Source organism: Caballeronia zhejiangensis (genome assembly GCF_000698575.1).
GTDB lineage: Bacteria > Pseudomonadota > Gammaproteobacteria > Burkholderiales > Burkholderiaceae > Caballeronia > Caballeronia zhejiangensis.
Map to the genome: position 1 here is coordinate 56,317 of NZ_JFHD01000013.1, position 56,048 is coordinate 112,364.

The following is a 56,048-nucleotide window of genomic DNA, read 5'->3' on the forward strand; positions in this document are numbered from 1 at the left end:
TGGTAGCCCGAAAGCAGCAGATGATTGCCGTTGTCGAGCGTGACGCCGAGCTTCGTATCGAAGAAAGAGCGGCAGCGTCCGCCCGCGTGAGGCGCGGCGTCGAGCAGCACGACGCGCGCGCCGCGCCGTTGCGCCTCGACCGCGGCGGCAAGACCGGCGATGCCCGCTCCGACGACGAAAACCCGCCGGGACATCAGATCAGATTGCGCGCCACGATCCACAGCAGGCGCGAGCGCGGCGTCCGCACGCGCGTGCGCGGCAGGTCGAAACCGCGTTTGAGATTGGCGTCGAGCACGGTGCGATACGCCGCCGACATGATGCGCGGCGCGCGCACCTGCGATCGCGGCGAAGCCGCCATGATCGCGTCGGACTGCGCGTAGTGGCCCCTCGCGCGCTCGGCCAGCACGGCGCACACGCGCGGCAGGCGTGCGTCGCCGACGATGCTCGCCGGATCGCTCGTCGAAATGCCTTCGCGCGCGAGCAACTCGCGCGGCAGATACACGCGGCCGATTTCGGCGTCTTCGTCGATGTCGCGCAGGATGTTGGTGAGTTGCAGCGCGCGCCCGAGATGATGCGCGAGCCGCCGGCCGGCGTCCTCGTGCATCCCGAAGATCCTCACCGACAGCCGGCCGACGGCGCTCGCCACGCGGTCGCAATAGAGGTCGAGCGTGGCTTCGTCGGGTGCGACGATATCGCCGGCGGCGTCCATCGCCATGCCGTCGATCACGGCGTGGAAGTCGTCGCGGGAAAGCCGGAAAGCCTGGATGTGCTGCGTGAGCGCTTCGAGCGATTTCTTCGGCGCGCCGGCGTAGCACGCATCGATGTCCTCGCGCCACTGGTCGAGCGCGAGCGCGCGCTCGCGGCGCGGCAGCGTGCCTTCGTCGGCGATGTCGTCGACCGCGCGGCAGAACGCGTAAATCTGGTACATCGCGTCGCGCTGCGCAGCCGGAAGGATACGCATCGCGAGATAAAACGAGCTTCCCGACGACGTTTTCGCGGCGTCGGGGGCAGGATCGTCAGCGATGATGTTGGAAACGGCCAAGACGAACTCCGCTGTGGCGCCCCCACGGGCAAATTAAGAGATCGGGCGCCGGACCCGACGCGGCCCGGCGCGCGCGGAACCACCTGGCGCTGAGCGGGACGATCAAGGAAGAAAGCCGGCGCGAGCCGGCTGCGACTGCGCCGGAAGCGGCAAAGAGTATATCAATACTTTGCCCGATTGCGCCGGAGCCGCGCGGGACATGGCGCGGCGCATCGGGCGCAATTTCAGGGGCGGTTTCAGGCGCGTTTTCAGGCAAATCCCACCGAGCGATTGCGCCCTTCGCGCTTGGCCGTGTAAAGCGCCGCATCCGCCTCGTTGATGAGCGCTTCGTACGACGACGTCACGCCGGTACGCGCACGCGCCACGCCGACGCTCGCCGTCACGGGCACGCGCGCGTTCTGCACGTCGACGGGCGTCTCGCCGATCTCCCTCCGCACTTTCTCCGCGACGATCATCGCGTCGTCGAAATTCGTGCAGGGCAAGAGCAGCGCGAATTCCTCGCCGCCAAAACGCCCGAACACGTCCTGCACGCGCACGGCCTTGGCGACGCGCTCGGCCATCACGCGCAGGACCGTATCGCCGACGAGGTGGCCGCGATCGTCGTTGATGCGTTTGAAATGGTCGAGATCGAAGAGCAGCATCGACAGTTCGCCGCCGTAGCGATGCCAGCGCTGGAATTCGTCGCGCAATCGCAGCTCGAAATAGCGCCGGTTCGCGATGCCGGTCAAGCCGTCGCGGTCCGCGAATTCCTGCAGTTTCGCGACGGCTTCGTCGCGGGCGCGCTGCATCATGCTCGCGTGCGTCACGTCGGAAATCGTCACGCAGACGGCGCGCACGTCGCCCTCCAGCGTGAGCGGCATGAACGTGCAGTCCTGCTGCATGTAATCGACGCCGCCGGTGATCGGCCGGTCGTGGTCGAACTTGAAGAGATACGGGCGCTGCTCCCACGAACTGAACGCGAAGCTGCCGAGCTGGAACACGCTTTCGACCTTGCGCGTGAACCACACGCGCGGCAGTTCCGGAAAGCTCGCGAAAATCGATTTGCCGATCACTTGCTCGGCCGTCTTGCCGCTGTGGTCCTGCATGAAGCGGTTCCACATCAGCACGTTGAGGTCGCGATCGAGCACGAAGATGCCGAATCCGACACGCTCGATCACCAGCTCGCTCAGCAGATGGCGCAGGTCTTCCATTCGTCAGAGGCTCGACAGCAGCGCATCGAGCGCTTCGCTCAGATGCGCGATCGCGTCCTCGGCCATCAGCATCACGAGATGCGCGCGAAAACTGTGGTCTTCGAGCGCGAAATTCACTTCGAGCAGGAGCGCCGTCTTCCACGCGAGCATCGCGGGCTGAAAGACCTCGTCGAGCCCGATGTCCGAGCCGAGCATGCCGGGCGGCGAAAAAATCGGCGAACGGCCAAGGCGGTCGAGAATGCACGACACGCACGCGCCCATCAGCACCGTCGCGATATCGAAGACGAGCTCGGTGCGCGTCGTCGTCGTGTACGTGGACTTCGTGTAGGGATCGTCGACGAGCGCGCACAGCTGATCGACGCTGCCGCTCTTGCAGAGCACGATCGCCTCGCCCTTGATGTCCGAGCGGAAGCCCTGGCGCACGGCGGTGACGGTATCGGTGATGCCGGTCATCTCCGAAAGCGCCGCGGATGCCTCCGCCACGCTCACGACGCGCACGCGCGGCACCGACAGCTCGATGAACGTGCCGAGCAGCTTCGAAAGACGCGTCGCGGCCTGGCCCATCGCCATGTTGGCCACTTCCTGCAGCGCGTCGCGCTGATCTTCGTTGAGGGCGGTTTCAAGCATGGAGACCGTACTCCTTCAATACGGGGCGCAGCGCTTCGGGCGTCACCGGCTTCGGCAGGAAGGCGATCGCGCCGAGCGCGCGTACGCGTTCCTGGGCCATCGGCTGCACATCGGCGGATACGACGATCACGAACGTATTCAGATCTTCGTGCTGCAAGGCGTCGAGAACCTGATAGCCCGTCATGTCGGGCATCGTCAGATCGAGGAACATCACCGAGGCGCGGCCGGCCCGATAGTGCTCGAGCGCCTCGCGCCCGTTGGTCGCGTAGGAGATCTCGACGTCCCAGTCCGGGGGCAGCGCGCGCGTCAGCACCTTGCGCGCGAGCAGTGAATCATCGGCAATGACAATCGGCAACGGCATGGTCGGCAGGATCTTTTAGGCTGTTTTCGGGCGGAGAACGGTCGTGTCGACGGACACGGCGGGCTCTCGTATGGATTACGGCATCCGCGCAGCGATCTTTATAGCGATGTTCACGGAAGAACCGGCGTGAGCCCTTGGGCCCGGCGGGAATGCGGGCGCTGTCGGAGATGCAGGTCGGCGGCGATGAGCCAGGCGCGTCGCCTGTCGACGTCGGCGCGCCACGCGGCGGGCGGGCGCTGTGTAATCAGCGCGCGCCCAGTGCGCGATGGATGCTGGCTCTCGATCGGCGTCATGTTGCCTGCCCCGTGCGTGATCCGGAGATTCCGGACCTTGGCCTTTTTCTCCTCGCTCGGTCGCGCTGCCTGCCCGCATCTGCCGGGCAAGCGGTACTTCGCCCCGACGCGCGCCGGGAGGCTGCTTGTATTCCCCGGCCGACGCTCTCAGCGGCGTTTCGGATCGGAGGATTGCATTGTCTGATTATCAGAATGTCAAAGCAACTCGATGAGGCGCCAAGCGAGAATTAATATGATGAAATAAGGTTCGATACGGGTGAATTCTGCTCGATGTGTTCCGATGCGCTGTCAGTCCATGCTTTTGTGTACGTTTGCGCTTCCAAGAATCTCGCTAACTGCGCGCCGCGTGCAAGCTTCGTTCGACGGCCGGGAAGGCTGAGTCGCGCCGATCCGGCATGCTTCGTGCGTCCTAGTTGCGGTTGCACCGTCCACGCCCGCTACCGCGTACGAAAGGTACGGGCCATGAGTAAGTTTTCCAATTCGCTGCCAAAAATGACGCTGCAACGTGAGGAGTCCGACGCCGTTCCCGCCGCGCAGTCGTGGCAGGAGGAACCGCCTTTTCCGGTGGTGCCCGAGCGCAACTTCGCCGCGCAGCGCCTGACGCTCTATGCGTTGCTGGTCGCGGCGGTCGTGCTGCCGTGCGTGTACGTCGCCATCACCGCATACACCGATTACCACGCGCGCGTCGCCGACGCCTCCGATCTGGTCGCGCGCAACGCCCGCGTCGCGGAAGAACACGCGCTGAAAGTCTTCGATTTGAACGTGACGCTCAACGAGCGCATCGTCGATCTGCTCGACGGCCTCGACGCCGGCGCGATCCGCCGCGAAAGCGCCACGATCCATCAGCGCCTCAAGGCGATCAGCGGCTCCTATCAGCAAGTTGCGGCGGCATCCGTGTTCGGCGCCGACGGCAAGCTGCTCGCGACGAGCCGCATCTGGCCGACGCCCGACATCTCCGTTGCCGAGCGCGACGATTTCGGCGGCCTGCGCGCCGGCCAGAGCCAGCGGATTTCGCGCGTGATGGTCGGCCGCGTCGCCGGCGAGCAGGTGTTCAACACGGCGATCGCGCGGCGCACGCCGGCGGGCGCGTTCGACGGCATGGTGACGATCGCGCTGCGCCCATCGTATTTCAGCGCGTTCTATCGCGAGCTGATCGGCGATAACCCGAGCGTGTCGCTCGGTCTGACGCGCGCGGACGGCGAAGTGCTCGCGTGGTATCCGCCGCGCCCGGCCGATCGCATGGCGCTCGCGGCCAGCTCGCCGCTGCGCGAGGCGTACCGCGCGGGCGGCCGAAGCGGCGTCGTCAGGATGGTTTCGGGGCTGGACGATCAGCTGAAGATCGTCGCGTTCCGGCGCGTCGGCGGGTATCCGGCCTATGTATCGAGCGGCTATCCGATCGCGACGATCTGGTCGGCATGGTGGAAGCATCTGAGCGTGCTCGCGCTCTCGATCTTCGCGCCGTGCGTCGTGCTGTGGGGCGTAATCGCGCAGTCGTTGCGGCGCCTCGCGACCGAAGAGGAAGCGTGGGAGCGCTGGCAGGCCGAAGCGTCGATGCGCCGCTCGATCGAATCGGCGTATCGGCAGGCGCGCAAGATGGAGGCGCTCGGCAATCTCGTCGGCAGCGTCGCGCACGACTTCAACAATCTGCTGATGATCGTCTCGACCAACGTGCAGATCGCGCGGCGGCGCGGCGCGCCCGGCCTCGATCGCGAACTCACGGCGATGGAACGCGCGCTGAAAAGCGGCCAGTCGCTCACGCGGCAACTGCTCGGCGTCGCGCGCAAGCAGCCGTTGCGCAGCGAGATCATCGCGATCGGCAAATGGGTGCCGGCGGGGCGCGAGTTGCTGCGCGCATCGCTCGGCGCGAAGGTGGCGCTCAGCGTCGAAGTCGCGCCGGAGGTGTGGGCGATCCGCGTCGATCCGGCGGAACTGGAGCTCGCGCTCATCAACGTCGCGGTGAACGCGCGCGACGCGATGCCCAACGGCGGCACCTTCACCGTGCGCGCCGGCAACGTGCGCTTTCGCCACGAGGACGGCTTTCCGATCACCGGCGAATTCGTGCAGATCACGCTCGAAGACAACGGCTTCGGCATGAGCGCCGAAGTGCTCGGGCGCGCGTTCGAACCGCTTTTCACGACCAAGCCGAAAGGCATGGGCACGGGCCTCGGCCTGCCGCAGGTGTTCGCGTTCTGCGAGCGCGCGGGCGGGCTCGCGACCATCGACAGCGCGATCGGCGCGGGCACCGCCGTGCGTCTGTACCTGCCGCGCGCGACGGCGGCGGCGCCCGGCGCGGCCGCGAAGCACGAACAGGCGGCGTCGCAGGAAGCGGACGGCTTGCGCGTGCTGCTCGTCGAGGACAACGAGGAAGTCGCCGCCGGCACCGAAGCGCTGCTCACGATGATGGGCCACCACGTCACCTACCTCTTCAACGCCGATGCCGCCGCGACGATGCTCGAAGCCGCGCGCGCCGACGCATCGGCCGGTTTTCCGTTCGATGTCGTGCTCTCCGACATTCACATGCCGGGGCAGATGAACGGCATCGATCTCGCCGAAATGATGCAGCGCTTTCACCCGCGCATTCCGGTGATCCTCGTCACGGGTTACGCGGAAGAGCTCGACCGCGCGCGGCAGGTCGGCGCGCGCGTGCTGTCCAAGCCGTTCGACATCGCGCTGCTCGACGCGCTCCTGCGCGCGATCCGCGACGGCGCGACGCCTTCCGATCTGCGCGCGGCGCGTTCGGTCGATCGCTGAACCGCCCGCGCTGCAATCGACTTTTGCACGCGCGTTTGTAAAAGCGCCGGCTTCTTTGCCCGCGCCGTGCCGCTCGCGCCGGTTCACGCGCATCCGGCACGCGAGTTGCGTGAATGCCGACATGCGCGGCGACCGACGTCGCCGATTTTCGGAATTCGCCCATCCGCAGGAGGCGTACATGCGACACACCGTCATCGGAGTTTTCGACACCTATGCGCAGGCCGAGGACGCGCGCTCGGCCCTGATCGCCGCCGGCTTCCTGCGCGCGGATATCGAACTGCAGGCCAATCCCAAGCGCGACGATGCAGCCGCGCCGTCCGACATGCCCGATGCCGTCACGCATCAGGAGCCGGGCGTGCTCGCCAACATCGAGCGCTTCTTCAGCATGCTCTTCGGCGGACGCGATCAGCCGCCGGAAGTCGCGCACTATTCCGAGGCCGTGCGGCGCGGTGCGATCCTCGTCGCCGTCGAAACGCCGAGCGTGGAGCAGGCCGACATCGCGCGCGCGACGCTGTCCGATCAGGGCGCGATCGATATCGATGAACGCGCGGCAAGCTGGACGACGCTCGAACACGGCACGTCCGCGGCGGCCGCCGATGACCGCGATCATTCGGTGCTCGACGAACTGGGCCTCGGACGCGGCAGCGCGGTGCCGGGACGCGAGCCGGTGAACGATCCCGACCAGACGCCGTCGCGTGCGCGGGCTTATCCGCACGCTGATGTCGGCGATCCGGCCGCGCTGACGCCGCGCGATTACGTCAGCGATCCCGCCGACGATCCGCTGATGCCGCGCGGCGGCATGTCGCAATCGCAGTCCCAATCCCAGTCGATGACGAGCGACGCCGAACGCACCGCCCGCGATCCGCTCGCCGGTCGCGACCCGGTCACGGGCCGGGATCCGTACGCGACGACCGGCGCCGATCCGCTCGCCGATCCGCTCGCCGATCCGCTCGCCGGGACGCCCGCCGATCCGCTCGCGGCGCGCACCGAACTCGCGGGCGATTCGCTATCGGAGCGCGACGCCATCGCGGGCCGCGATCCGCTGCGCACGACCGGCGCGGTGCCGCCCGAGCGCGCTCCGTTGCCCGGCGTGCGTACCGACACGGCGTCCGAATGGCGCTCCGTCGAACCGTTGAGCCCGCTCGACGAACCCGCGACGCCGTCTCAGGCGGGCGCGGCGCGCGCGGCGGGATCGTCGCCCGATCCGGTTGTCGCTTCGGCGGGAACGCAGGCGGGCGGTCCGGTCGGACCCATCGGAAATCCGCAAAACGTGCCCAATGAATTCATGGAGTACGAAGACGACTTCCGCGCCGATTACGCATCGAAGTATTCGGCGACGGGCGAGCCTTACGAGGACTATCAGGGCGCGTATCGCTACGGCGCGACGCTCGGCAACGACGATCGATTCCGCAGCCGCACCTGGGACGATCAGATGGAATACGAAACGCGCCGCGACTGGGAGAGCAAGCACCCCGAAGGCGATACGTGGGAACGCTTCAAGGCGGCGATTCGTCACGGCTGGGATCGTGTGACGGGACATCATCACGTCTGAGTTCCGAGCCGCTCACGACAACGGCCCGCTTGCGCGGGCCGTCTTTTCGTGTGAACGGTGAGCGCTCAGGCCGCCCCATCCCGCACCCATGCGACGTACTTGTCCATGAACGTCTGCAGATATTTGCGCGTGTCTTCGCTCACGATATTGCCGTTTTCGTCGATGCGCTTTTCGTCGTGCTTGATGTACATCTCCGGCTGATTCATCAGCACGATGTCGAGGTACGCGCACACGCCGCGCAGATGCGACTGCGCGATCGCCGTGCCGATCGCCCCGACCGACGTCCCGATGATCGCGCCCGGCTTGCCGCCCCACGCGCTTTGTCCCCACGGACGCGAGCCCCAGTCGAGCGCGTTCTTCAGCACACCGGGAATCGAGCGGTTGTATTCCGGCGTGACGATCAAGAGGCCGTTTGCTTCGGCGATCTTCTGCTTGAACGTGCGCGCGGCTTCGGGAAAGTCGCTGTCGTAGTCCTGGCTGTACAGCGGCAGGCTGCCGATGTCGAGAAACTCGAACGAGAAATCGCCCGGCGCGAGCGACACGAGCGCATGCGCGAGCTGCTTGTTGAACGAACCCTGTCGCAGACTGCCGACGACCACCGCGATCTTTAAGGCCATGAGATCTTCCCCGTCAAAGGTATGAAAAGGCGGATGAAGCGTTCCAGACAACGCCGTCCTCGCGACGGCGCGCGTGCACATGATAGGCGCATCGCGGGTCGGCCGTCTTCATGCGCGCAGTCAATCGGGACTATTTTTGCGATGAATCGAGCAATGTACCTCGCGCCGCGCCACTACGCGGTTCACAGTGAGCTATCCCCATGGTTATCCACAGTTTCTGTGGATAAGTCGAGAGTAACTTTCATTCCGATAATTTTCTGATTCAACCACGAAACAAAGCGCCCCAAGTCGCGCAAAAAGGTCGTACGAATCGGAACGCATCCTTGCTGATCGCGTAAAAATCTCCGCATTAAGTGAGCGATTACTTGCCATCGCGGGCCCGCATTCATCCACTCTGAACAACAATGTGTTGGCTCAATCAGTATTTTTGTCCAATAGGAATCCTCCTAGACTGCCTCTCAAGCGTCGGCCCCGACGCACACGCATCCAGGAGATTCAAATGAAAAGCTCATTGATCGGCGGTCTCGTTTTGTCGGCGCTTCTCGCCACCGCGCCCGCTTTTGCGCAATCGACGCCTGTGGGCAAGACCCGCGCCGAAGTGAAAGCGGAGCTACAGAGCGCGCGTCGCGCGGGCGATCTGGATGCGGTCAACGCGCTGAGCTATCCGCAATTGCGTCCTTATCAGGAACGGCACGCACAGCTTCAGGCCGGCGTGCGCGACGGTTCCAGCGCGCACTGAACAGCAGCGATTTCGATAATCAGAGGAAGCAGTCTGAACTGGCCCTCCTCCACCGTCGGAATGAAGGTGGTTCGCCCGGTGCCCCCGCGCCGGGCTTTTTTTCGCGGTCAGAGCAAAGCCGCGTTCAGTACGCGTAGCCCGCGATGCTGAGACCGAAGACCGGCAGCATGATGGTGAGCTCCGAGGGAAAAAGGTGAGACGTTTCGGGAGCCTCCCCACGGTGAGCCAGCCGATACAGCCGCGCCTCACTTATAGCCGGATCATCGGGATCGCGAAGCAATTTCGGCAGCTCAGTCACATTCTTAAGTGGACCACCCAAGCCGTTGTTCTTTAACGCATTCGACTTGCTTGACCACGATGCGGCGCGGCATGTACTTCGAGCCGCCCGGTCATCGTTTCGAAACGCGCCGGCTTCGGCTACGCGACGCGCTCCGCTAAAGGTGAGCAGATTCGGGAGTCAGGAAAAGGCCTTGTCGCCAGGCCGCGGCCCAGGAATAAAACCCAGTCGGCACAGCTACTTGCGCTTCCCGCGGTTATTTACCCGCGTCATGGATACGCCTTGAGGTGAGGAAATTCGGGAGCCACTCGGCGGACGGAACGGCACTTGCTCTGTCAGCCCTCGTACTTCTCACCCACCCCGGCAACATGACCATCAAAAGACCTTGGGCATACGGCGCTGCGGCGCTGGCTCTGATCGGCGGCGTCGCGACGCTGGCTGCATGCGCGTCGAACGGGGCGCGCCCAAGCGGCAACGACAACGTGCCCGAACCGTCGAAGGCCGTCGACATCGATCGCTATCTCGGTCACTGGCACGAGTTCGCGCGTTACGAAAATCGCTTCGAGCGCAATTGCGAAGCCGTCACGGCGAACTACGCGCGTCGCGAGGACGGGCTCGTATCCGTCGTCAACGCGTGCAGGCAAGGCGGGCTGAGCGGTCCGTACCGGTCGGCGGAAGGACGCGCGAAGATCGTCCCCGGATCGAATGGGACGAAGCTGAAGGTGTCGTTCTTCGGTCCGTTCTATGTCGGCGACTACTGGATTCTCGATCACGCCGACGATTACACGTGGTCCATCGTCGGCGAACCGACCGGGCGTTATCTGTGGATTTTGACGCGCGAGGCGAAGCCTTCGGCGGAGTTGCGTCGCACGCTGATCGAGCGCACGCGCGCGCTCGGTTACGACGTCACGATGCTGCGCGAAACGCAGCAAGGCTGACTTCTCAGCTTGCCTTGCAAGCGACGAGCAGCGAGTTCTGATTGTTCTCGGTCGACTGGCCAAGCACGTCGTAGCCGTTCGGACAGAGCGCCTTCGCGTTGTCCGTGCAATTGCGCCATCCGCCGTAGGCGGGGCATTGAATCTGTTGCGTCGGACGTCCGTCGGCGGAGAAAAGCGGCGGCGCGCTGCTGCATCCGGCGAGGGCCCACGCGCTGCCCGCCAGCATGATCGAAAGGCCGAGTTTTCTGCCGAGTTCCGTCGCGCTTTTCATCCGCTACCCCTTTGATTCTTGGTCGTTATTTTTCGATTTCGGGAGTATGCCACGCGAAGCTTTCGCGACAATTCGCCTGTTCGCAAAAGTGCGTCAGACGGCGATGCCGAGCGCCGCGATCTTCTTGTACAACGTCGCCCGTCCGATGCCGATTTTCTCCGCCGCATCCGCGACCCGACCGCCGCTCGCGCGCAACGCATCCGAGAGAAAGCGCCGCTCGAAATCGGCCATCGCGTCGGCGTACGACACGTTCGGCGGCTCGTCGCCTTCCTGGGCGACGGGTTCGGCCTGCGCCGCGATCGCCACTCGCCCCGCATCGATGAACGCGGAGAGCGCGCGGGCGTCGATGTGCTCGGTTTCGGACAGCATCAACGCGCGTTCGAGCGTGTTGCGCAGTTCGCGGACATTGCCGGGCCAGGAATACGCCTCGAGCAGTTGCAGGCCATCTTTATGCAGCACGAAATGGCCGACGTGCCCCGGCCGCGTATCGGCGGACAGGTCTTCGAGGATCGCGTAAGCGAGCGCTTCGATATCGGCGAGCCGGTCGCGCAACGGCGGCGCGTGGATCGTCAGCACGTTCAGCCGATAGAACAGGTCCGCGCGAAAGCGTCCCGCCGCGACGAGCGCGGGCAGATCGGCGGAGGTCGCCGCGATGATGCGGACATCCGCGCGCACGATGCGATTCGAGCCGAGCGGCTCGAACTCCTTGTCCTGCAGCACGCGCAGCAGCTTGCCCTGAAGCGGCAGCGGCATATCGCCGATTTCGTCGAGGAAAAGCGTGCCGCCATCGGCGAGTTCGAACTTGCCGACGCGCCCTTTCCGCTCCGCGCCCGTGTACGCGCCCGCCGCCGCGCCGAAGAACTCGACTTCGAGCAGCGTGTCGGGGATCGCCGCGACGTTGACGGTCACGAGCGGCTTACCCGCGCGCGTCGACGCGCCGTGGATCGAATGCGCGAGCAGTTCCTTGCCGGTGCCGGTTTCGCCGAGCAGAAGCACGGGCGAATCGACGAGCGCCGCGCGCCGCGCCTGACGTTTCACTTCGAGACTGACCGGGCTCGTGCCGACGAAGCTCGAAAACGTATACTTCGCGCGCCGCGCCTGCGCGAGCGACTGGCGCGTCGCGATCAGTTCCTGCTGCACGCGCGAGTAATGCGCGAACAGCGGCGTGAGCGCCTTCATCTCGTCGAAGAGCGCGAAGCCGATCGCGCCGACCGTCGCGCCGGAGTCGTCCTTTAGCGGCAGACGCGTGACGACGAGCGGCTCGCGATCCGTTTCCAGCACGTCGAGCAGAATCGGCTTGCCGGTCGCGACGACCTCGCGCATCAGGCTGTTCGGAATCACCGCTTCGCAGTCGAGTCCGATCGCGTCGAGCGGATCGTCGAAGCCGAAGCGCGCCGCGTAGCGCTTGTTGATCCACACGACGCGCGCGTCCGCGTCGACGATGAAGGTGCCTTCGCTCAGATTCTCGAAGGTCTTGAAAAGCGACTCCATCGCGCGGCGCATCACGTCGCTGTAGTCCGCCGGCACGTTGATCCAGTCGTTGCGCATGGCGCCCAAAGTCTCCGTTTTCTCCATATCGAGACGACTATCTCAATCCGGAGACGCGCCCGCTATCCGCATCTGCACTAGTTCTCAATGCTGTATGCAGCTGTTTCGATAGACGAGGATGTCTCCGTTCGGAGACATTTTCCTGAAACCTTGCGATGTCATCTTCCCCCGATGCCTGTCGCGCCTGAGTTTCAGCACACTGGCACGGAAAGTGCATTTTGCACGCGCGGTGCGTTATCCATGCGCCGGCAGCGCTTCCAGAAGAGGCGCGCTGACAGTTTCAAAGAACAACCATCACGGAGACTCAATGTCGTTCATCATCGTGCTCGCCGCCCTGGCGTTCCTGATGCTCGCCGCCTATCGCGGCTACAGCGTCATTCTTTTTGCGCCGATCGCCGCGCTCGCGGCCGTCCTCCTCACCGATCCCGCTGCCGTCGCGCCCGTTTTCTCCGGCATCTTCATGGAGAAGATGGTCGGCTTCGTGAAGCTCTACTTTCCTGTGTTTCTGCTCGGCGCGGTGTTCGGCAAGGTCATCGAGCTGTCGGGATTCTCGGAGTCGATCGTCGCCGCAGCCATTCGATACATCGGCAAGTCGCGCGTGAATGCGGTGATCGTCGCGGTGTGCGCGTTGCTCACCTATGGCGGCGTGTCGCTGTTCGTCGTCGTGTTCGCGGTGTATCCGTTCGCGGCTGAGATGTATCGGCAGAGCAATATTCCGAAGCGTCTGATGCCGGGCGCGATTGCGCTGGGCGCGTTCTCGTTCACGATGGATTCGCTGCCGGGCACGCCGCAGATTCAGAACATCATCCCGACGACGTTCTTCAAGACGACTGGCTGGGCCGCGCCGTGGCTGGGCGTGATCGGTTCGCTGTTCATTATCGTCGTCGGCCTGGCGTTTCTCGAATGGCGCCGGCGCTCGGCGATGGCCAAGGGCGAAGGCTACGGCACGTCGCTCGTGAATGAGCCGGAGCGTGTGGAATCGACGTCGCTGCCGAATCCGATGCTCGCGATCGCGCCGCTGATTCTCGTCGGCGTTGCCAACTTCGCGCTGACGAAGTGGATTCCGACGTGGTATGGCGCGAGCTATACCGTGCCGCCGGAAGTGCTGCCGGGCGTGCATGCGCCTGTCACGACGGCTGTCAAAACCGTCGTCGCGATCTGGGCGGTGGAAGGTGCGTTGCTGCTTGGCATCGTGCTCGTTCTGCTGACCGCGTTTTCGCGCGTGAAGGAGCGGTTCGCGGTGGGGACGCGGGCGGCCGTTGCGGGGGCGCTCCTCGCGGCGATGAACACGGCTTCCGAATATGGCTTCGGTGGTGTGATCGCGGCTTTGCCAGGGTTTCTCGTGGTCAGCGATGCGCTCAAGAGCATTCCCAATCCGCTCGTCAATGCGGCTATCTCCGTTTCGTCACTCGCGGGGATTACGGGGTCTGCTTCCGGCGGGATGAGTATCGCGCTTGCTGCCATGTCGGATACGTTTATCGCTGGCGCTCAAGCTGCACATATTCCTTTGGAAGTGCTGCATCGCGTTGTGGCTATGGCCTCCGGTGGTATGGATACGCTGCCGCATAACGGTGCTGTTATTACTCTTCTGGCCGTGACCGGGCTCACGCATCGCGAGTCTTATCGCGATATTTTCGCTGTGACCATCATCAAGACTTTGGCTGTGTTCTTTGTTATCGCAGTTTATTACGCGACCGGAATTGTTTGATTTTTTTCGGTTTACGCCGGATCCCGTTTTCTTAGTGGTCTATTAGCGTTGCCCCTGTGCGGGGCGGCACCTACTTTTTTTGCTGCTGCAAAGAAAGTAGGCAAAGAAAGCAGCTTTTCAAGCCCGCGGTCACACGCAATTTGGGTAGTCCTCTCGTCCTAGGCGGCACTCGCCTAAAGAGTGCCCTCGAAGGACTAACCGGGCTTGGCTCGCGCACGGTCTGCCGCCCGAAACCGTTGAGAACGCTGGTTCAGCACGAAATGGCTTCGGCACAGCGCTACGCGCTGCCGCCGGGTCCGCAAGGGAAACCAACGTGAGGCAAGTGCAGTGAGATGGAGGCGTTAGTGAAGAAGCGCATGCATCCCCGCTTGACCGGTCGGCCGCGAAGCGGGCTGGAGCTATTTCGTGCTGAACCAGTTTGTTATGTGGTGCGATGTTACAGACCGTGCGCGAGCCAAGCCCGATTAGGTGTTTGAGGGCACTCTTTAGGCAGCCCACGATGGACGAGAGGACTACCCAAATTGCGTGTGACCGCGGGCGTATCAGTAGCTGCTTTCTTTGCTTACTTTCTTTGCAGCAGCAAAGAAAGTGAGTGCCGCCCCGCACAGGGGCAGTGCTAATAGACCGACACGATCACGGGATCCGGCGAAAAAAAAGAAAAAACCCTAATTTACGCACAGCAAGCCAACACACCAAACTCCGCAGAACCCGATCAAAACTCCGGAAAGAAGGAAAAAACCCGCATATGACCCAAACCGCATTGAACAAAGCGCTCGCCGGCAAGACGGCATTGGTCACCGGCTCGACGAGCGGCATCGGCCTCGGCATCGCGACGGCACTCGCACAGGCAGGCGCGAATCTCGTGCTCAACGGTTTCGGCGATATCGAAGGCGCGCTGAAGCAGATCGAAGCCACCGGCGTGAAAGCGGTCCACCATCCCGCCGACATGACGAAGCCCGAAGAAATCGAAGCGATGATCGCCTTCGCAAACGAGCAATTCGGCGCCGTCGATGTCCTCGTCAACAACGCCGGCATCCAGCACGTCGCGACCATCGACGAATTCCCGGTCGATCGCTGGGACGCGATCATCGCGATCAATCTGAGCTCGGCGTTCCACACGATGCGCGTCGCGCTGCCGCAAATGCGCGCGCGCAACTGGGGCCGCGTCATCAATATCGCGTCGGTGCACGGGCTCGTCGGCTCGGCGGGCAAATCGGCGTACGTCGCCGCGAAACACGGCATTCTCGGCCTGACCAAAGTCGCCGCGCTCGAAAACGCCCGCACCGGCGTGACCGTCAACGCAATCTGCCCAGGCTTCGTGCTCACGCCGCTCGTGCAGAAACAGATCGACGATCTCGCCGCCCGCGACTCGCTCACGCCGGACGCGGCCCGCGCCAAGCTGCTCGGCGACAAACAGCCGTCCGCGCAATTCGTGACGGCGCAGCAGATCGGCGATATGGCCGTGTTCCTCTGCTCCGATGCCGCCAGCGAAATGCGCGGCTCGGCGCTGCAAATCGACGGCGGATGGAGCGCGCAGTAACTAACGCGCCCTATCGGCGACAAATCGCCACACTTGAGCGTTTCAGTCGGATTCCCCTAAAGATTGTGGGGCCAATCGCCGTTATGTCCTTGTAATAAGACGCGCGCCGCCTTCGAAAATCGGCGCGCGACGCGAAGAAGAATCAAGGACACCATGCGCAATAATCAGCCCGTAACCCAGCAAGAGTTCGAATTCCCCGCCTCGGCGATGCTCGTCTCCGCCACCGACCTTTCCGGCAACATCCAGTACTGCAATCCGGCTTTCGTGTCGGTGTCGGGCTTCTCGCGCGACGAGCTGATCGGCCAGCCGCACAACCTCATCCGGCATCCCGACATGCCGCGCGAAGCGTTCGCCGATCTCTGGTCGACCGTGCGCGCCGGCCGCTCGTGGACCGCGCTCGTCAAGAATCGCCGCAAGAACGGCGATCACTACTGGGTGCGCGCGAACGTCACGCCGGTGATGGACCACGGCAAGGTCGTCGGCTATCTCTCCGTGCGCGTGAAGCCGACGCGCGATGAAATCCGCGACGCCACCGCGCTCTACGCGCAGATCAAGGCCGGCAACGCGTCGCGACGCCTCGTGCGCGGCGCGCTCGTGAAGAACGGCATCGCGGGCAAGCTCGCGGCGCTCGCGAACCTGCCGGTGAGTTCGCGTCTCGCCACGGCTTTCGCCGCCGTGCCCGTCAGCATGCTGGTCGCGGCGCTGGCAGGATGGCGCGGCGTGCCGCCGCTGCCCTTCTGGATCGCGCTCGGCGTGAGTTCCGTTGCGAGCTTCGTGGGCTGGCTCGCGCTTTCGCGTCAGGTCGATGCGCCCGTCCGCACGATGTCCGGTTTCGCGGCGCGCATGGCCGCGGGCGATCTGACCGCCGACATGCCCGATGCGCGTCACGACGATCTCGGCGACGTGCAGCGCGCGCTCGGGCAGTTGAAGGCGAATCTCGCGGCGATCGTCTTCGACGTGCGCGGCCAGATCGGCGGCATGCTCGAGGCCGCCAACGAGATTTCGAGCGGCAACACGGACTTGTCGCGCCGCACGGAGATGCAGGCGGCATCGCTCGAACAGACGGCCGCGACGATGGATCAGCTCACGACGACCGTGCAAGGCAACGCCGACGCCACCGTGCGCGCGCTGGAAGTCGTCAAGGAAGCGCAGGCCGCGGCGGACGACGGCGGGCGCATCGCGAGCCAGGTCGAGCAGACGATGGCGGGCATCACGGCGGCGTCGCGGCGCATCGCGGACATCACCGATGTCATCGACGGCATCGCGTTCCAGACCAACATCCTCGCGCTCAACGCGGCCGTCGAGGCGGCGCGCGCGGGCGAAGCGGGCCGCTCGTTCGCGGTCGTCGCGACCGAAGTGCGCAATCTGGCGCAGCGCTGCGCGGCATCGGCGAAGGAAATCGAAGGCGTCGTCGCGACGAGCGTCGCGCAGATCGCGGAAGGCACGAGCCTCGTCGCGCGCACGACGAGCCAGATGCGCGCCATCGACGAAGCGGTGAACCGCGTATCGGCGATCATCATGGAAGTCGCGAAGGCGAGCGGCGAGCAGGCCGAGGGCATCGCGCAGGTGAATCAGGCGGTCGCGCATCTCGACGATTCGACCCAGCAGAACGCCGCGCTCGTCGAGCAGGCGGCGGCCACCGCGCAGCGCCTCGCGGAACGCGCGGTCGTGCTCGACGAAGCCGTGCGCCTCTTTACCGTGGCGAAGGCTTAGGATCGCTTGGTACTATCGGACATTGCCCACGAGGAGTGTCTCCGATGACCGCTGAGAACAATCGCACGGAAGAAGCGCGAGCGATGGAACGTATCGTCAACGCGACGCGCCAGGTTCAGTCCGCTTTCCTGGCGCTGCAAAAGCAGTTTCCGCCCGAAGGCGACGGCCGGCCTTCGCAGATGGCGCTGCAGACCTTCGACGCCGCGCTTCAGGAACTCGAAGACGCGCAAGCCGCCTTCGACACCATGCTCAACGATCTGTTCGACGGCAACCGCTAAATCGCCACGTTCTCGCGCGGGCCGTTCAGCGCGGTTTCATCGCCGGCGTCGTTGAGGCCCGCCCACGGCACGCCGTCGGCGGACTGGCGGCGCGCGGCGGCCACGCACGCTTCGACCAGCTCCCTGAACGACACCGCCGCCGAACTCGTACGCACGAGCACTTCGCCTTGCAGCGAACTTTCGGGGAAGATCAAGCCGACGATCAGTTCCGCCGACGGCGCGCGCTGATGCAGACGCCGCAGCAGGTTGCGCAGATACGGCGGCGACTCGGCGGCATCGAACGACACGACGCAGATGATCGTCACGCCGGCGAGATCGACCTCGCCGAAGCGTCCGCGCGAAAAGCGCTCGTAGCCCGCGAGGTCCGCGTACAGGCCGTGCTTGCGAAACAGCTGCACGGCGATGGTCGCCGCGAGATCGTCGAGCTCGCTTCTCCCCGCGATGCAGAGCACCGACGCCGTGTGGCCTTCCTTCTGCGCATCGAAGCGCGCGGGCGGCGTCTCGGGCGCGATGCGCGGCCCGTCGTCGGGCGATTCGAAACTCGCGGGCAAGTCCTCTTTCGGCGCGACGGTGACGGCCGTGTCCTCCGCATCCTCCAGCCCTTCGATGATGTCGAGCGCCGACTCGTTGATGCGCCGCAACTGATCCGCCGTGACGACGCCGCGCAGCACGTCGTTATGCGCGTAGCGCAAGCCTTCGAGCGCGACATCGTCGTAATACGCGATCAGAGAGCGTTCCTTGAGCAACGTCTCGGCCTGCACGAGCGCCTCGTCGGGATCGTTCGCGAGCAGGCGCTGATAGAAGTTCTCGGCGGGCGTGAGCGCGGGCCGGTCGCCGAACAGCACGTCGAGAAATTCGAGGCGATCGACATGGCGGCCGAGAATCACGAGGCAGAGCGTGAGCGGCGTCGAGAGCACGAGGCCGATCGGCCCCCAGATCCAGCTCCAGAAAATCGCCGCGACGATCACCGCGAACGGCGACAGGCCCGTGCTATGCCCGTACAGCAGCGGCTCGACGACTTGACCCGCGACGATGTCCGTCACGCCGAAGAGCACGATGGTCCACACGAGCATCGCCCAGCCGGGACCGACGGCCGCCGCGAACACGACCGCGACGATCGCCGCGATCCACGTTCCGACATACGGCACAAAGCGCAGAAGCGCGGTCATCACGCCGAAGAGCAGCGCGCCCGGCACGCCGATGATCGCAAGCCCGATCGAAATGACGATGCCCACGCCCACGTTGATGCCGAGCTGCGCGAGGAAGTAGCGCGACAGGCGCCGCGCGGCTTCGTCCATCGCGGTGGTCGCCCGATGCAGGTCGCGCGAGCCGAAAAGCCGTATCAGCCGGTCGCGCAGATCTTCGCGCTGAAGCAGGATGAACACCGCGACCACGAGCACGATGCCGGTGGTTTCCAGCGGACTGATGATCGGCGACAGAAAGCGCTGCGCGAGTTCCAGCGGCGTCGGCGTGGGCTCGTGCACTTCGACGGGCATCGGCTGGTCGATCGGCGAAGCGGCCGGATTGTCCTCGTTCTTCGGCTCCTGCTCGCGCGCGGGCGAAATCCGCTTCAGCGCGCGCGATGCGCGGCCGAGAAACTCATCGGCGCGGCCGACAGTCATCTTCTGCACGGAATCGATTTTGCGCTCGACGGCGACCTGATACTTCGGCAGATCGCCCGCGAGCTGCGCGACCTGAGCGCCGATCAGCGCGCCGACCGCCGTCAGCACCGACAGCGCGACCACTACGGCGACGATCACGGAAGGCACTTGCCCGAAGCGCAGCCGCCGCAGGAAATCGACGAACGGCGCGAGCAGAAAGCTCAGCAGAATCGCGAGGATGATCGGGATCATCACCGCGCGGCCGAAGTACAGCGCGCAAATGACGATGACGCCTGTCACGAGCGACGCCAGCGCGCGCACGCCGGGCGCTTCCGGCGGCAGGATCTTCGCGGGTGGCCGGCGCGGCCCGGGTGCTTGCGGCATGGAAACGGCTCGCTTTTAGTGTGTGGTCGGCGTGGAACGGCCAGTGCGCAGGCCGGAGCAACGTTGCATTATGCAAGACGCGTGCCGTCGATAAGCCGTTCGCCGCGAATAAGGTGAGCGCCTCCGGGATTCAAATTCGGCTGCGATCGGTTCAATGGTGAGGCAATACGGGAGCGAGCGCGCCGGAACAAACGCTGGTCTGGTTGTAAGAAGGGTGATCGGCCAATGCACCGGCGCGCGGACTACACTGAATCACGCTCTGCATTGGAGTCCGCCATGAACGCGATCCGCGCTTCAGTCGTAGTCATATCGGCATTCGCCGTCACATCGGCGTTCGCGCAGCTTCATCCGAGCGCCGAAACCGACATGTACGCGCCGCAAAACAGCACCAAGCTCATGCCGAACGCGCCGCTCGGCAGTCAATACCCGACGCACGGCAACGCGCAGGCCGGCGAGCTCAATCTCAATCCGAGCGATCCGCGCGCGCAGCTCGTCAACGGCCTGCCGAACAACGCCAACAGCGGCGGATACGGTTCGCCGCTCGCCGGCAACAAGGCGAACGTGCCGCGCGGCGAATAAATGACGTGGGTCCGCGCACCGATAGCGCGCTCACCATTCTCGTTTCGAGAATGGTGATTTGAAAATCGACGGGATTCTCCTCATCACGGCAAGAACCGATACTCGATTCACAGGACGGGACGTCTCCCGGCCATCAACCGAATCAGGGAATCTGCCGTGAAGATCTATCACCATCCGCTGTCCGGGCACTCGCACCGCGCGCGTCTCTTCCTGAATCTGCTGGGCGTCGAACACGAAGAAGCGTTCGTCGATCTCGCCGCCGCCGCGCACAAGACGCCCGACTATCTGAAGCTGAACCGCTTCGGCCAGATTCCCGTGCTCGTCGATGGCGACACGGTCATCGCCGATTCGAACGCGATCCTCGTCTATCTCGCGAAAAAAGCCGGCAACACGAAGTGGCTGCCCGAAACGCCCGCCGAAGCCGCCGCCGTGCAGCGCTGGCTCTCCGTCGCGGCCGGGCAGATCGCGTTCGGTCCCGCCGCCGCGCGTCTCATCACCGTGTTCGGCGCGAAGTTCGACGCGAACGAAGTCATCGCCCGCGCGCACAACGTCCTCAAGGTGCTCGACGCGGAACTGGCGAATCGCGACTGGATCGCCGATATCGACGAGACCGCCGCCGCGCACCCGACCATCGCGGATGTCGCGCTCTACAGCTATATCTCGAGCGCGCCCGAAGGCAACGTCGACCTTTCCGCCTACGCGAACGTGAACGCGTGGCTGAAGCGCGTCGAAGCGCTGAAGGGTTTCGTTCCGTTCCAAAAGACGGCCGCGGGTCTCGCGGCGTAAAGTGAGCGCGGCGGCCGGCTCGCGCCGTGCCGCCGCGCCCGAATCGAAGAGGCATACGATCATGTCCGCTTCCGCGCTTGGCAATGTCAAACAGGTCGCCACGCCCTCGCCGTGGCATCGCGGCGAACTCGCCATTCAGAAGGCTTTCGGCGTCGACGAGCGCATGGACGGCGTCGGCCGGCGCGTCGTGCGCGATTACATGCCGGATCAGCATCGCCAGTTCTTCGGGCAACTGCCGTTCATCGTGGCCGGTTCCGTCGATGAACGCGGCGATCCATGGGCGACGCTGCTCGCCGGGCATCCCGGCTTCATGCACGCGACCGATGCCAAAACGCTGTCGATGAGCCCCGTCCGCGATCCGCTCGATCCCGCCGACGCCGGCATGCGCGATGGCGCGTCGATCGGCCTGCTCGGCATCGAAATGCACACGCGCCGCCGCAATCGCATGAACGGCGTGATTCATCGCGATGGCGCGAACCTCGCGTTCGACGTGGCCGTCGAACAGAGCTTCGGCAATTGCCCGCAGTACATCCAGTTGCGCGATTTCGAGTTCGTGCGCGATCCTTCCTTGCCGTCGCCGGTCGAGCCGCTCGAATCCGACGCCCTTTCGCCGCGCGCAAAAGCGATGATCGCGAACGCGGATACGTTCTTCGTCGCGTCGTATTTCGATCGCGAGGACGGGCATCGGCAAGTGGACGTGTCGCATCGCGGCGGCAAACCGGGTTTCGTGCGTCTGTCGGACGACGGCTCGCTCACGATTCCCGATTTCGCCGGCAATCTCTTCTTCAACACGCTCGGCAACATTCTCGTGAACGCTCGCGCGGGACTCGTGTTCGCGGACTTCGAAACCGGCGACATGCTGCAGCTCGCGGGCGACGCGGAAGTGCTGCTCGACTCGCCCGAAACCGCCGCATTTCAGGGCGCGGAACGGCTGTGGCGCTTCACGCCGCGCCGCATCGTGTATCGCGCCGAGGCGCTGCCCTTGCGATGGAAAGCGCGCAGCGACGGCGCATCGCCCAATTCGCTGATGACCGGCGACTGGACGCAAGTGGCCGAGCGCCTGAAGGCGGCCACGCTCGCGAACGTGTGGCGCGCGTTTCGCGTGAGCAGAATCGTCGATGAAAGCGATGCGATCCGCTCGTTCCATCTCGAACCCGCCGATGGCGCGGGCATCGTTCCGCACAAGGCCGGTCAGCATCTGCCGATGCGCGTGACGCTGCCGGGCGAGGCGAAACCGCAGATTCGCACGTACACGCTGTCGGTCGCGCCGTCGGACGGCGTGTATCGCATCAGCGTGAAGCGCGACGGGCGCGTGTCGGCGCATCTGCACGACACGCTGAAAGCGGGCGACGTCATCGAGGCGCGCGCGCCCGCCGGAGACTTCACGATCGATCCGTTCGAGCAGCGTCCCGCCGTGCTGATGGCGGCGGGCGTCGGCATCACGCCGATGCTCGCGATGTTGCGGCACATCGTCTACGAAGGCTTGAGGAAGCGCCGCGTGCGGCCGGTGTGGATGATCGTGTCGGCGCATTCGCTCGCGAGCCGCGCGTTCTCGCGCGAAATCGATGCGCTCGCGCAGAGCGCGGGCGGCGCGGTGACCGTGATCCGCGTGCTCAGCGACACGAACGGCGCGCAAATGGACCGCGATTACGACGTGTCCGGGCGCATCGACATCGATCTGCTGACGAGCCGTCTGCCCTTCAACGACTACGACTTCTATCTGTGCGGGCCGGGCGCGTTCATGCAGTCGATCTACGATGGCCTGCGCGCGCTCAATGTCGCCGATGCGCGCGTGCATGCGGAAGCGTTCGGTCCATCGGCGCTCAAGCGCACGGCGGATCGCGGCGCCGACGTCAAGCCGATGCGTCCCGCCGCGACCGAGTCCGTGAAGATCGAATTCCTGAAGTCGGGCGCGAGCGCGCAATGGCAGCCGGGCAGCGGCACCTTGCTGGAACTCGCCGAAGCGAGCGGTCTGTCGCCCGAGTTCAACTGCCGCGGCGGCACTTGCGGCACATGCCGGACGCGCATCGCGAAAGGCGCGGTGTCGTATGAAAGCGAGCCGGCGTTTCATGTCGGCGATGACGAAGCGCTGATCTGCTGCGCGATGCCCGCCGCCGAAGGAGACACGCTCGAACTCGATCTGTAACGATTGTGCCCCGCGCGCATATCCGTGAGAATGCACGGCATCTCAAGCCTGCATGTCTCGTGCTTTCCCATGGACCGTTTACAGGCAATGACGACCTTCGTCACGGTGGTCGAAACCGGCGGCTTCGCATCGGCGGCGCGCAAGCTCGACGTGTCGCCGTCGGTCGTGAGCCGCGTCGTGACGGAACTCGAAGAACATCTCGGCGTGCGCCTGCTCACGCGCACCACACGCGTCGTGCGTCTCACCGACGCCGGCAGCGGCTATTTCGAGGACTGCCGCCGCATTCTCGGCGAAATCGATAACGCCGAACTTTCCGCGACCGGCACGCATTCCTCGCCGCGCGGACTGCTTTCGATCACCGCGCCGGTGATGTTCGGCCGCCTGCACGTCACGCCGATCGTCCTCGATTATCTGGGCCGTTATCCCGAAGCGGACGCAAGCTGCTGGTTCGTCGATCGCGTGGTGAATCTCGTCGATGAAGGCATCGACGTGGCGGTGCGGATCGCGCAATTGCCGGACTCGTCGTTGCAGGCGATCAACGTCGGGCGCGTGCGGCGCGTGCTGTGCGCCTCGCCCGCTTATCTCGCGAAGCACGGCACGCCACGTCATCCGGACGATCTCGCGGAGCATGTCGTGATTGCGTCGACGGGTTCGTCGACGCCCCCGGAATGGCGTCTCTCCGACGGCGAGCGGCAGTTTCTCGTGCGCTCGCATCCTCGCCTGACGACGACCACCAACGACTCGGCCATCGCCGCCGCGCTCGCGGATTTCGGCATCGCGCGGCTCCTGTCGTATCAGATCGCGCAACACGTTGCCGACGGGCGTCTCGCAATCGTGCTGCCGGAGTTCGAGACGCCGCCCCTGCCGATCCATCTCGTGCATCGCGAAGGGCGTCACGTCACGCAGAAGGTCCGCGCATTTCTCGACCTCGCCGTGACGACGCTGCGCGCGAACGAATCGTTGCGCTGAGCGCGTTAAACAAACACGTCTTCGGTGACAAATCGTCCATCGCTCGCCGAATCGAACGGCCGTTAGCACGACTGCCGTGCAAAATGCCGGCAAAACATGCAACATAGCTGTCTCGAACGATCGCTTCGATCGCCGCGCTTTCGGCTTATCTGAACCCTTACCGGCTCACGCACCATGACGAATCCAACTTCTCCCGTGAATGAACGCCCGCTCGACATGATCATCTTCGGCGGCGGCGGAGACCTGGCGGCGCGCAAGCTGCTGCCGGCGCTCTACATGGCGCACACGCACTGCAACCTGCCCGCGGACACGCGCATTCTCGCCATCGGCCGCAAGGACTGGACGCGCGAGGATTACCTCAAGAATTTCATGGAAGAGCAGGCGCGCCCTTTCATCGATTCCAAGGTTTTCGATGCCCAGTCGTGGGACAAATTTCTCGCGCTCTTCGATTACGTGCGCATCGACGTCGAGAATCCTGGCGATTTCGAGCGTCTCGCACAGGCCGTGCGTCCTGGCTCGCAGCGCGTGCTGTATCTGTCGACGTCGCCGGAACTGTTCGTGACGATCTGCACCAACCTCGATAACGCCGGCATTCTCGACGAAAACGCCCGCGTCGTGCTTGAAAAGCCGCTCGGCCACGATCTCGCATCGGCGCGCGCGATCAACGATGCGGTCGGCAAGCACTTCAAGGAAGAGCAGATCTATCGCATCGACCATTATCTCGGCAAGGAAACCGTGCAGAACCTGATGGTGCTGCGCTTCGGCAACGCGATCTTCGGCCCGCTGTGGCAGGCGCCGTACATCAAGAGCGTGCAGATCACGGTGTCGGAGACGGTGGGCGTCGGCAGCCGCGCGGGCTTCTACGATCACACCGGCGCATTGCGCGACATGGTGCAGAACCACTTGCTGCAACTGCTTTGCATTGTCGCGATGGAGCCGCCCGTCTCGCTCGATCCGGACGCCGTGCGCGACGAAAAGCTGAAGGTGCTGAAGTCGCTGCGGCCGATGACCGTCGCCGATATCGCACGCGACACCGTGCGCGGCCAGTACACGGCGGGCGCGGTCGGCGGCGAGGCGGTGAAGGGTTATCTCGAAGAGCAGAACGTGCCCGCCGACAGCCGCGCGGAAACCTTCGTGGCGCTGCGCGCGCATATCAACAACTGGCGCTGGGCCAACGTGCCGTTCTTCCTGCGCACGGGCAAGCGCATGCAGAATCGCCGCTCGGAGATCGTCATCGACTTCGCGGACCTGCCGTTCTCGATCATCCCCGAAGGCCCGCGCCATTACGGCAACCGCCTGACGATCACGCTGCAGCCGGAAGAATCGATCCAACTTCAGATGATGGCGAAGGAACCCGGCAGCGGCATGCACATGCAGCCCGTCACGCTCAATCTCGACCTGCAGCAGGCCATGACGCAGCGGCGCGCGGAAGCGTACGAGCGCTTGCTCATCGACGTGATTCGCGGCCGCCTCACGCACTTCATGCGGCGCGACGAACTGGAAGCGGCATGGACGTGGGTGGAGCCGATTCTCAACGGCTGGAAGGAACTCGGCGACCGTCCGCGCGGTTATACGGCGGGAACGTTCGGCCCGGCCGCTTCGAGCGCGTTGATGGCGCGCGAGAATCTCGCCTGGGCGGAAGAAGCCTGATTCACCGCATCGCGGCGTGCGGCCCCCGTTTCGAGGCCCACGCCGCGCCCACGGCCATCACCGCGGACAACACCACGATGCCCGCGAGAATGCCTTCGAGCCGCATCAGCGCGGGCATCGGGTCCGACGACCAATGGTGGTCCTGCACGAACACCATGATGAACGCGATGCTGAACTGCCGTCCGACATAGCTCGCGCCCTGCGTGCCCGTCTGCACATGACAGCCGATCCACACGCCCACGCATAGCGCGATCATGCAGGCGAACGCGTTGTCGCCGAGTAGCGGCAACAGCGCGAGACTCGCCGCGCCCGCCAGCAGACAGCCGATGAAACGCTGAATCATGCGCTCGGCGATCGGCTTTCGCGTCGGCTTGCCGAGCGCCGATGTCGGCAAGATCAGCACGGCAACCGCCGTCACCATCGCCTGCGCGAAGCCGGGCAGATTCCACGCATATGCGATCGCCGCGAGGATCATCACCGACCATGCGCCTTGCCACGCGAGCCGCTTGCGCATCGCGAGCGCGGTCTGCTCGGCGCGCGCGAGGTGCGTCGCGTCGAGCGCCTGCACGGCGCGGGCGGCATCGGAAGGAATGACGGTGACGGTTTGCGCGTTGACGCCATCGACGCGATCCACGGTGGATGCCGCCTGCGCGCGCGGCACCGGCGGCGCGCCGCGCGACTTGCGATAGTGCTGCACGCCCGCATGCACAAGCGCCGACACGGCCACGCACGCGGCCGTCCCGACCATCACTTCGGCGACGCGCAAGAGCGCAAACGACGCCGTCGCCGCCGCGGATTCGAGCCGATGCGCCTCGAACGTGACCATGAGCGAGGTCACGCCGCCGAGCACCCACGCGTAGCCCGCATCGGAAACGAGCGCCCGATACACCGACATGCCGACGATCGCCCCGAGCAGCGGCACGAAGAGCCACGGCACGTCGCCGATGATCGGCCCGGCGACCGCGCCGATCAGCGCGCCGGCGATCGTCCCGACCACGCGATGCACGCCGCGTTGCGCGCACGCCGAGAATTTCGACTGCATCACCGCGAAGCCGCTGATCGCGGCCCACCAGATGTTGCTCAAATGGAAAGCGTAGGCGAGCGCGACGGCAAGTCCGACGGAAAGCATCGCCTGCGTGGCGAAGAGCGCACGGGCGGGCGTCGGCCTGATCGCGACGAGTTCGCGCCCGAGCGCGGCGAAGGCGTCGCGGACGATGTGGACGAACGCGGCTGCGGCGGTTTCGTGCGGGATCGGGCGGGCGCTTCGGGAAGAATCGTCGGTCGGCATCGTTCTCGCGATTGTTCGGACGTCTGGCTTGAGCGTAGCCGCCGATCGTCCGGATGCAAAGCCGAACCGCGAAAGTGCGGCAAATCCGCTACACGCGCGAAGTGAGCAGACGCAGGCCCGCCGCGCCGAACACGAGCGCGAGACATGCATCGAGGCCGCGCTGGATGCGTTTGTGCATGCGCCGCGCGGAGGCCATCGAGAAGAGCGCGGCATAGCCGCCGAACACGCATACGCCGATGCAGAGGCACCCCGCGACGACGACGAGCATGTGTCCCGGCCCTTCCCCCGCCGACGATCCGAGCGCCGCCACGGACATCCACACGAGAATCGCTTTCGGATTCGTGAGATGCAGAAGTGCGCCGCGCGCGTAGAGCCTGCGCGCGCTCTGCCCTTGCGCATCCGCCGACGAAGCGCGCAGCGGCGGCTTCAACGCCGCGCGTCCCGACTTGAACGCGAGCCACAACAGATACAGCCCGCCGCAGATCTTCACGCCGACGAGAAAGCCCGAGTACGCCGTCAGCGCGGCGGAGAGGCCGAGCGCGGCGAGCATCGCCCAGAAGAAGGAGCCGGACATCACGCCCGCCGCGAACGCGAAGGCCGCGCGCCGCCCGGACGTGCTCGCGATCGACATGATCGCGAGATTGCTCGGCCCGGGACTCGCGGTGCCGACGAAATACGCCGAATAAGCGATGAGCAGATTCGCGCTGAGCAAGGCGTGGCCGTTCATGGCGTGTGCGTCTCCGGTTCGGGTTTCGGGCAGTGTCGTCGAAGGCAGACGCGCGCGTCCATGAACGCTTCGCATTTTTGCGGGCAGGCCAGTTCCTTGCGCACGCACTCGCCGGTGCTATCTTTGAATGCGCACAAGCCCCTCTCACAAGGACACATCATGGCGAAAGTACTGGTTCTCTATTATTCGATGTACGGCCACGTGGAAACGATGGCGCAAGCGATAGCCGAAGGCGCGCGCGGCGTCGCGGGCACGGAAGTCACGCTCAAACGCGTGCCCGAAACGATTCCCGCCGATCAGGCCGCGAAGATCGGCGTGAAGCTCGATCAGCAGGCGCCGGTCGCGACCGTCGACGAACTCGCCGACTACGACGCGATCATCTTCGGCACGCCGACGCGCTTCGGCAACATGGCCGGCCAGATGCGCACGTTTCTCGATCAGACGGGCGGGCTCTGGGTGAAAGGCGCGCTCGTCGGCAAGATCGGCAGCGTGTTTTCATCGACGGCTTCGCAACACGGCGGACAGGAAACCACGATCACATCGTTCCATACGACGCTGCTGCATCACGGCATGGTGATCGTCGGCGTGCCGTATGCGTGCGCGGGACTCACGAACATGAGCGAGGTGTCCGGCGGCACGCCCTACGGCGCGACGACGCTCGCTTCGTCCGACGGCAGCCGTCAGCCATCGCAGAACGAACTCGATATCGCGCGTTATCAGGGCAAGCACGTCGCCGAGCTGGCCGCGAAGCTCGCCGCTTAAGCGACGCTCACGCCTCGACGTCGAGCTTCACTTCGTACAGCGACTTGCCGTTGAGGTCGTGCAGCGAGACCGTCAGCGCGCGGCTCGCGGGATCGATCTTCGCGCGGCCATAGAACTGCTGCATGGCCGCGGGCGAACGGTTCTGCGGATTGTCCTTCGGCACGCTGACATAGCGCAGTTCGGGACCGAACGTCATGTCGAGATCGTTCGGGCCGAACGTGCCCGCGTTGATCGGCCCGCCGACGAATTCCCAGAACGGCTTGAACTCCGTGAACTTCGCGCGCGACGGATCGTAGTGCGTCGCCTGCGCGTAGTGCACGTCCGCCGTAATCCACACGACGTTCCTGATGTCTTCCTGCTTAATGAAGCGCAGGATGTCGGCAAGCTCCAGTTCGCGGCCGGACGGCGCGCCGTTGTCCGCGTTGGCCCATGCCTCGAAGGTGCCTTTGGGCACATCGGGGTTCGCATCGGGCACGACGAGCGAGATCGGCATGTCGCTCGCAATCACCTTCCACGTCGCGCGCGATGCCTTGAGCGATGCCTTCAGCCACGCGGTCTGCTGCGAGCCGAGAAATGCCGAATCCGCGTCGAGACGCGTTTGCGTGTTCGGCGAGTTCGCGCCGCGATACGAACGCTCGTCGAGCATGAACACATCGAGCAGCGGCCCGAACTGAAAGCCGCGATACACCTGTTCCGGATCGAGCTGATTGATGCGATACGGGTTGTACTCGAACATCGCCTGCTTCGCGCGCGCTTCGAGCAGGTTGATCGAACGCGTCTGATAACGCTTCTCCGCTTCGCCGATCACTTGTCCCGGATACCAGTTGTTGCGCACTTCGTGATCGTCCCATTGCACGAGGAACGGCACTTCGGCTGCGAAGCGGCGCTTGTTTTTATCGAGCTGGTTATAGGCGAACGCCGCGCGATAGTCGTCGAGCGTCTGCGCGACATGCGACTTCCCTTCGGTCACGATGTTCGTCCACATCGTGCCGTCGGGCAGCTTCACTTCCGGTTCGATCACGCTGTCCGCATAGATCTGATCGCCCTGATGGATGAAGAAATCCGGCGCTTCGCGACGCATCGCTTCATAGATGCGATAGCCGCCGAAGCGCTCGTTGATGCCCCAGCCCTGCCCCGCTTCATCGCCGGAAAATACGAAGCAGATCGGCTTCTCCGCTTCGATCGATGCCGTGCGCAGACGTCCCGTCACCGGCTCGCTGTAGGCTTTGCCATCGACGAGATCGGCGAAGCGCACGCGATAGAACACATCGGCGCCGGGCGGCAGGCCGGTCAGATCGACGCGCGCCGTGAAACCACTGCTTTCGAGCGCGGCCGGTCCGATGCGCCGTTGAATCGTCCTGAAGCTTTCGCTCGTCGAATACTCGACGATCATGCGCGCGGGCCGGTCCGTGCGGCTCCAGACGATGCCGCTCGTCGCGGTGACGTCGCCGCTCATCACGCCGCTGGGTAGTTGCGGACGCAACTTGTCGGCGGTGACGACGGCGGGCGCGACGCCTTGCGCGAGGGCATCGGCGAGACCCGCGCCTGTCAGGGCGAGGCCCGTGCCGGAAACGAGGCCCTTCAGCAAGGTGCGTCGGGACGGTTTGATGATGCGATCCGGCATGGCGAGCTTCCTCTCGAACTGAATGATGGGGTTGTGCGCTGCGTCGAATCGACGATGGTAAAGCGTAACGGTGTCGCTTTTGTTTCAACGCTCGCTTCATTACCCGCGCGGTTCGATGCGATCAGCACGCGGCGATTGCTGTGGCGGCTCACGGCATCGGCCACGCGTTCTTCCCAGAAACGCCAGTGCGTGGCTTTCGTGCGGCCTATCACGATGAGATCCGCGTCGAACTCGCGCGCCGCCTGCGCGATCGTGCGCGCGAGCGTCGTGCCGCCCGGCAGGTCCATCGTCACGCACATGCCGTTGATGCTCGACGCGCGTATCGCCTGAAGCGTGCGCTTCTCGACTTCGCGCGCGAGGTCGTCGACCTGCGCGAGCGCCACGCCGAAGTCGTATTGCGCGGACGATATCGCCCAGAACGGCGCGCGGTCCACGACATGAAGCGCCGTGAGGCGCGCGTTGCATTCGCGGGCCCGCGCGATGCCGAGCGCAAGCGCCGCATGGCTGCCATCCGGTCCCACTGCGACGAGAACGTGTTGTTGCATGATGTCGTCTCCGGTTGAGTTTCGCGCGGTTCAGTGCATGCGCCACGCGCGCTTCACTGCATCGATCACGGCGGCTTCCGTGCAACTCATGACGCCATCCGCGACCACCGCCGATTCGCACAGCGTGAGCACATCGCGTCGCACGCGCTCGTCGGATACGTCCTGCGCGAGCTGATGCACGACATGCGGGTCGACGCGGCACACGTCGTCCCATGTGAGATACGAGCATCGCGTGAGATCCTCGCAAACCTCGCGCACGACGTCGTGCAACTCGCCCGCATGAAGCCCGAGCCGCGCATAGAAGCCGCGCCGTTCGAGCGCTTCGATTTCCGCGCTGCCGATATGCCCGTCCGCGATCAGCGACATCACGACGATGCGCGCGGCCGCGCGAGGACTGTCCGATGGATAGTGGCGCATGGCATTTCTCCTTCGATGAAACGTCGTCAATGAAAGGCAGTGCGATGGTTTCGATCAGGACCGCGCCGCCCGGATGCCTTGCATCGTAGGCGCGGACAATGAGCGTCGAATGAGCGTGCGATGTCTGCGCGAGCCGCACAGCGGCGCCGAAAAAGCGTTGGCCTTGGCACGACAGTTCGCATCTCCGCGCGCCTGCTACTCCCGTTCTGTGCGCCTTGCCACACAAGGCTTTCGCACGCGCGATGCAGCGACTGGCATGGCGGATGCATAAGGCCTGCCGTCGCGTCATGACTGCCTGCCACTGTTTGACGCGACCGGGCCGACGCCTCGCGCGCCGGCCCGTTTCTTCCGGCGCCGCGACGATGGTTCCGGCGGCACGCGCAGGCGCCAAGGAGATCGACATGAACAGCTTCGACGACGCCTTCGAAGCGCTGATCGGCAGCGAAGGCGGCTACTCATTCCATCCGGCGGACCCGGGCGGCGAAACGATGTGGGGCGTGACGGCGCGCGTCGCACGCGGCTATGGCTATGCGGGCGCGATGAAGGACTTGCCGCTCGATCTCGCGAAGCGCATCGCGAAGCAGAAGTACTGGGACCCGCTGCATCTCGACGAATTCGATCCGCGCGTCGCGTTCCAGATCTTCGATGCCAACTACAACGGCGGGCTCGTCGTGCTGTGGATGCAGAAGGCATCGGGCGCAAAGGAAGACGGCAAGTTCGGCCCCGATACCGTCGATGCCGTGAAAGCCGCCGATCCGATGCGCTTCGTCCTGCGCTTCATTGCGTATCGATTGCGTTATCTGAAGGGCCTGCACGCATGGCCGACGTTCAGCCGCGGCTGGACCGAGCGCATGGCGACGAATCTTCTTTTGGGAGCAGCATGATGGACTGGTCGAAAGTGGCGGCAACCATCGGCGCGAAGGCGCCTCTTCTCGCGGGTCTCATCGGCGGGCCCGTCGGGCTTGGCGTCAGCACGGCGGCCGCGATCATCTCCCATGCGCTCGGGACGCCTAACGATCCGGATATCGTCGCGACCGCGCTCAACGATCCCGCCGCGCTCGACAAGATCAGCCAGGCCGAAAACGCGAACTCGTTGCAGTTGCAACAACTCGTGGTGGCGGCGGCGCAGGCGCGTCTGTCGTTCGAAGCGGACATGGCGCGCATCTCGGCGGGCGACCGCGCCGATGCGCGCGCAATGGGCATCGCGAACAGGGACTGGGTGCCCAAGTTCCTCGCGATGGCCGTGACCGGCGGCTTCTTCGGCATTCTGCTGCTGATGGCGTTGCGCGCGTTGCCCGAGGCGAATCGCGATCTCGTGAACGTCGTGGTCGGCGCGCTCGGGACCGCGTGGATCAGCATCATCGGGTATTACTTCGGGACGTCGGCGGGCTCGATGCGCAAGACCGAACTGCTCGCGCAACCGAGCGTGCCGATCACGCCCGAAACGGCGGTGACGTTGCGCGATCCGGCGCCCGCGTCGGGCGCGAACGGCGATAGCGCGCATCGCGCATTCGTGCCGGGCGGGCAAGGCCCGATCTTCACGGGCGCGTCGTGAGCGTCATCGTGTCAGAGCTCAGTTGGTCGTGCAACGCGCATGTTGACCGGCGATGTCTGCGCATAAACCGGCGCTGAGCCGACTCCGAGTGAAAGCGCGGTGGCGACCGTTGCTGCCGACAGACTGAGAAGCCGTTTCGCGTCGAACTGAGTCATGTCGATTCCCCTTTCCTTGTGTCGATATCCGCTTGGCGTTGCGAACGCTGGTCGCTGCAACCGTGGGGGGAATGTGGAGCTGGGGAATTAGGTAAAAGTGAGGATGATGCGGTCTGATCCCGAAAACGCTCACCTTTACGTCATAGGCGATTCAGAAATTACCTTTAAACAAGGGCTGCGAGCGCCATTCGACACGCATTCCCGAAAACCCTCACCTTTGCGCGATCTCGCCGCGGTCAGATCACGTTCAACATCGACAACGCCGTCTCCTGCAACGGCGGCAGCACGCGGGCAAGCGCTGCCTCGGCGGTTTCCTTTCCGATCGGCATGTTCGCCGACAACGCCGCGACCACTTCGCCGTGCCGGTTCTTCATCGGCACCGCGATGCCGCGCACGCCCATCTGCAATTGCTGCTCGATCGCGACGTAGCCATCCACGCGCGCCTGCCTGATCTTCTCGTATAGCTTTTCCTTGTTCGTGATCGTGAGCGGCGTGAAGGGCTTGAACTCGGTCGCTTCGAGCCAGCCGCGCACCGATGCCTCGTCCATATACGCGAGCATTGCGATGCCGCCCGACATCAGCGCGGCCGGCACGCGCGCGCCGAGCACGAAGCCGGTCGTCATCACGCGCGTCGAACCATTGCGCGCGATGATCACGAGGTCCCAGTCATCGAGCACGCTGACATACACCGACTCGTGAATCAGCGCGCTCAATTGCTGCAGATAAGGCTGCACGATGCGCGGCAGCCGCGCCGACTCGAAATACGACCAGCCCATGCGCAGCACGCGCGGCGTGAGATTGAAGAGCTTGCCGTCGGTCTGCACGTAACCGAGATGCGCAAGCGTCAGCAGATAACGCCGCGCCGCCGTGCGCGTGAGGCCGGTGCGCGCCGCGGCTTGCGTCGGCGTCATGCGCGCGTGCTGATCGTCGAAGGCTTCGAGGATCGCCAGTCCCTTCTCCAGTCCGGCGATCCAGTCGCGCTTGTCGAGTTCCGGTTTAGTCATGCTTGTATGCTTGTTTAGTTATGGATGGGCCGATGTTTCGGCGCTCCATCAAAGTCAATTGCTAGTGCTAACCCCCAAAGTGATCGATTATCGGACACGCGCGTGCGATAATCGCGCAAAATTTATCATAAATCGTTGATCGAAAGGGGTTGCGCTTTTATTCTCCAATCACTTTCAGAGCGCGCGTATTGCGACAAACCAAAACGCTCCGCCGCTCGGCCAGATTCCAGGCTCAACTCCATAAACCCATTGTTCGGAGACATCTCTATGGCTAGCCCTAAGGAAGACGCGCACGGCGGCCGCCAGGCGAAAAAAGCGACCGCGAGCGGCTGGATCGGCTCGGCGCTGGAGTATTACGACTTCTTCATTTACGCCCAGGCTGCTGCACTCATTTTCCCGCAGTTGTTCTTCCCGTCGGGCAATCCGAAGGTGGCGATCATCGCGTCGCTCGCGACCTACGGCGTCGGCTACGTGGCGCGTCCCATCGGCGCATTCGTGCTCGGTCATCTGGGCGATACGCACGGCCGCAAGAACGTGCTGCTCGTCTGCATGTTCCTGATGGGTATCTCGACGATGGCTGTCGGCCTGCTGCCGACGTATCACCAGATCGGCATGGCCGCGCCCGCGCTGCTCGTCGTGTTGCGCCTGCTTCAAGGCTTCGCGGTGGCCGGTGAAATCTCCGGTGCGAGCTCGATGATTCTCGAGCACGCGCCGTTCGGCCGACGCGGCTACTACGCGAGCTTCACGCTGCAAGGCGTGCAGGCCGGCCAGATTCTCGCGGCCGCCGTGTTCCTGCCGCTCGCCACGTTCATGCCGGAAGACATGTTCAACTCGTGGGGCTGGCGTGTGCCGTTCCTGCTGTCGGCCTTCGTGCTGGTCGCGGGCTACATCATCCGTAAGGAAGTGCATGAAACGCCCGCGTTCACGTCCGAGGAATCGCATGGCGGTGTGCCGAAGTCGCCGATCAAGGAAGCGTTCGCCAACAGCACGCCCGACATGATCCGCGTCGTCTGCATGGCGCTGATGAACGTGATTCCCGTGGTCGCGACGATCTTCGGTGCGGCGTATGCGGTGCAGTCTTCCTACGGCATCGGCTTCCACAAGAGCGTGTATCTGTGGATTCCGGTCGTCGGCAACATCGTCGCGGTGCTGGTGATTCCGTTCGTCGGCAATCTGTCGGACAAGATCGGCCGTCGCCCGATGATGATCGGCGGCTCGCTCATCTCCGGTCTGCTGGCCTTCGCGTATCTCTACGCGATCAGCATCCATAGCGTGCCGCTCGCGTTCCTGATGTCGCTGCTGATGTGGGGTGTCGTGTATCAAGGCTATAACGCGATCTTCCCGAGCTTCTATCCGGAACTCTTCCCGACCCGTTCGCGCGTTTCGGCGATGGCGATCTCGCAGAACATCGGCACGACGATCACCGCGCTGTTGCCCGCACTCTTCGCGGCCGTTGCGCCGCCGGGGTCGGACAACATTCCGCTGACGGTCGGCGCCATTGCCTTCGGCGTGACGATCATCGCGGCGATCGCGGCTTACTCGGCGCGTGAGACGTATCGCATCCGCCTGAGCGATCTCGGCAAGAAGGACGCCGTGCCGATGAGCCAGCAAGAATACGAGCGCCTGCGCGCCGATTCGATCTCCGTGGACAAGGTCGCGAAAGCGCACCACGCATGAGTTGACCGTGTTGGAGTGATCTTCCGGGCCCTTCGGGGCCCGTTTTTTTGCGTGACGCGATAACATGAATGCCTTCTCATCCATGACGCGGAGGCATGAATGGCCGGCTTCAACGAACGCATCCTCAACGGCATCAGCGTGTTCGCTGCGATCGTCGATGCAGGCACGTTCGCCGCGGCGAGCGATCGGCTCGGCATGTCGCAACCCGGCGTGAGCCGCGCGATCGCGCGTCTCGAAGCGCGTCTGAAGATTCGTCTTTTCGATCGCACGACGCGCAGCGTTTCGCTCACCGACGATGGCCGGCGCTTCTTCGAGCACGTCATGCCGCATCTCGCGGGACTGGAGGAAGCGGCGGCCACGGCATCCGAAGGGGCGACGGCGGTGCGCGGCCGCTTGCGCGTGAACGTCGATCCGATCTTCTCGCGGCTTCTGCTCGGCCCGAAGCTCGACGCGTTTCTGAAGGCGCATCCCGATCTGCAACTCGAACTCATCACGAGCGACCGTCTCGGCGACATGATCGCGGATGGTTTCGATCTCGCCGTGCGCTTCGGCGAGCCGCGCGATTCGAGTCTCGTCGCGCGCAAGCTGCTCGATACGCCGGTGCGGACCGTCGCCGCGCCGTCGTATATCAAGCGATGCGGCACGCCCGCTACCCCGCAGGCGCTCGCAGACGGCACGCATACGTGCATCGAGTTTCGCGATCCCGAAACGGGACGGCCGTTCGCGTGGGAGTTTCATCGCAAGAAGAAGCGCATCACGGTGGAAACGCACGGCCGTCTCACGCTCAACGATCCCGGCACGATGCTGAGCACGCTGCTCTCAGGCTATGGCGTCGCGCAGATTCTGCTGCTGGGTCACGAACATCTGATCGCCGATGCCAAGCTCATCGACCTCTTCCCCGACTGGCCCGACGAGCGCTTTCCGCTGTATGCGTTTTATCCGTCGCGGCATCATCCGCCGGCGAAGACGCGCGCGTTTCTCGATCTCGTCATCGCGCTGACGGGAGGCGTCAACGCAAACTCTTCTCGAACCAGTGATGCGCGTAAGCCTCGTCGCTGAACGGCGCGACCTCGACATAGCCGGATCGCCGATACAGGCCGATCGCTTCCCCGAGCGCCTTGTTCGTCTCCAGACGCACGGCTTTCGCTCCGTTCTTCGACGCGAGCCGTTCGGCCTCTTCGAGCAGCCGACGTCCGACGCCGAGTCCGCGCGCGCCGGCGCTCACCCACATGCGCTTCAACTCGGCCGGCGACGCGCCGTGGAACTTGAGCGCGACGCAGCCTATCGCCGCGCCGCGCAGCCTCGCAACGATCAGCGCGCCCTGCGGCGCCGTCAATTCGCGCGAATCGGCGGACAGGCTGACGGACGGATCGAAGCCCGCTTCGAAGCGCGCGTTCAACTCCGCGAAGTATTGGTCGATGCACCATTGCGCATCCTCGCTCGTCGGGTCTTCGATCGCGAAGCGCATCAGCGAAGGTTGCAGCAAGCGCTCGACTTCGGCCATCGCCGCGATCAGCCGCTTGCGCTGCGCATCGTTCAACGGCGCGAGCATGCCCCCCGCGACCGCGTCCGATAACCTTTCGAGTTCTTCACGTTCGGCGCAGCCCGCATCGGTGAGGCTCGCGCGGCGCACGCGGCGGTCATCGGGACGAGACTCGACCGCGACGAGACCTTGTCGCTGCAGCGCGGCGAGCGTGCGGCTCACGTAACCCGAATCGAGACCGAGACGCTCGCGCAACACGCGAAGATCGACGCCCTGCGCACCGATTTCCCAGATGAGCCGTGATTCGCCCATCGGACGGCCGCGCCCGAGAAAATGCTCGTTGAGCGCGCCGATGCCCTCGGCAACGGTGCGATTGAAGCTGCGAATCTGGCTGATGTCGGTCGGGTTCATATCTCTGACTCTAGTCAGAGAATCGCCCGGCGTCAATCAATGTGCTTGCGCCTCGGCTTCCACGCGCGTTTTCTCCCGGCGCCACGTCGCGGGCGGCTTGCCGACGAGGCGCTTGAACGCACGAATGAACGCCGCTTCGGATGCATAGCCGACGTCCTGCGCGACCGCTGCGATCGTCGCGTTCGTGTTGCGCAGCAGTCCGGCCGCGACCTGCATGCGCCAGTTGACGAGGTACTGCATCGGCGGCAAGCCGATGATCTCGCTGAAGCGCTCGTGCAACGCCGAACGCGAGAGGCCCACGCGCTCGCCCAGTTCTTCGACGGTCCACTCGTGCGCGGGCGCATCGTGCATGACGGCGAGTGCGCGCCCGACGAATCGGTCGCGCAGGCCCGCGAGCCAGCCGCGGCTTTCATCGGGCAGTACATCGACGTAACGGCGCACGGCATCGACGAACATCATCTCGCTCATGCGTTCGAGCATCGCTTCGCCGCCCGGCCGCTTGTGACGCGATTCGACGACGGCCTGCTGCATGAAGTGATTAATCCAGCCCTGCGCGCCCGATTCCTTCAGATGCAAGAGGCGCGGCAACGTCGCGATCAGCGGATTGAACGGACGCAGATCGCAGCCGAGAAAGCCGCATACGAGCATCGTTTCATACGCGTCGTCGGGGCGTCGATTGTTGCGCGCCTCGACCGCGTCGTAGGTCAGCGTGAAGGGCAGCTGATCGATCTTCATCGAGAACGGATCGATATCCGCTTCGGCGCGAATGCCCGGCGCGCTCGAAATCACATGCGCGTCGCCGTGCGGAAACACGATGATGTCGCCGCTCGCAAGACGCACCGGCGCTTCGCCGACGAGCGCGCCCCAGCAGTTGCCGTGCGTCACGACGTGATACTCCATCACATGCTCGCAATCCGGCATGACGATGCTCGCGATGTCGCGCGCGGGCGGCGCTTCGGCCGCCCAGCTTCGATTGCCGCTCACGTGAAAGAACAGCGCGCCGCGCAAGCGCACGGTGCGCAGCACGTCGGACAGGATGTCGAGACTCATGGCGTCTCCCGGTGATCGTAAGCATCGCAAAGCGGACGAACGGACAATTCGCGGCGACTTGCGGACAGGCGTCGAAGCGATGGTAACGGGATACTGCATCTGCCCGCTATCAGGGCGACGCTCGACACATCATCCGGAACTGGAGAACGAACCATGCATGCGTTGAATACATCCGCGGTCTGCGACGAGCCGGCCAAATCACAGCAACCCGATTTCGCCGCGATCAAGGCCCGCCAGCAAGCCACCTGGGCGAGTGGCGACTTCGCGGTGATCGGCACGACATTGCAGATCGTCGGCGAGATGCTTGCCGAATCGATCGATGTGCGCGCCGGCGAGCGCGTGCTCGATATGGCCGCCGGCAACGGCAATGCGACGCTCGCCGCCGCGCGACGTTTTGCCCGCGTGACATCGACCGATTACGTTCCGGCGCTGCTCGAAAAAGGCCGTGCGCGCGCGCAAGCCGAAGGACTCGCGATCGACTTCGAGGTCGCCGATGCCGAGAACCTGCCCTTCGACGACGGCAGCTTCGATGTGGTGCTGTCGACATTCGGCGCGATGTTCACGCCGGATCACAGGCGCTCGGCGAGCGAAATGCTGCGCGTGGCGAAGAGCGGCGGACGCATCGGCATGGCGAACTGGACGCCCGAGGGTTTCATCGGCCAGTTGTTCAAGATCATCGGCGCTTACGTGCCGCCGCCCGCGGGGCTGCAATCGCCCGCGCTTTGGGGCACCGAGCCGCATCTCGTCGCGCTCTTCGGCGCCGAGGCAGCCGATATTCGTTGCGTACGCAAGTACTTCAACATGCGCTATGAATCGCCGGCGCACTGGATACAGGTGTTCCGCGATTTCTACGGGCCCGTGCATCGCGCGTTCGCGGCGCTCGATGCAGCGAAGCAGGCCGATCTCGAACGCGAGATCGGCGGCCTGCTCGAACGCTGCAATGTTGCGGGACCGTCTTCGCTCGTCGTGCCGAGCGAATACATGGAAGTGGTGATCGTCAGGCGTTGACGAGATGCGCTCGCGCGCGAATCACAGCGTGACGGGCTTGCCGCTGCGCGCGCTTGCGATGATCGCGGCGAGCGTCGCGGCATTGTCGAGACTCACTTGCGCGTAGTACTCGATGGCGGCGGCACCGTGCGTTGCGACCATGCGCGCGAAGCTTTCCGCCGCGAAGAAGAAGCCGCTTCCGGTGTCCGACTCGACCGTCTCGAACGGCACCGAATTCGGAATGCCGCGACGCAAGCGCATCTGGCTCGGCAGATAGCCGTATTGATCGCCCGCCGTCTGCGCGCTCGTGTGATTCAGATATTCGGTGTCGATCGTGCCCTGCGTGCCGATGATCGTCGCGTGCCGATGATTCGCCGCATCCATCGAGCACGAGACTTGCGCGCGGCGGCCATCGGCGTAGATGAGCGTCGCCATGAGGCTGATGTCGACGTTGCTGTCGGCCCATGTCGCGATTGCATCGACGCGTTGCGGCGCGCTGCCCATCACGAGACGAATGAGGCTCAGCGGATAACTCCCCGCATCGAGCAGCGCGCCGCCGCCGAGCTCGGGCTTCATGCGGATGTTTGCGCCGGGATTGCCGACGGTGAAGCCGAAGTTCGCCTGAATCGCGCGCACGTCGCCGATCGCGCCTTCGCCGATTAGCGCCATCATCGTCGCGGTCTGCGGCTGGAAATAGTATGGGAACGCTTCGAGCAGCAGCACGCCATTGCGATCGGCGGCCTCGAACATGCGCGCGGCTTCGTCGCGATCCAGCGCGAGCGGCTTCTCGCACAGGATGTGCTTGCCGTGATCCGCGGCCTTGATCGCCCATTCGGCATGCAGGCTGTTCGGCAGCGGAATGTAAACCGCGTCGATGTCCGGGCTCGCAAGCAGCGCGTCGTAGCTGCCGAACCATTTTTCGATGCCGTTTGCTTGCGCGAAGGCTTGCGCATTCTCGTCGCTGCGGCTCGCGACCGCGACGACGCGCACGCGCTCGCTCGGTCTCACGTCACGCGTGAATTGTCTGGCGATGTTCGCGCCACCGAGAATGCCGAGGCGCAGGACGGACGATGCTTGAGTGGATGACAAGGCGGGCTCCTGAATTTGTACCAAATGGTTCACCACGTCAAAGGTAACACAATCGCGTGCTTCAAGGCATGCACTTGTCGGGACGAACTTTCGTGCCGCGCCGGTCCGCCGGGACGTTGCAATTGTCCACGCGTTGATCGTCGCTGGCCTTGTCGCCGAGACGTTCCTTCAAGGTCTTCGGTTCCGGTGCGGCGGACGAAGCCGCAACGGGCGCTTCCGCTGCGTCCGTTGCAAGCGCGGCGCCGGTCCACGCGAGACAAGCGCATAGAAGAACGAGTGTCTTCATGACAGACCGCCATGAAAGATGAAACGAGCAGCTTCGCCGCGCGGCGAGCGCACGACGCCCCGCTTCTTGCGGTTTCATTCAGGCATGCATTCCGCTGACGACATCCTTCGCGCGCGCCGCCGACGCAACCGGACACAAGCCGCGCACCGCGACGATCAGACCGCTCGCGTCATCGCGGTTCCTGACGTCGAGCGTCGCGTGATGCCGTTGCGCGACGCGCAGCGCGATCGCGAGACCGAGCCCGCTGCCGTGTCCCGACGTCCCGACGCAACGATAAAAGCGGTCGCATACGCGATCGATCTCGTCCGGCGGAATGCCGGGGCCGGAGTCCAGCACGGTGAGCGCGATGCCATCCGCTTGGCGCCGCAAGGTCACGTCGACGCGCCCACCGTGCGGCGTGTGACGGATCGCGTTATCGAGCAGGTTGTTCACGAGGACGGCGAGCGCGTGCGTGTCGCCCATGATCGTGAACGGATCGTGATCGTCCAGCGCATGTTCGAGTTCCAGGCCGAGGTCGATCGATCGTGCTTCGGCCAGCAACGAGAAATCGCTCACGCGGAGTTCGCAGAGCGTGCGCAGGCTCATCGGCGCGATGGCCGCTTCGCGCGCGGCGTCTTCGCGCGCCATGCTGAGCAGCTGCTGCGCGAGATGGATGAGGCGATTCAACCGGCCGTCGATCTTCGCGAGCGTCGCGGCATCGACCTGAAGCGAGCCATCGCCGATTGCGCCCTGGATTTGCAGCTTGAGCGCGGTGAGCGGCGTGCGCAGTTCGTGCGCGGCATCGGCGACGAACGTGCGCTGCGCCTGCGATGCCTCCGAGAGACGCGCGAGCAGGCCATTCAACGCATCGACGAGAGGACGCAGCTCGTCGGGCATCGGCTTGTGGAAGACGACGGGCTCGAGCGATTCCGGCGAGCGCGCGACGAGCGATTGCGACAGCCAGCGCACCGGCGAAAGCCCGCGCGCGACGACGAGAAGCACGATCACGACGATCACCGGAATCAGCAATGCGAGCGGCCAGATCGTGCGCAATGCGAGCGCCATGGCGAGATCGTCGCGGATGAAATAAGGCTGCGCGACCTGCACGAAGCGATCCGGCTGCGCGACGCCGAACGCGCGCCAGCGATACCCTTCCCGCTCCGCCGATTCGAAACCGTCGCCGAAACGCGGCAAGGCGGGCTCGCGCGGCGAGTGATAGATGAGGCGGCCCGTCCGATCCCAGATGTCGATGACGAGCCGGTCGTCCGCGATGCCGTGCAGTTCGGGATTGCGGCCCTCTGCAACGTCGTCGGCGGTGATGTTATGCGGCAGCGAGAGCGCGACGGTGCGCAGTTCGTAGTCGAAGAGTTCGCCGGCTTCGAGGCGCGCGGCGTCGAATATGCCGACGCCCGCAATCAGGCACGCGATGCCAAGGCTGCAGATGAGCCAGCCGAGCAGCCATCGGCGGATCGTTGTCATCCGATCCTCTTCAATCGATAACCGACGCCGCGCACCGTCACGATCTCATCCGCGCCGATCTTGCGCCGCAAGCTGTGAACGTGGACTTCGATCGCGTTGCTGCCGACTTCCTCGCCCCAGCCGTACAGTTTTTCTTCGAGCTCGGGGCGGCGAAATACGCGCGACGGCTCTTCGATCAGCGCCTGCAGCAGCGCGAACTCGCGCGGCACGAGATTGAGCGCGACGCCGCCCTTGGTCGCCTCGTGTGCGGCCGGATTGAGCGTCAGCTCGCCATGCGAGTACACCGGATGCTTGTGCCCGGTGCGGCGTCTCAACAATGCGCGGACGCGAGCCGCGAGCTCGTCGAGATCGAAGGGCTTCATCAGATAGTCGTCCGCGCCGGCGTCGAGGCCGCGGATGCGGTCATCGACGGCATCGCGCGCGGTCAGGATCATCACGGGCGCGTCGCCGCCGTTCTTGCGATACGTGGCGAGCACGTCGAGGCCGTCGCGCTTGGGCAGGTTCAGGTCCAGCAGCACGAGGTCGTACACGCCGTTGCCGAGCGACAGCTCCGCGGCCCGTCCGTCCTGCGCCCAATCCACCGTGTAACCGGCGCGGCGCAACGCGGCGAGCACGGTCTCCGCGATCATCTCGTCGTCCTCCACCAATAACAGGCGCATGCACTTTCTCCAGGCTCAACAGGTCGCCGCCGATTGTCCGGCTTGCATGCTTAAGCGCCACTTAAGCTTTGCGCGCAGCCGCACATTATGTCCCCGATAACGCCTTGCGGCGCCGGCGGCTTAAGCATCGCATAAGGTTTGTCCACGCACTATACGTCGAGCGCGCCGATTCGCGGCCGTGCGGCCCCGGAGATGCCGATGCGAGCGTCCACTATCGTTTCCCTGCGTGCGAACGCCGTGCTGATCGCATTGTGCGTCGCGGCATCGGATGCGGCGTGGCTCGCGGTCTGCGGTTGCACGGGCCATGTGCATGCGCTCGAAACCACGACGATGCGTCTCGCGACGCTCGGGAGCGCGGCAGGCATCGTCTTCATCGTGCGACGCATCGCCAAGCTCGAATTCGATGCGGCCAGAGCCGCAAGGCGCATCGCCTGGACCAGCGACAGATTCGTCATCGACGGAACGTGTCCCGGCGCCTGGCTCGTGCAGCTCCATGTGGAGCTTCATCCCGACGGCTCACGGTCGAGCGCCGCGCACGCGTGTCCCCACGCAGCGGCGTCCAGCAGAGTGCCACGCGGTCGGGCGTGACCTCGGAATCGCGCCCGACCTCCTTCGACCCGGCTCATGAGCCGGGTTTTTTTTGTCCGCGAATATTTGCCGCGTCTCGCACTACACATTGCTTTCGCTCGCATTTCAATGTCCATTCGTTCGCTTACCTAAGCATCCCCGTCTGTATCGTGCGCGGCGCGTGCGCGAGTTCGCGTGGGGCGGCATCGCAATCGTGTTGCTGCGCGTGGCGGAACCGCGGCGCGCGAGCGAATTGGCGCGCCATCGCGGCTAAAGGTGAGGCTTTTCGGGAGCGCGATTTTTCTTGCGAAAGTTGCAGATCGCAACTAAATTAGAGGCATTTGGTTGCGCCTCGCAACCGATGGAGAGGACATGGACTTCATCGACACACCCGTTCAATCGCGCGACAAAACCATTCTCGAACTGCGCGAATTCTCGCGCAAGCTCGTGCGCGAACTGGGCTTCATGCGCAACACGCTGGCCGACAGCGGACTCGCGCCTTCGGCGGTTCACGCGATCATCGAGATCGGGGCGACGCCCGGCATTCAGGCGCGCGACATCGCGCAAATTCTGCGGCTCGACAAATCCAACGCCAGCCGGCAGATCGCGCGGCTCGAAGCGGCGGGGCTTGTCACGCGGCAGACATCGAGCGAAGACGCGCGTTCGTCCGAGCTGTATCTCACGGCGAACGGACAGAAGCTGCGCAGAAAGATCGACAAGTTCGCGACCGATCAGGTTTCCGACGCGCTGCGCCGCATGGTGCCCGAAGATCAGCAGACGCTCGTGCGCTCGCTCGCGCTCTACGCCGATGCGCTCGCCCACGGTCACGAACACAAGATCTATCACAGGACGCATGCCGCGCATACGGAAAGCGCGCGCATCGTCGAGGGATACCGGCCCGGCTGCATCGGCGATGTGGCGAGCCTGCACGCGCGTTTCTACGCTCATCACGCGGGCTTCGGCGTGTTCTTCGAGCGCAGGGTCGCGACGGAATTGGCCGCATTCGCGGAAAGTCTGCCGGTCGAAGGCCGCGCGTTGTGGCTCGTGATGGAAGGCGAGCGCACGCTCGGCTCGCTCGCGATCGATGGCGATCTCACCACGCGCGTCGCGCATCTGCGCTGGTTCATCGTCGACGATTCGTTGCGGGGCAGCGGCATAGGCAGGCAATTGATGGCGCGCGCGATGAGCTTCGTCGACGCGCACTACGACGAAACGTATCTCTGGACCTTCAAGAGCCTGGACGCCGCGCGCCACTTGTACGAATCGTTCGGATTCACGTTGAGCGATGAAGCCGAAGGCACGCAATGGGGCACATCCGTGATCGAGCAGCGCTTCACGCGGCACGCGGCGCGCTGATTCATCGGCGCAAGACGCGCGATGTCGGCCCTAGTCGTTGCGCGAAACGGCGCGCGCATTCGATGCCGAACGGCGTCGGACGCGCGCCGCGATCGTGCTGCACGTCAAAGCCCATGCGCCACGCCGCGATGCGCTTGCCGTAACAGGTGAGCGTTTCCAGGGACTGCATCACGAAGACGATTTCCGGCAGCGTCTCCGCATACAGCGATTCGGCATCGTCCTCGCGGCCTTCGGCGAACGCGTCGTAAATGGCGGCCTGACGATCGAACGCGTCGGGCGCGACGATCAGGCCATCGCAGCCCGCACGCAAGTTGTCCACGAGTTCCTGGCCACCGCGCCCGTTGAACACCGCGAGCGTCTGTTCGAGCGCGCGCAATCGTTCGATGGTCGCGCGGATCGTCACAGCCGGGCCCTCGCCCTTCAGCAAACGGAAGTTCGGCCGCTCGGCAGCGAGCGCGGCAATCGATTCCGCCGACAAACCCACGCCCAGATATTCCGGCGCGTTCTGAATGCCCGCATTCGCGCCGGTCCGTTCGAGCACCGACGCGAAGAAGTCGTAGTAGAACGCTTCCGGCTCGCCGCGTTTGGACGGCGGTTGAAGGATCAACCACGACGCGCCGCGTTCGAGCGCATGGCTTGCGAGCGCGACTTGTGCATCGACGCTGTCGCCGGTGATCGTGACCGCGAGCGGCACGCGACCGGCGATATGCGCGGCGCATACGTCGATCATCGTGCGCTTCTCGTCTTCCGACAGGCGATGCACTTCCGTCGCGAGACCGAGCGTGACGATCGCCGGCGCGCCCGCCGCGAGGGTCGCGTCGATCTGCTTGCGCGTGGCGTCGTGGTCGAGGCGGTTCAGCGCATCGAAATAGGCGTACAGCACCGGCCACATGCCGGGCGGCGGCGTTTGCAGGTTCGTCATCGATTGCCTCCGCTCAATGCGAATCGCGCGGCACGGGCGCGCCGCTCGAACCGACGAGAAAGTCCAGGTCCGCGCCCTGATCCGCCTGCAAGACATGCTCGACATACAAGCGGTAATAACCGCGCTTCGGCAATTCGGGCGCCTGCCATGCGGCGCGGCGCTTCGCCAGTTCTTCGTCCGATACTTCGAGATGCAGACGCCGCGCTTCGACGTCCAGTTCGATCATGTCGCCGGTCTGCACGAGCGCGAGCGGACCGCCCGCCGCCGCTTCCGGCGACACATGCAGCACGACCGCGCCGTAGGCGGTGCCGCTCATGCGGCCATCGGAGATGCGGACCATATCGGTGATGCCTTTTTGCAGCACCTTTTTCGGCAGCGGCATGTTCCCGACTTCCGCGAAGCCGGGATAACCCTTCGGCCCCGCGCCCTTCAGGACCATGATGCAGTGCTCGTCGATATCGAGCGAATCGTCGTCGACCTTCGCGTGCAACTCTTCGACGTTTTCGAATACGACCGCGCGCCCGCGATGCTTCAGCAACGATTGCGTCGCCGCCGATGGCTTGATGACCGCGCCGTTCGGTGCGAGATTGCCCTTCAGCACGGCGATGCCCGCGTGCGGCTTGAATGGCTTCTCGAACCGCGTGATGACCTTCTCGTCGTAGTTCTGCGCGTCGCTGACGTTGTCCCAGATCGTGCGGCCGTTCACCGTGAGCGCATCGCGATGCAGCAAGCCTTGCTCGCCGAGCTGACGCAACACCGCGGGCAAGCCGCCCGCGTAATAGAAGTCTTCCATCAGATACTCGCCCGATGGCTGCAGATTCACGAGGCAAGGCACCTTGCTGCCGAGTTCCCAGTCTTCGAGCGTGAGCTCCACGCCGATACGCTTCGCCAGCGCGATCAGATGCACGACCGCATTCGTCGATCCGCCGATCGCCGCGTTCGTGCGGATCGCGTTCTCGAAGGCTTCGCGCGTGAGGATCTTGTCCATCGTGAGATCGTCCTTGACCATATCGACGATGCGTCGGCCGGCCATGTGCGCGAGCACCTGACGGCGCGCATCGACGGCGGGAATCGCGGCATTGTGCGGCAAGCCCATGCCGAGCGATTCGACCATCGAGGCCATCGTGGATGCGGTGCCCATCGTCATGCAATGGCCGCGCGACCGGTTCATGCACGATTCGGCTTCGACGAATTCTTCCTGCGTCATCGTGCCCGCGCGCACTTCCTCCGACATCTGCCAGACGCCCGTGCCCGAGCCGATGGTGCCGCCGCGAAAGCGGCCGTTCAACATCGGTCCGCCCGACACCGCGAGCGCGGGCAGATTGCACGACGCCGCGCCCATCAGCAAGGCGGGCGTGGTCTTGTCGCAGCCGACGAGCAGAATGACGCCATCGATCGGATTGCCGCGTATGGATTCTTCGACGTCCATCGACGCGAGATTGCGGAACAACATGGCTGTTGGCCGCAGATTCGATTCGCCGAGCGACATCACCGGAAACTCCAGCGGAAAGCCGCCTGCCTCGCGCACGCCGCGCTTCACGTATTCCGCGAGCTCGCGAAAATGCGCGTTGCACGGCGTGAGTTCCGACCATGTATTGCAGATGCCGATGACCGGCCGGCCATCGAACTGATCGTGAGGTATGCCCTGGTTCTTCATCCACGAACGATGGATGAACGCGTCTTTATCGTTGCCGCCGAACCAGCTTTGCGAGCGTAGCTTCTTGCGCATGGAAGTCCCCTTTATCGCGCTTTCTTCATAGTGTGGGATCCAGTAAAAAAGGCCGCGCGGGCGGCCTTTTCAGAAACCCGGACACGTCGAGTTATACACCTCGCATACGCATCCGGCGCGCGTGCAGCGCAAGATTTGACGATCAGTCGAGCATTTCCTGCGACCTTTCGCGCATGCACGCCACCGCGATCACGGAGAGCACGCCGCAACCGATCACGTACCACGCGGGCGCCATCACGCTCTTCGTAATGACGATGAGCGACGTCACGAAGAACTGCGCGAAGCCGCCGAAGATCGCCACGCCGATGCTGTAGACGATGGCCGCGCCCGTCGCGCGCACCGAACGCGGGAACAGCTCGCCGAGCATCGCGCCGGTCGGACCGACGTTGAGCGAATGCACGATCGAGAGCACGGTGACGACCGCGAGCAGCGTCGTCGCGTTCGGCGATTTGTTCAGCAGCGCGAAGGCCGGCCAGATCGCGAGCATCAGCAGGATGCGCGTCGTCTGCGCGAGCTTGTTGCGGCCGATGCGGTCCGACAGATAGCCACCTATCGGCGCGACGATAAAGAGAATCGCGCCCGACACGCAGCCCGAAAGCATCGACGTCCAGCTCGGCAGGCCGAGCGTCTTCACGCCGTAGATCGACAGATAGAACACGATGATGAAGTGCGCCGACGTGCCGCCGATCGTCAGGCCGAGTCCGTTGAGCACCGCGCGGCCATGTTCGCGCAGCACGGTGACAAGCGGAATCTTCGGTGCCTTGGGCGCGGCGGCGACGTTTTGCGGCGGTGCTTCTTCCATCGTGCGACGCAGCCACCAGCCGACGGGCACGATCGCCGTGCCGATGAAGAACGGCACGCGCCAGCCCCAGCTTTCGAGTTGCGCGGTCGTGAGCGTCGCCGTGAGCGCGACGCCGGTCAACGCGCCGGCGAGCGCCGAGAGTCCCTGGCTCGAGAACTGCCACGATGCATAGAAGCCGCGCCGGTTCGCGGGCGCCTGTTCGAGCAACAGCGTCGTCGATGCGCCGACTTCGCCGCCCGCCGAGAAGCCTTGAATCAGCCGTGCGATCACGAGAATGATCGGCGCGGCGATGCCCGCTTGCGCGTAAGTCGGCGCGACGGCGATCATCGCGGTGCCGAGCGCCATCAGCCCGAGCGTGAGGAGCATCGCCTTCTTGCGGCCGGCGCGATCGGCGTACATGCCGATCAGCAAGCCGCCGATCGGCCGCGTGAAGAACCCGACGCCGAAGCTCGCCACCGCAAGCAGCAACTGGCCGACCGGATCGTCCACCGGAAAGAACAGCTTGCCGATGGTCAGCGCGAAGAACGCATAGACGATGAAGTCGTAAAACTCGAGCGCGTTGCCGACCGCCGCCGCCAGAACGAGCCGCGTGCGCGCCGCGCGGCTGGTTTGCATCGAAGGATTCGCGGGCGCGCTGGCAAAGGTAGGTGCGTTCATGATGGATTCCGAAGGATCAGTCGGCGAGCCAGGCTTCGGCCAGGCGCACCCAGTAGCTCGCGCCGATCGCGAGGATGTCGTCGTTGAAATCGTAGCCGGGGTTGTGCACCATGCAGCCGCCCTTCGAGCCGATGCCGTTGCCGATCCACGCATACGTGCCGGGGCACGCTTCGAGCATGAAGGCGAAGTCTTCGCTGCCCATCAGCGGACGCGCGGCCGGATCGACGCGTTGCGCGCCGAGCATTTTCGTCGCGACATCGGTGGCGAAGGCGGTCGGTTCCGCGTGATTCACGAGCACCGGATAGCCGAGTTCGTAGTCGATGTCGGCCGTGCAGCCGAACGCCAATGCCTGCGCGTTCACGAGCGCGGTGATGCGCTCCTGAAGCTGCTTGCGCACGCCCGCGTCGAGCGCGCGCACGGAGAGCTTCATCAGCGCGGTCTCGGGGATCACGTTGCACGCCTCGCCCGCCTGCACGCTGCCGACGGTGACGACCGCGGATTTCTGCGCATCCACTTCGCGCGCGACGATGCTGTTGAGACCGAGCATGATCGATGCGACCGCGGGCATCGGATCGCATGCGACGTGCGGCATCGCGCCATGTCCGCCGACGCCGCGCACGGTGATGTTCACCCGATCCGACGACGCCATGCCCGGACCCGGCGTGAAGAACATGTCGCCCGCGGGCAGGCCGGGCATGTTGTGCAGGCCGAACACGGCGTCGCACGGGAATTTTTCGAAGAGACCGTCTTCGATCATCGCGCGCGCGCCCGCCTCGCCTTCCTCGGCGGGCTGGAAAATCACGATCAGCGTGCCCGAGAACTGGCGGCTTTCGGCGAGATGGCGCGCGGCGCACAGAAGCATCGCGGTGTGGCCGTCGTGGCCGCATGCGTGCATCGTGCGCGCGTGTTTGCTGGAATACGGCAGGCCGGTGGCTTCCTCGATCGGCAACGCGTCCATGTCGGCGCGCAGTGCGATGCGCTTGCCGCCCTCGCCTTCCGTCAACACGCCGACGACGCCCGTCTTGCCCAGCCCGCGATGCACTTCGTAGCCCCATTGCGCGAGCAATCCCGCGACGAGATCGCTGGTTTGCGTTTCCTCATACGCAAGTTCCGGATGCGCGTGAATGCGCCGGCGCACATCGACGAATTCCGATGCGATGGCGGCAATGCCGGGGATGACGGGCTCGACTGACAACATATGACGCTCCTTGCTCGATGCGATTCGATGTGTGCCAAGCATATAAAGCCGATAAGCAAACCAAAAGACGGTAAATTTATTGCGTGATGACTATTAGTTGTCGGCGATAACCCTAGGATGTCGGCCATGAGCATGAAATATCATCAGTTGCGCGCTTTCCTGACGACCGCCGAGCAAGGCAGCATTCGCGCGGCCGCGCGCAGCCTTCATTTGTCGCAAGCGGCGCTGACTAAGGCGATCAAGGAACTGGAACAGGATCTGGGCGTACCGCTCGTGTTGCGCACCGCGCGCGGCGTGCAACTGACGGCGTTCGGGCAGCAGTTGCGCGTGCGGGCGCATCTGATCGTCAGCGAAATGCGCCGCGCGGAAGACGACATCGCGCAGATGAAAGGCGCCGGCGCGGGCAGCGTGAGCGCGGCCGTCACGCCGACTGCCGCGCTATCGATATTGCCGCAGGCGTATCGGGCGTTTCGCAAGCAGATGCCGGACGCGCGCGTGAGTTTCATCGAAGGCTTTCCGGGCGTCGCGATGCCGCGTCTGCGCGATGGTTCGCTGGACTTCGTCGTGGCGGTCGTCGTGCCCGAACATCTCGCGCCGGAGTTCGATCACATCGAGCTGTACGAGAGCCGCTCGGCGATCGTCGGGCGCGCGGATCATCCGTTGCGGCACTGCACGTCGCTCGCGGAGTTGTCGGATGCGGAGTGGCTGCTGAATCCGTCGCCGGAAAGTTCGACGCAGGCGCTGCTCGATTCGTACGCCGAGCGCGGTCTGATGGTGCCCAAACGCGTGATCGAATGTCCGAGCTTCATCATCGCGCACGGGTTGTTGCGTGGCTCGGATGCGCTCGCCGCGATGCCCGCCGCGTTGCTGGAACATCCATGGGTCGGCGAAGGGCTCGCGATCTTTCCTATCGTTGATCCGTTGCCTGCCGTGTCGGTGCGAATCGTGACGCGCAGGGACAGTCCGCTGACGCCCGCTGCGACGTTGATGCTGGAGTGCTTGCGGCACGCGGCGCGGGGACAGTGAGGCAGGTGCGCTTCAAGAAGATTCCGGATTCGTGGAATAGACAGCGAGAATCGGGGCTGTGAGGAGGAATGCACTCACTTTTTCTGGACGATCATTGCATCAGTCGATGCCTATCCGAATTAGCGACTAAACTCCAAAGAGGCGTCGGTGCATGCGTCCAACGTCTGCGCCCAAACAGTCACGATCCAGACGTGCAAGCGAAGGAGGCAGACCCATGCCGAAAACCGTTCGAACCCCTGAGCAGATTCGCGACGAACTGCAAAGCCGCATGGCCAAAATCTCCGCTGACGCGCCGGGAGCCTTGCGCGTGCGCATACCGCTGCCAGAGCGGCATCCGCCCGACGCATCCGGCCGCAACTGGAACATCGTGCCGCTCAACGACCTCGGTGCGGACTATGTACATCACGTCGAGAAGGTGATCGAAGACATGCGTACCGAGTTCGTGCTGCCAGATTGACGCTGAAAGCATCGGCAGCACGCCAACAGAATATCAATCGCGCTTTTCGCGATCCCGCGCGGCGCGCTCTGCAATCGCCGCATCGACGGGATCGTCGCGTTGCCGCATTAGCCAGTAGACGCTGCCGAGCGCGATCAGCGCGGCCGCCAGTGCGGCAATGCGGCCCGGGTCCGTGGCTGGATCAAGGATGATGAACTTGCGCGCTATCGCGAGCATCGCCACGAGAAGCACTGTCTTGACCTGCACGATGTGATCGCGTCTTAACATGACGCGAGTGATCGAATGCTTGAATTCCATCGCGATCAACAACGTCATCACCATGCCGAAAACCGCCTGAAAGATCGCATGATCCAGCGGATCGAGCGCCCCCGACAGCGTCAGCGCTATGACCGCCCGAATCAACTGCCACAGCGATACGACGATGATCACCGAGATCACGACGCTCAGGATGTGGGCGATGATCTGCTCGAAGCGCTCGTAGAAGGTCAGCACGCGCCATTGCAGCCGATATTCGTCGAGCTTCATGCGAATCTGGGTTGGCTTGCTCATGGATGGGGTCGCAGAGAGACTCGGGCACGGAGTGACGCCGACATCGCGTAGCGAGCCCAAGCCGGGCCTATGACGTTGAGCCATGCGTGCGGCGTTTTCTTTCGTCTACGTGCTGATTCTTTTCTCTTGTCTGCTGTGCACGATGCGTCACATCGCACCCCTCAGCAATCGTTGGGCCGCCAACGCTGGTGTAATGAACGCATGCGCGGCGCGCCTGACAGCGTCGCCGGTTTGCCTCGGCCGCGAAGGCGTTAGCTGGATTCTCGTTCAGTCGTCTGGAGCTCGGGAGTACGTCACAAACCACAAAGCCCGCACGATGTTCAGAATCGCATTCTGAGCATGAACCCAAGCGTGAATGGAAGATCGCTCGAAGGGATCGGCGGAATCAGGATGATGTTCGCGCCGACGCGCTTGTATTCCAGCATGATGAGCGGCGCGGCAACCGGACCGACCGTATGGTTATGGCCGAGGCCGTAGCTGCCGTAGTCGTAGCCGGAGATGAGCCCGGCCATGACTGCGAGCCTGATGTAATTCCAGTGAAGGAAGTCCGGTCCCCACACGCCGCCGCCGTAGAACGACGGCTTCGACAGCGAATTGCGAAAGTAGCCGCCTGTCACCGCCCATTGCGGCGTGACCCAGCATTCCACGCCGATGCCCGGATTGAATTGCTCGAAGTCCTTGTCCGGGTGAAAGTGATGCGAAGCGACCATCGCGTCGAGCCAGAGACCGTCGCCGCACCAGCTTGCGTGCGCGGCGGGCGTCCAGCCCAGCGCGACGAGCGCGGCAACCGCCGACAAGTGCGCGCGAAACGTTCGGAATCGGGACAGCCATGTGCACATGTTTTATCCGCCAACGCGCGTACGGTGGCGCCGCTTTTTTGAGATGTAGGTCGAGGCGAACTCTACCCGATCGCGACATTTTCGTGTGTGCTGACGAAAAGTCCGTGACGGCTTGCGCGCGTTCGGATGATCTCGGCGAAACTTGTCGACGTTCTATTTTTGTTTTCGAGGCAATGCGCGATGAAGGCTTATAAGCGTCTCGTTCTTTTTCTCGCGGCGATCGCATTGACGGCGTGCACGCCGCTTCAGGTCGTGACGCATCACGTTTCGTCGAGTGAATCGAGCGTGCCGGCAGGACGTTATCAGCTCGATCCGCATCACTGGAACGTGAGTTTCGACGTCGATCATTTCCACTACTCGCGCTTCGTCATCCGATTCGATAAGACCACGGCGCAACTCGACTGGAACGCGGACGGAATGTCCGGAAGCTCGGTACGCGCGCGAATCGACGCGTCCAGCGTCAACACCAATGTGCCGCTGCTCGATCGCATGCTGAAAGGGCCGGACATGTTCGATGGCGCGCGTTATCCGGACATCGTTTTCGTCAGCACGGCGTTTCAACGCACCGGCGAAGACAAGGGCATATTGACGGGCGATCTGACGATACGCGGCACGACGAAGCCGGTCACGCTCAACGTGACGTTCAACGGTCACGCGGTCAATCCGCTCACGAAGCAGGAAACGCTGGGCTTCTCCGCCGACGGACATTTCAGCCGCGCTCAGTTCGGACTGACGACGTGGTATCCGGCCGTCGGCGACGATGTGCACGTCGCCATTCAGGCCGAATTTTCGAAGGCGTCTGCGGACAACGCGCCGTGATGCGTGCCGCTCAGGCCGCGACGGCGGTCCAGTCGAGCACGACCTTGCCGCTGTTGCCGGAAAGCATCGTGTCGAATGCGCGCTGATAGTCGTCGACGGGAAACGTGTGCGTCAGGATCGGGGAGAGATCGAGGCCGCTTTGCAGCATCGCGACCATCTTGTACCAGGTCTCGAACATCTCGCGTCCGTAGATGCCCTTGATTTCGAGTCCCTTGAAAATCACCTGATTCCAGTCGATGGCGGTCTGCGCCGGCGGAATGCCGAGCAGTGCGACCTTGCCGCCGTGATTCATCGATTCGAGCATCGCCGTGAATGCGCTCGGCACGCCGGACATTTCCAGGCCCACGTCGAATCCTTCGGTCATGCCGAGTTCGCTCATCACGTCGCGCAGGTTTTCGTTCGCCACGTTGACCGCGCGCGTCGCGCCCATCTTGCGGGCAAGTTCGAGCCGATAGTCGTTCACGTCGGTGATGACGACGTTGCGCGCGCCGACGTGCCGCGCGATCGCCGCAGCCATCACGCCGATCGGCCCGGCGCCGGTAATCAGCACATCCTCGCCGACGAGATTGAACGAGAGGGCAGTGTGCGTCGCGTTGCCGAACGGATCGAAGATCGCAGCGAGATCGTCGGAAATGTCAGGCGGAATCTTGAACGCGTTGAACGCCGGGATCACGAGAAACTCCGCAAATGCGCCTTCACGATTCACGCCCACGCCGACCGTGTTGCGGCACAGGTGACGACGGCCCGCGCGGCAGTTACGACAAAAACCGCATGTGATATGGCCTTCGCCCGACACGCGGTCGCCGATGGCGAAGCCGCGTACTTCCTGTCCCATCTCCACGATTTCGCCGACGTACTCGTGACCGACATGCATCGGCACCGGAATCGTCTTCTGCGCCCATTCGTCCCATTTCCAGATGTGGATGTCGGTGCCGCAGATCGCCGTCTTGCGGATGCGGATGAGAACGTCGTTGTGACCGACTTCGGGTCGCTTCACGCGCGTCAGGGTGAGGCCGGGTGCGCGTTCGAGTTTGGCGAGGGCTTTCATTGCGTTTGATCCTGGCGTTTGATCCTGGCGTTTGGTCTTGATGATGCTGCTTCGAAGGTCGCGGGCCTTTATGCGCATAAAGTCAGCCGATGACGCCGAGGGATCGGCCGACGCGAGCGAACGCATCGACTGCACGATCGATCTGTTCCGGCGTGTGTGCCGCGCTCATCTGCGTCCGGATGCGCGCGCGTCCTTTCGGCACCACAGGATAGGAAAAGCCAATCACATAGACGCCTTCGTCGAGCAGCGCATCAGCCATCTTGGACGCGAGTTGAGCGTCGCCGAGCATGACCGGAATGATCGGATGTTCACCGGGGACAAGATCGAAGCCGAGCGCGGACATCGCCTTGCGGAAGTGCGCCCCGTTCTCGCGGACGCGCCGGCGCAACGTCGCGCCTTCGTCGCTCGCGAGCAGTTCAAGCACTTTCAGCGATGCCGCGGCGATGTTCGGTGCCAACGTGTTCGAGAAAAGATACGGCCGGCTGCGCTGACGCAGCAAATCGATGACTTCCTTATGCGCGGCGACATAGCCGCCTGACGCGCCGCCAAGCGCCTTGCCGAGCGTGCCGGTAATGATGTCGACGCGATCGAGCACGCCGCAGTGCTCCGGGGTTCCGCGCCCGTTCTCGCCGATGAAGCCGACGGCGTGGGAATCGTCGACCATGACGAGCGCACCGTAACGGTCAGCGAGATCGCAGATGCCGGAAAGGTTGGCGATGATGCCGTCCATCGAAAAAACCCCGTCGGTCGCGATCAGCTTGAAGCGTGCGCCGGCTGCATCGGCTTCCTGAAGACGCGCTTCCAGATCGGCGAGGTCGTTGTTTTTATAGCGCAGACGCCGGGCCTTCGAGAGCCGCACGCCGTCGATGATGCTGGCGTGATTCAGTTCGTCGCTGATGATCGCGTCTTCTTCGGTCAGCAGCGTTTCGAAGAGGCCGCCGTTTGCATCGAAGCAACTCGAATAAAGAATGGCGTCGTCCGTTTCGAGAAAACGCGCGATCGCCTGTTCAAGTTCCTTGTGCACGGTCTGCGTGCCGCAGATGAAACGCACGGACGCCATGCCGAAACCATCGGCGTCCAGTCCGTCCTTCGCGGCCTCGATGAGCCGGCGATCGTCCGCAAGACCCAGGTAGTTGTTCGCGCAGAAGTTCAGCACCGCCGCGCCGTTCGCGAGCCGAATGTCCGACGACTGCGGACTCGCGATGACGCGCTCCGTCTTGTAGAACCCCGCAGCGCGAATTTCGTCGAGCGTCGAACGCAAATGGGAGAGATATCGGTCTTTCATCGCAATCCTTGTTCTGGGCCTGCCAATGCAATCCGCGCCTCGTGACTCGCGCGCGCC

54 protein-coding genes (1 of these 54 running past the window's edge) are annotated in these 56,048 nt (G+C 64.3%); 24 read left to right on the top strand and 30 right to left on the bottom strand.

What is annotated here, in order from left to right:
* From hpnE to BG60_RS17960, 5 genes are all read right to left on the bottom strand, one after another.
* Positions 1-194, bottom strand: partial view of a hydroxysqualene dehydroxylase HpnE gene (gene hpnE, locus BG60_RS17940; protein ID WP_008354270.1) — the start only. 1,081 nt of this gene lie to the left of the window's left edge; 194 of the gene's 1,275 nt are visible here — the first part of the coding sequence; it begins with the start codon at positions 192-194; the stop codon falls past the left edge of the window.
* Positions 194-1,042 carry a presqualene diphosphate synthase HpnD gene (gene hpnD, locus BG60_RS17945; RefSeq protein WP_008354269.1) on the bottom strand — a complete coding sequence of 283 codons (849 nt, stop codon included), beginning with the start codon at positions 1,040-1,042 and terminating at the stop codon, positions 194-196. The genes hpnE and hpnD overlap by 1 nt, the downstream gene beginning before the upstream one ends.
* 248 nt (positions 1,043-1,290) lie before the next feature.
* The gene (locus BG60_RS17950; protein ID WP_008354268.1) at positions 1,291-2,232 is read right to left on the bottom strand and encodes a sensor domain-containing diguanylate cyclase; all 942 of its coding nucleotides are present in this window, start codon (positions 2,230-2,232) and stop codon (positions 1,291-1,293) included.
* Positions 2,233-2,235: 3 nt separating this feature from the next.
* Entirely contained in the window at positions 2,236-2,859 is a 624-nt protein-coding gene (locus BG60_RS17955; RefSeq protein WP_008354267.1) for a chemotaxis protein CheC, read from the bottom strand.
* Positions 2,852-3,220 carry a response regulator gene (locus BG60_RS17960; protein WP_008354266.1) on the bottom strand — a complete coding sequence of 123 codons (369 nt, stop codon included), beginning with the start codon at positions 3,218-3,220 and terminating at the stop codon, positions 2,852-2,854. The genes BG60_RS17955 and BG60_RS17960 overlap by 8 nt, the downstream gene beginning before the upstream one ends.
* 785 nt (positions 3,221-4,005) lie before the next feature.
* On the opposite strand from BG60_RS17960, the gene BG60_RS17970 reads away from it, so the two are divergent.
* Together BG60_RS17970 and BG60_RS17975 are read left to right on the top strand one after the other, a co-directional pair.
* Complete coding sequence (locus tag BG60_RS17970; RefSeq protein ID WP_034472255.1) at positions 4,006-6,264, top strand: hybrid sensor histidine kinase/response regulator; 2,259 nt, start codon at positions 4,006-4,008, stop codon at positions 6,262-6,264.
* Between the two features lie 178 nt (positions 6,265-6,442).
* Entirely contained in the window at positions 6,443-7,816 is a 1,374-nt protein-coding gene (locus BG60_RS17975) for a hypothetical protein (RefSeq protein ID WP_034472278.1), read from the top strand.
* Between the two features lie 65 nt (positions 7,817-7,881).
* Here BG60_RS17975 and BG60_RS17980 read toward each other — a convergent pair whose 3' ends face one another.
* Positions 7,882-8,433 (bottom strand): NADPH-dependent FMN reductase, encoded by a 552-nt coding sequence (locus tag BG60_RS17980; RefSeq protein ID WP_034472257.1) that lies wholly within the window; start codon positions 8,431-8,433, stop codon positions 7,882-7,884.
* 499 nt (positions 8,434-8,932) lie between these two features.
* Between BG60_RS17980 and BG60_RS17985 the strand changes: the two genes are divergently transcribed.
* Both BG60_RS17985 and BG60_RS17995 read left to right on the top strand, forming a co-directional pair.
* On the top strand, positions 8,933-9,172 hold the full coding sequence (locus tag BG60_RS17985; protein WP_008354261.1) for a DUF4148 domain-containing protein: 240 nt from the start codon (positions 8,933-8,935) through the stop codon (positions 9,170-9,172).
* 645 nt (positions 9,173-9,817) lie between these two features.
* A complete protein-coding gene (locus BG60_RS17995) occupies positions 9,818-10,387 on the top strand; it encodes a lipocalin family protein (protein ID WP_008354260.1) in 570 nt (189 codons plus the stop codon).
* Between the two features lie 4 nt (positions 10,388-10,391).
* On the opposite strand, the gene BG60_RS18000 is transcribed toward BG60_RS17995, so the two are convergent.
* Together BG60_RS18000 and BG60_RS18005 are read right to left on the bottom strand one after the other, a co-directional pair.
* The gene (locus BG60_RS18000) at positions 10,392-10,658 is read right to left on the bottom strand and encodes a hypothetical protein (RefSeq protein ID WP_008354259.1); all 267 of its coding nucleotides are present in this window, start codon (positions 10,656-10,658) and stop codon (positions 10,392-10,394) included.
* Between the two features lie 93 nt (positions 10,659-10,751).
* Positions 10,752-12,206 (bottom strand): sigma-54 interaction domain-containing protein, encoded by a 1,455-nt coding sequence (locus tag BG60_RS18005; protein ID WP_008354258.1) that lies wholly within the window; start codon positions 12,204-12,206, stop codon positions 10,752-10,754.
* 307 nt (positions 12,207-12,513) lie between these two features.
* On the opposite strand from BG60_RS18005, the gene BG60_RS18010 reads away from it, so the two are divergent.
* The 4 genes from BG60_RS18010 (at position 12,514) to BG60_RS18025 (ending at position 17,445) form a co-directional block, all read left to right on the top strand.
* Complete coding sequence (locus BG60_RS18010) at positions 12,514-13,914, top strand: GntP family permease (protein ID WP_008354257.1); 1,401 nt, start codon at positions 12,514-12,516, stop codon at positions 13,912-13,914.
* Positions 13,915-14,659: 745 nt separating this feature from the next.
* Positions 14,660-15,454: a 3-hydroxybutyrate dehydrogenase gene (locus tag BG60_RS18015; RefSeq protein WP_008354256.1), complete on the top strand. Its 795-nt coding sequence runs from the start codon at positions 14,660-14,662 to the stop codon at positions 15,452-15,454.
* 153 nt (positions 15,455-15,607) lie between these two features.
* The gene (locus tag BG60_RS18020; RefSeq protein ID WP_008354255.1) at positions 15,608-17,167 is read left to right on the top strand and encodes a methyl-accepting chemotaxis protein; all 1,560 of its coding nucleotides are present in this window, start codon (positions 15,608-15,610) and stop codon (positions 17,165-17,167) included.
* A 44-nt stretch (positions 17,168-17,211) separates the two neighbouring features.
* Complete coding sequence (locus tag BG60_RS18025) at positions 17,212-17,445, top strand: hypothetical protein (protein ID WP_008354254.1); 234 nt, start codon at positions 17,212-17,214, stop codon at positions 17,443-17,445.
* On the opposite strand, the gene BG60_RS18030 is transcribed toward BG60_RS18025, so the two are convergent.
* Entirely contained in the window at positions 17,442-19,430 is a 1,989-nt protein-coding gene (locus BG60_RS18030) for an AI-2E family transporter (RefSeq protein WP_008354253.1), read from the bottom strand. The two genes, BG60_RS18025 and BG60_RS18030, sit on opposite strands and share 4 nt — an antisense overlap.
* Before the next feature lie 276 nt (positions 19,431-19,706).
* Here BG60_RS18030 and BG60_RS18035 point away from each other — a divergent pair, with 276 nt between their 5' ends.
* The 5 genes from BG60_RS18035 (at position 19,707) to zwf (ending at position 25,560) form a co-directional block, all read left to right on the top strand.
* Positions 19,707-20,009 (top strand): hypothetical protein, encoded by a 303-nt coding sequence (locus BG60_RS18035; protein WP_008354251.1) that lies wholly within the window; start codon positions 19,707-19,709, stop codon positions 20,007-20,009.
* 156 nt (positions 20,010-20,165) lie between these two features.
* Entirely contained in the window at positions 20,166-20,795 is a 630-nt protein-coding gene (locus BG60_RS18040) for a glutathione S-transferase family protein (RefSeq protein WP_008354250.1), read from the top strand.
* A 61-nt stretch (positions 20,796-20,856) separates the two neighbouring features.
* Positions 20,857-22,941 (top strand): 2Fe-2S iron-sulfur cluster-binding protein, encoded by a 2,085-nt coding sequence (locus BG60_RS18045; RefSeq protein WP_034472280.1) that lies wholly within the window; start codon positions 20,857-20,859, stop codon positions 22,939-22,941.
* Positions 22,942-23,010: 69 nt separating this feature from the next.
* Positions 23,011-23,910: a LysR family transcriptional regulator gene (locus BG60_RS18050; RefSeq protein ID WP_008354248.1), complete on the top strand. Its 900-nt coding sequence runs from the start codon at positions 23,011-23,013 to the stop codon at positions 23,908-23,910.
* 174 nt (positions 23,911-24,084) lie between these two features.
* On the top strand, positions 24,085-25,560 hold the full coding sequence (gene zwf / locus BG60_RS18055; RefSeq protein WP_033535836.1) for a glucose-6-phosphate dehydrogenase: 1,476 nt from the start codon (positions 24,085-24,087) through the stop codon (positions 25,558-25,560).
* A gap of 1 nt (position 25,561) precedes the next feature.
* Here the strand turns inward: zwf and BG60_RS18060 are convergent, their stop codons facing one another.
* Both BG60_RS18060 and BG60_RS18065 read right to left on the bottom strand, forming a co-directional pair.
* The gene (locus BG60_RS18060) at positions 25,562-26,848 is read right to left on the bottom strand and encodes an FUSC family protein (protein ID WP_008354246.1); all 1,287 of its coding nucleotides are present in this window, start codon (positions 26,846-26,848) and stop codon (positions 25,562-25,564) included.
* An 88-nt stretch (positions 26,849-26,936) separates the two neighbouring features.
* Complete coding sequence (locus BG60_RS18065; protein WP_008354245.1) at positions 26,937-27,575, bottom strand: LysE family translocator; 639 nt, start codon at positions 27,573-27,575, stop codon at positions 26,937-26,939.
* 159 nt (positions 27,576-27,734) lie between these two features.
* On the opposite strand from BG60_RS18065, the gene wrbA reads away from it, so the two are divergent.
* The gene (gene wrbA / locus BG60_RS18070; protein ID WP_008354244.1) at positions 27,735-28,337 is read left to right on the top strand and encodes an NAD(P)H:quinone oxidoreductase; all 603 of its coding nucleotides are present in this window, start codon (positions 27,735-27,737) and stop codon (positions 28,335-28,337) included.
* Positions 28,338-28,344: 7 nt separating this feature from the next.
* On the opposite strand, the gene BG60_RS18075 is transcribed toward wrbA, so the two are convergent.
* Genes BG60_RS18075 through BG60_RS18085 form a run of 3 tightly spaced genes read right to left on the bottom strand, consistent with a single transcriptional unit; the run spans position 28,345 to position 30,923 of the window.
* A complete protein-coding gene (locus BG60_RS18075) occupies positions 28,345-29,961 on the bottom strand; it encodes an alkaline phosphatase D family protein (RefSeq protein WP_008354243.1) in 1,617 nt (538 codons plus the stop codon).
* Positions 29,919-30,506 (bottom strand): universal stress protein, encoded by a 588-nt coding sequence (locus BG60_RS18080; protein WP_008354242.1) that lies wholly within the window; start codon positions 30,504-30,506, stop codon positions 29,919-29,921. The genes BG60_RS18075 and BG60_RS18080 overlap by 43 nt, the downstream gene beginning before the upstream one ends.
* A 30-nt stretch (positions 30,507-30,536) precedes the next feature.
* A complete protein-coding gene (locus BG60_RS18085; RefSeq protein WP_008354241.1) occupies positions 30,537-30,923 on the bottom strand; it encodes a tellurite resistance TerB family protein in 387 nt (128 codons plus the stop codon).
* A 401-nt stretch (positions 30,924-31,324) separates the two neighbouring features.
* On the opposite strand from BG60_RS18085, the gene BG60_RS18090 reads away from it, so the two are divergent.
* Together BG60_RS18090 and BG60_RS18095 are read left to right on the top strand one after the other, a co-directional pair.
* On the top strand, positions 31,325-31,807 hold the full coding sequence (locus BG60_RS18090) for a glycoside hydrolase family 108 protein (protein WP_008354240.1): 483 nt from the start codon (positions 31,325-31,327) through the stop codon (positions 31,805-31,807).
* The gene (locus BG60_RS18095; protein ID WP_008354239.1) at positions 31,807-32,478 is read left to right on the top strand and encodes a hypothetical protein; all 672 of its coding nucleotides are present in this window, start codon (positions 31,807-31,809) and stop codon (positions 32,476-32,478) included. Before BG60_RS18090 ends, BG60_RS18095 begins: the two co-directional genes overlap by 1 nt.
* An 11-nt stretch (positions 32,479-32,489) precedes the next feature.
* On the opposite strand, the gene BG60_RS38760 is transcribed toward BG60_RS18095, so the two are convergent.
* Together BG60_RS38760 and BG60_RS18100 are read right to left on the bottom strand one after the other, a co-directional pair.
* On the bottom strand, positions 32,490-32,633 hold the full coding sequence (locus BG60_RS38760; protein WP_160172899.1) for a hypothetical protein: 144 nt from the start codon (positions 32,631-32,633) through the stop codon (positions 32,490-32,492).
* A gap of 236 nt (positions 32,634-32,869) precedes the next feature.
* Positions 32,870-33,637 (bottom strand): IclR family transcriptional regulator domain-containing protein, encoded by a 768-nt coding sequence (locus BG60_RS18100; RefSeq protein ID WP_008354238.1) that lies wholly within the window; start codon positions 33,635-33,637, stop codon positions 32,870-32,872.
* Positions 33,638-33,904: 267 nt separating this feature from the next.
* On the opposite strand from BG60_RS18100, the gene BG60_RS18105 reads away from it, so the two are divergent.
* Both BG60_RS18105 and BG60_RS18110 read left to right on the top strand, forming a co-directional pair.
* Entirely contained in the window at positions 33,905-35,314 is a 1,410-nt protein-coding gene (locus tag BG60_RS18105) for an MFS transporter (protein WP_008354237.1), read from the top strand.
* A 99-nt stretch (positions 35,315-35,413) separates the two neighbouring features.
* Positions 35,414-36,373 carry a LysR family transcriptional regulator gene (locus BG60_RS18110; protein ID WP_008354235.1) on the top strand — a complete coding sequence of 320 codons (960 nt, stop codon included), beginning with the start codon at positions 35,414-35,416 and terminating at the stop codon, positions 36,371-36,373.
* On the opposite strand, the gene BG60_RS18115 is transcribed toward BG60_RS18110, so the two are convergent.
* The gene (locus BG60_RS18115; RefSeq protein ID WP_008354234.1) at positions 36,324-37,208 is read right to left on the bottom strand and encodes a bifunctional helix-turn-helix transcriptional regulator/GNAT family N-acetyltransferase; all 885 of its coding nucleotides are present in this window, start codon (positions 37,206-37,208) and stop codon (positions 36,324-36,326) included. The two genes, BG60_RS18110 and BG60_RS18115, sit on opposite strands and share 50 nt — an antisense overlap.
* A 36-nt stretch (positions 37,209-37,244) precedes the next feature.
* Positions 37,245-38,258, bottom strand: coding sequence for an AraC family transcriptional regulator (locus tag BG60_RS18120; RefSeq protein ID WP_008354233.1), 1,014 nt, complete (start codon positions 38,256-38,258; stop codon positions 37,245-37,247).
* 153 nt (positions 38,259-38,411) lie between these two features.
* Between BG60_RS18120 and BG60_RS18125 the strand changes: the two genes are divergently transcribed.
* The gene (locus BG60_RS18125) at positions 38,412-39,266 is read left to right on the top strand and encodes a class I SAM-dependent methyltransferase (protein ID WP_034472261.1); all 855 of its coding nucleotides are present in this window, start codon (positions 38,412-38,414) and stop codon (positions 39,264-39,266) included.
* A 21-nt stretch (positions 39,267-39,287) separates the two neighbouring features.
* Here the strand turns inward: BG60_RS18125 and BG60_RS18130 are convergent, their stop codons facing one another.
* The 4 genes from BG60_RS18130 to BG60_RS18145 all read right to left on the bottom strand — a co-directional run bounded on the left by BG60_RS18130 (position 39,288) and on the right by BG60_RS18145 (position 42,737).
* Positions 39,288-40,334: a Gfo/Idh/MocA family protein gene (locus tag BG60_RS18130; protein ID WP_008354231.1), complete on the bottom strand. Its 1,047-nt coding sequence runs from the start codon at positions 40,332-40,334 to the stop codon at positions 39,288-39,290.
* A gap of 61 nt (positions 40,335-40,395) precedes the next feature.
* Entirely contained in the window at positions 40,396-40,620 is a 225-nt protein-coding gene (locus BG60_RS18135; RefSeq protein WP_235366157.1) for a hypothetical protein, read from the bottom strand.
* 78 nt (positions 40,621-40,698) lie between these two features.
* Positions 40,699-42,078 carry an ATP-binding protein gene (locus tag BG60_RS18140; protein ID WP_008354229.1) on the bottom strand — a complete coding sequence of 460 codons (1,380 nt, stop codon included), beginning with the start codon at positions 42,076-42,078 and terminating at the stop codon, positions 40,699-40,701.
* Positions 42,075-42,737: a response regulator gene (locus BG60_RS18145; RefSeq protein WP_008354227.1), complete on the bottom strand. Its 663-nt coding sequence runs from the start codon at positions 42,735-42,737 to the stop codon at positions 42,075-42,077. Before BG60_RS18145 ends, BG60_RS18140 begins: the two co-directional genes overlap by 4 nt.
* Before the next feature lie 198 nt (positions 42,738-42,935).
* Between BG60_RS18145 and BG60_RS18150 the strand changes: the two genes are divergently transcribed.
* Entirely contained in the window at positions 42,936-43,325 is a 390-nt protein-coding gene (locus BG60_RS18150) for a hypothetical protein (protein ID WP_144403588.1), read from the top strand.
* 351 nt (positions 43,326-43,676) lie between these two features.
* On the top strand, positions 43,677-44,660 hold the full coding sequence (locus BG60_RS18160) for a bifunctional helix-turn-helix transcriptional regulator/GNAT family N-acetyltransferase (RefSeq protein ID WP_008354224.1): 984 nt from the start codon (positions 43,677-43,679) through the stop codon (positions 44,658-44,660).
* 1 nt (position 44,661) lies between these two features.
* Here the strand turns inward: BG60_RS18160 and BG60_RS18165 are convergent, their stop codons facing one another.
* From BG60_RS18165 to BG60_RS18180, 4 genes are all read right to left on the bottom strand, one after another.
* Positions 44,662-45,582, bottom strand: coding sequence for a dihydrodipicolinate synthase family protein (locus tag BG60_RS18165; protein WP_008354223.1), 921 nt, complete (start codon positions 45,580-45,582; stop codon positions 44,662-44,664).
* 13 nt (positions 45,583-45,595) lie between these two features.
* Entirely contained in the window at positions 45,596-47,311 is a 1,716-nt protein-coding gene (locus BG60_RS18170) for an IlvD/Edd family dehydratase (protein WP_008354222.1), read from the bottom strand.
* A 142-nt stretch (positions 47,312-47,453) separates the two neighbouring features.
* Positions 47,454-48,770, bottom strand: coding sequence for an MFS transporter (locus BG60_RS18175; protein WP_034472267.1), 1,317 nt, complete (start codon positions 48,768-48,770; stop codon positions 47,454-47,456).
* A 16-nt stretch (positions 48,771-48,786) separates the two neighbouring features.
* Positions 48,787-49,968, bottom strand: a complete 1,182-nt coding sequence (locus BG60_RS18180; RefSeq protein WP_008354221.1) for a M20 aminoacylase family protein — start codon at positions 49,966-49,968, stop codon at positions 48,787-48,789.
* 132 nt (positions 49,969-50,100) lie between these two features.
* Between BG60_RS18180 and BG60_RS18185 the strand changes: the two genes are divergently transcribed.
* Positions 50,101-50,994 carry a LysR substrate-binding domain-containing protein gene (locus BG60_RS18185; protein ID WP_033535848.1) on the top strand — a complete coding sequence of 298 codons (894 nt, stop codon included), beginning with the start codon at positions 50,101-50,103 and terminating at the stop codon, positions 50,992-50,994.
* Positions 50,995-51,208: 214 nt separating this feature from the next.
* Positions 51,209-51,451, top strand: coding sequence for a hypothetical protein (locus BG60_RS18190; protein WP_008354219.1), 243 nt, complete (start codon positions 51,209-51,211; stop codon positions 51,449-51,451).
* A 33-nt stretch (positions 51,452-51,484) separates the two neighbouring features.
* Here BG60_RS18190 and BG60_RS18195 read toward each other — a convergent pair whose 3' ends face one another.
* A complete protein-coding gene (locus BG60_RS18195; protein WP_008354218.1) occupies positions 51,485-51,976 on the bottom strand; it encodes a phosphate-starvation-inducible PsiE family protein in 492 nt (163 codons plus the stop codon).
* A 344-nt stretch (positions 51,977-52,320) separates the two neighbouring features.
* On the bottom strand, positions 52,321-52,839 hold the full coding sequence (locus BG60_RS18200; RefSeq protein ID WP_008354217.1) for a hypothetical protein: 519 nt from the start codon (positions 52,837-52,839) through the stop codon (positions 52,321-52,323).
* Between the two features lie 180 nt (positions 52,840-53,019).
* Here BG60_RS18200 and BG60_RS18205 point away from each other — a divergent pair, with 180 nt between their 5' ends.
* The gene (locus BG60_RS18205; RefSeq protein WP_034472270.1) at positions 53,020-53,658 is read left to right on the top strand and encodes a YceI family protein; all 639 of its coding nucleotides are present in this window, start codon (positions 53,020-53,022) and stop codon (positions 53,656-53,658) included.
* A gap of 10 nt (positions 53,659-53,668) precedes the next feature.
* Here BG60_RS18205 and tdh read toward each other — a convergent pair whose 3' ends face one another.
* Positions 53,669-54,706: an L-threonine 3-dehydrogenase gene (tdh, locus tag BG60_RS18210; RefSeq protein WP_008354214.1), complete on the bottom strand. Its 1,038-nt coding sequence runs from the start codon at positions 54,704-54,706 to the stop codon at positions 53,669-53,671.
* Between the two features lie 82 nt (positions 54,707-54,788).
* On the bottom strand, positions 54,789-55,991 hold the full coding sequence (locus BG60_RS18215) for a glycine C-acetyltransferase (protein ID WP_008354213.1): 1,203 nt from the start codon (positions 55,989-55,991) through the stop codon (positions 54,789-54,791).
* Between the last annotated feature and the right edge of the window lie 57 nt (positions 55,992-56,048).

Bases quoted from the DNA above. Each gene is read 5' to 3' on its own strand.
- BG60_RS18110 (WP_008354235.1), top strand. From the start codon at position 35,414: ATGGCCGGCTTCAACGAACGCATCCTCAACGGCATCAGCGTGTTCGCT.
- BG60_RS17960 (WP_008354266.1), bottom strand. From the start codon at position 3,220: ATGCCGTTGCCGATTGTCATTGCCGATGATTCACTGCTCGCGCGCAAG.
- BG60_RS18195 (WP_008354218.1), bottom strand. From the start codon at position 51,976: ATGAAGCTCGACGAATATCGGCTGCAATGGCGCGTGCTGACCTTCTAC.
- BG60_RS18030 (WP_008354253.1), bottom strand. From the start codon at position 19,430: ATGCCGCAAGCACCCGGGCCGCGCCGGCCACCCGCGAAGATCCTGCCG.
- BG60_RS17970 (WP_034472255.1), top strand. From the start codon at position 4,006: ATGACGCTGCAACGTGAGGAGTCCGACGCCGTTCCCGCCGCGCAGTCG.
- BG60_RS18075 (WP_008354243.1), bottom strand. From the start codon at position 29,961: ATGCCGGATCGCATCATCAAACCGTCCCGACGCACCTTGCTGAAGGGC.
- BG60_RS18115 (WP_008354234.1), bottom strand. From the start codon at position 37,208: ATGAACCCGACCGACATCAGCCAGATTCGCAGCTTCAATCGCACCGTT.
- BG60_RS18065 (WP_008354245.1), bottom strand. From the start codon at position 27,575: ATGAACGGCCACGCCTTGCTCAGCGCGAATCTGCTCATCGCTTATTCG.
- BG60_RS17975 (WP_034472278.1), top strand. From the start codon at position 6,443: ATGCGACACACCGTCATCGGAGTTTTCGACACCTATGCGCAGGCCGAG.
- BG60_RS18165 (WP_008354223.1), bottom strand. From the start codon at position 45,582: ATGACGAACCTGCAAACGCCGCCGCCCGGCATGTGGCCGGTGCTGTAC.
- BG60_RS17950 (WP_008354268.1), bottom strand. From the start codon at position 2,232: ATGGAAGACCTGCGCCATCTGCTGAGCGAGCTGGTGATCGAGCGTGTC.
- BG60_RS17955 (WP_008354267.1), bottom strand. From the start codon at position 2,859: ATGCTTGAAACCGCCCTCAACGAAGATCAGCGCGACGCGCTGCAGGAA.
- BG60_RS18140 (WP_008354229.1), bottom strand. From the start codon at position 42,078: ATGACAACGATCCGCCGATGGCTGCTCGGCTGGCTCATCTGCAGCCTT.
- BG60_RS18085 (WP_008354241.1), bottom strand. From the start codon at position 30,923: ATGCGCCACTATCCATCGGACAGTCCTCGCGCGGCCGCGCGCATCGTC.
- BG60_RS18135 (WP_235366157.1), bottom strand. From the start codon at position 40,620: ATGAAGACACTCGTTCTTCTATGCGCTTGTCTCGCGTGGACCGGCGCC.
- BG60_RS18205 (WP_034472270.1), top strand. From the start codon at position 53,020: ATGAAGGCTTATAAGCGTCTCGTTCTTTTTCTCGCGGCGATCGCATTG.
- BG60_RS18190 (WP_008354219.1), top strand. From the start codon at position 51,209: ATGCCGAAAACCGTTCGAACCCCTGAGCAGATTCGCGACGAACTGCAA.
- BG60_RS18175 (WP_034472267.1), bottom strand. From the start codon at position 48,770: ATGAACGCACCTACCTTTGCCAGCGCGCCCGCGAATCCTTCGATGCAA.
- BG60_RS18025 (WP_008354254.1), top strand. From the start codon at position 17,212: ATGACCGCTGAGAACAATCGCACGGAAGAAGCGCGAGCGATGGAACGT.
- BG60_RS18045 (WP_034472280.1), top strand. From the start codon at position 20,857: ATGTCCGCTTCCGCGCTTGGCAATGTCAAACAGGTCGCCACGCCCTCG.
- BG60_RS18060 (WP_008354246.1), bottom strand. From the start codon at position 26,848: ATGCCGACCGACGATTCTTCCCGAAGCGCCCGCCCGATCCCGCACGAA.
- BG60_RS18200 (WP_008354217.1), bottom strand. From the start codon at position 52,839: ATGTGCACATGGCTGTCCCGATTCCGAACGTTTCGCGCGCACTTGTCG.
- BG60_RS18215 (WP_008354213.1), bottom strand. From the start codon at position 55,991: ATGAAAGACCGATATCTCTCCCATTTGCGTTCGACGCTCGACGAAATT.
- BG60_RS18185 (WP_033535848.1), top strand. From the start codon at position 50,101: ATGAAATATCATCAGTTGCGCGCTTTCCTGACGACCGCCGAGCAAGGC.
- BG60_RS18170 (WP_008354222.1), bottom strand. From the start codon at position 47,311: ATGCGCAAGAAGCTACGCTCGCAAAGCTGGTTCGGCGGCAACGATAAA.
- BG60_RS18020 (WP_008354255.1), top strand. From the start codon at position 15,608: ATGCGCAATAATCAGCCCGTAACCCAGCAAGAGTTCGAATTCCCCGCC.
- BG60_RS18150 (WP_144403588.1), top strand. From the start codon at position 42,936: ATGCGAGCGTCCACTATCGTTTCCCTGCGTGCGAACGCCGTGCTGATC.
- BG60_RS18050 (WP_008354248.1), top strand. From the start codon at position 23,011: ATGGACCGTTTACAGGCAATGACGACCTTCGTCACGGTGGTCGAAACC.
- tdh (WP_008354214.1), bottom strand. From the start codon at position 54,706: ATGAAAGCCCTCGCCAAACTCGAACGCGCACCCGGCCTCACCCTGACG.
- BG60_RS18005 (WP_008354258.1), bottom strand. From the start codon at position 12,206: ATGCGCAACGACTGGATCAACGTGCCGGCGGACTACAGCGACGTGATG.
- zwf (WP_033535836.1), top strand. From the start codon at position 24,085: ATGACGAATCCAACTTCTCCCGTGAATGAACGCCCGCTCGACATGATC.
- BG60_RS18095 (WP_008354239.1), top strand. From the start codon at position 31,807: ATGGACTGGTCGAAAGTGGCGGCAACCATCGGCGCGAAGGCGCCTCTT.
- BG60_RS17995 (WP_008354260.1), top strand. From the start codon at position 9,818: ATGACCATCAAAAGACCTTGGGCATACGGCGCTGCGGCGCTGGCTCTG.
- BG60_RS18015 (WP_008354256.1), top strand. From the start codon at position 14,660: ATGACCCAAACCGCATTGAACAAAGCGCTCGCCGGCAAGACGGCATTG.
- BG60_RS17980 (WP_034472257.1), bottom strand. From the start codon at position 8,433: ATGGCCTTAAAGATCGCGGTGGTCGTCGGCAGTCTGCGACAGGGTTCG.
- wrbA (WP_008354244.1), top strand. From the start codon at position 27,735: ATGGCGAAAGTACTGGTTCTCTATTATTCGATGTACGGCCACGTGGAA.
- BG60_RS18090 (WP_008354240.1), top strand. From the start codon at position 31,325: ATGAACAGCTTCGACGACGCCTTCGAAGCGCTGATCGGCAGCGAAGGC.
- BG60_RS18010 (WP_008354257.1), top strand. From the start codon at position 12,514: ATGTCGTTCATCATCGTGCTCGCCGCCCTGGCGTTCCTGATGCTCGCC.
- BG60_RS18145 (WP_008354227.1), bottom strand. From the start codon at position 42,737: ATGCGCCTGTTATTGGTGGAGGACGACGAGATGATCGCGGAGACCGTG.
- BG60_RS18035 (WP_008354251.1), top strand. From the start codon at position 19,707: ATGAACGCGATCCGCGCTTCAGTCGTAGTCATATCGGCATTCGCCGTC.
- BG60_RS18160 (WP_008354224.1), top strand. From the start codon at position 43,677: ATGGACTTCATCGACACACCCGTTCAATCGCGCGACAAAACCATTCTC.
- BG60_RS18120 (WP_008354233.1), bottom strand. From the start codon at position 38,258: ATGAGTCTCGACATCCTGTCCGACGTGCTGCGCACCGTGCGCTTGCGC.
- BG60_RS18125 (WP_034472261.1), top strand. From the start codon at position 38,412: ATGCATGCGTTGAATACATCCGCGGTCTGCGACGAGCCGGCCAAATCA.
- BG60_RS38760 (WP_160172899.1), bottom strand. From the start codon at position 32,633: ATGACTCAGTTCGACGCGAAACGGCTTCTCAGTCTGTCGGCAGCAACG.
- BG60_RS18180 (WP_008354221.1), bottom strand. From the start codon at position 49,968: ATGTTGTCAGTCGAGCCCGTCATCCCCGGCATTGCCGCCATCGCATCG.
- BG60_RS17985 (WP_008354261.1), top strand. From the start codon at position 8,933: ATGAAAAGCTCATTGATCGGCGGTCTCGTTTTGTCGGCGCTTCTCGCC.
- BG60_RS18000 (WP_008354259.1), bottom strand. From the start codon at position 10,658: ATGAAAAGCGCGACGGAACTCGGCAGAAAACTCGGCCTTTCGATCATG.
- BG60_RS18080 (WP_008354242.1), bottom strand. From the start codon at position 30,506: ATGCAACAACACGTTCTCGTCGCAGTGGGACCGGATGGCAGCCATGCG.
- BG60_RS18100 (WP_008354238.1), bottom strand. From the start codon at position 33,637: ATGACTAAACCGGAACTCGACAAGCGCGACTGGATCGCCGGACTGGAG.
- BG60_RS18105 (WP_008354237.1), top strand. From the start codon at position 33,905: ATGGCTAGCCCTAAGGAAGACGCGCACGGCGGCCGCCAGGCGAAAAAA.